Origin of the sequence: Candidatus Kuenenia stuttgartiensis, assembly GCF_900232105.1 — a bacterium.
GTDB lineage: Bacteria > Planctomycetota > Brocadiia > Brocadiales > Brocadiaceae > Kuenenia > Kuenenia stuttgartiensis_A.
The window spans coordinates 1,383,813-1,441,483 of record NZ_LT934425.1; the positions used below are offsets into that span (position 1 = coordinate 1,383,813).

At 42.9% G+C, this 57,671-nt stretch carries 47 protein-coding genes and 1 tRNA gene (2 of these 48 cut by a window edge); 5 read left to right on the forward strand and 43 right to left on the reverse strand.

From position 1 onward, the window contains the following. Both KSMBR1_RS06315 and KSMBR1_RS06320 read right to left on the reverse strand, forming a co-directional pair. Positions 1–1,109, reverse strand: partial view of a tetratricopeptide repeat protein gene (locus KSMBR1_RS06315; RefSeq protein ID WP_099324550.1) — the 5' portion only. Its footprint begins 82 nt before the window's first position; only the first 1,109 of its 1,191 coding nucleotides appear in the window; it begins with the start codon at positions 1,107–1,109; the stop codon falls past the left edge of the window. A gap of 209 nt (positions 1,110–1,318) precedes the next feature. Further along, positions 1,319–1,642: a flagellar biosynthesis anti-sigma factor FlgM gene (locus tag KSMBR1_RS06320; protein WP_099324551.1), complete on the reverse strand. Its 324-nt coding sequence runs from the start codon at positions 1,640–1,642 to the stop codon at positions 1,319–1,321. A gap of 578 nt (positions 1,643–2,220) precedes the next feature. Between KSMBR1_RS06320 and eno the strand changes: the two genes are divergently transcribed. The 4 genes from eno (at position 2,221) to KSMBR1_RS06340 (ending at position 6,480) form a co-directional block, all read left to right on the forward strand. Next, positions 2,221–3,513 carry a phosphopyruvate hydratase gene (gene eno, locus KSMBR1_RS06325; protein ID WP_099324552.1) on the forward strand — a complete coding sequence of 431 codons (1,293 nt, stop codon included), beginning with the start codon at positions 2,221–2,223 and terminating at the stop codon, positions 3,511–3,513. Continuing rightward, positions 3,489–4,028 carry an FtsB family cell division protein gene (locus tag KSMBR1_RS06330; protein ID WP_099324553.1) on the forward strand — a complete coding sequence of 180 codons (540 nt, stop codon included), beginning with the start codon at positions 3,489–3,491 and terminating at the stop codon, positions 4,026–4,028. The genes eno and KSMBR1_RS06330 overlap by 25 nt, the downstream gene beginning before the upstream one ends. Further along, on the forward strand, positions 3,994–5,250 hold the full coding sequence (locus KSMBR1_RS06335; RefSeq protein WP_099324554.1) for a glutamate-5-semialdehyde dehydrogenase: 1,257 nt from the start codon (positions 3,994–3,996) through the stop codon (positions 5,248–5,250). Before KSMBR1_RS06330 ends, KSMBR1_RS06335 begins: the two co-directional genes overlap by 35 nt. Positions 5,251–5,502: 252 nt before the next feature. Further along, a complete protein-coding gene (locus KSMBR1_RS06340) occupies positions 5,503–6,480 on the forward strand; it encodes an acetyl-CoA carboxylase carboxyltransferase subunit alpha (protein WP_099324555.1) in 978 nt (325 codons plus the stop codon). A gap of 167 nt (positions 6,481–6,647) precedes the next feature. On the opposite strand, the gene KSMBR1_RS06345 is transcribed toward KSMBR1_RS06340, so the two are convergent. The 7 genes from KSMBR1_RS06345 to KSMBR1_RS06375 all read right to left on the reverse strand — a co-directional run bounded on the left by KSMBR1_RS06345 (position 6,648) and on the right by KSMBR1_RS06375 (position 14,142). After that, positions 6,648–9,185 (reverse strand): tetratricopeptide repeat protein, encoded by a 2,538-nt coding sequence (locus KSMBR1_RS06345; RefSeq protein ID WP_230408049.1) that lies wholly within the window; start codon positions 9,183–9,185, stop codon positions 6,648–6,650. Positions 9,186–9,710: 525 nt separating this feature from the next. Then, a complete protein-coding gene (gene arcC, locus KSMBR1_RS06350) occupies positions 9,711–10,667 on the reverse strand; it encodes a carbamate kinase (RefSeq protein ID WP_099324557.1) in 957 nt (318 codons plus the stop codon). A gap of 169 nt (positions 10,668–10,836) precedes the next feature. Beyond that, positions 10,837–12,177 carry a cyclic 2,3-diphosphoglycerate synthase gene (locus KSMBR1_RS06355; RefSeq protein WP_099324558.1) on the reverse strand — a complete coding sequence of 447 codons (1,341 nt, stop codon included), beginning with the start codon at positions 12,175–12,177 and terminating at the stop codon, positions 10,837–10,839. 209 nt (positions 12,178–12,386) lie between these two features. Further along, positions 12,387–12,674 (reverse strand): GIY-YIG nuclease family protein, encoded by a 288-nt coding sequence (locus tag KSMBR1_RS06360; RefSeq protein WP_099326996.1) that lies wholly within the window; start codon positions 12,672–12,674, stop codon positions 12,387–12,389. A gap of 5 nt (positions 12,675–12,679) precedes the next feature. Then, positions 12,680–12,889, reverse strand: a complete 210-nt coding sequence (locus KSMBR1_RS06365) for a GIY-YIG nuclease family protein (RefSeq protein WP_099324559.1) — start codon at positions 12,887–12,889, stop codon at positions 12,680–12,682. 481 nt (positions 12,890–13,370) lie between these two features. Further along, positions 13,371–13,625, reverse strand: coding sequence for a GIY-YIG nuclease family protein (locus KSMBR1_RS21905; RefSeq protein ID WP_197705364.1), 255 nt, complete (start codon positions 13,623–13,625; stop codon positions 13,371–13,373). A gap of 247 nt (positions 13,626–13,872) precedes the next feature. Beyond that, positions 13,873–14,142 carry a GIY-YIG nuclease family protein gene (locus KSMBR1_RS06375; RefSeq protein ID WP_157820421.1) on the reverse strand — a complete coding sequence of 90 codons (270 nt, stop codon included), beginning with the start codon at positions 14,140–14,142 and terminating at the stop codon, positions 13,873–13,875. A 305-nt stretch (positions 14,143–14,447) separates the two neighbouring features. Here KSMBR1_RS06375 and murI point away from each other — a divergent pair, with 305 nt between their 5' ends. Next, positions 14,448–15,248, forward strand: a complete 801-nt coding sequence (gene murI, locus KSMBR1_RS06385; RefSeq protein ID WP_099324562.1) for a glutamate racemase — start codon at positions 14,448–14,450, stop codon at positions 15,246–15,248. A 73-nt stretch (positions 15,249–15,321) separates the two neighbouring features. Here murI and KSMBR1_RS06390 read toward each other — a convergent pair whose 3' ends face one another. The 34 genes from KSMBR1_RS06390 to fdhF all read right to left on the reverse strand — a co-directional run. Then, positions 15,322–17,451 carry a tetratricopeptide repeat protein gene (locus KSMBR1_RS06390; RefSeq protein WP_099324563.1) on the reverse strand — a complete coding sequence of 710 codons (2,130 nt, stop codon included), beginning with the start codon at positions 17,449–17,451 and terminating at the stop codon, positions 15,322–15,324. Between the two features lie 224 nt (positions 17,452–17,675). Then, on the reverse strand, positions 17,676–17,966 hold the full coding sequence (locus tag KSMBR1_RS06395) for a nucleotidyltransferase family protein (RefSeq protein WP_099324564.1): 291 nt from the start codon (positions 17,964–17,966) through the stop codon (positions 17,676–17,678). Positions 17,967–18,199: 233 nt separating this feature from the next. Continuing rightward, positions 18,200–18,424 (reverse strand): DUF2283 domain-containing protein, encoded by a 225-nt coding sequence (locus tag KSMBR1_RS06400; protein WP_099324565.1) that lies wholly within the window; start codon positions 18,422–18,424, stop codon positions 18,200–18,202. Next, positions 18,421–18,648 (reverse strand): hypothetical protein, encoded by a 228-nt coding sequence (locus tag KSMBR1_RS06405; protein ID WP_099324566.1) that lies wholly within the window; start codon positions 18,646–18,648, stop codon positions 18,421–18,423. The genes KSMBR1_RS06400 and KSMBR1_RS06405 overlap by 4 nt, the downstream gene beginning before the upstream one ends. Before the next feature lie 68 nt (positions 18,649–18,716). Then, entirely contained in the window at positions 18,717–19,388 is a 672-nt protein-coding gene (phoU, locus tag KSMBR1_RS06410) for a phosphate signaling complex protein PhoU (protein WP_099324567.1), read from the reverse strand. A gap of 406 nt (positions 19,389–19,794) precedes the next feature. Then, entirely contained in the window at positions 19,795–20,046 is a 252-nt protein-coding gene (locus KSMBR1_RS06415; protein WP_099324568.1) for a GIY-YIG nuclease family protein, read from the reverse strand. Between the two features lie 643 nt (positions 20,047–20,689). Continuing rightward, positions 20,690–25,465, reverse strand: coding sequence for a Kustd1514 family S-layer glycoprotein (locus KSMBR1_RS06420; RefSeq protein WP_099324569.1), 4,776 nt, complete (start codon positions 25,463–25,465; stop codon positions 20,690–20,692). A gap of 1,016 nt (positions 25,466–26,481) precedes the next feature. After that, the gene (locus KSMBR1_RS06430; RefSeq protein ID WP_099324570.1) at positions 26,482–27,015 is read right to left on the reverse strand and encodes an REP-associated tyrosine transposase; all 534 of its coding nucleotides are present in this window, start codon (positions 27,013–27,015) and stop codon (positions 26,482–26,484) included. A 371-nt stretch (positions 27,016–27,386) separates the two neighbouring features. Beyond that, on the reverse strand, positions 27,387–27,920 hold the full coding sequence (locus KSMBR1_RS06435) for an REP-associated tyrosine transposase (protein WP_099324571.1): 534 nt from the start codon (positions 27,918–27,920) through the stop codon (positions 27,387–27,389). 765 nt (positions 27,921–28,685) lie between these two features. Continuing rightward, positions 28,686–29,168: a hypothetical protein gene (locus tag KSMBR1_RS06440; RefSeq protein ID WP_099324572.1), complete on the reverse strand. Its 483-nt coding sequence runs from the start codon at positions 29,166–29,168 to the stop codon at positions 28,686–28,688. 237 nt (positions 29,169–29,405) lie between these two features. Then, positions 29,406–29,909, reverse strand: a complete 504-nt coding sequence (locus KSMBR1_RS06445) for a hypothetical protein (RefSeq protein WP_164994542.1) — start codon at positions 29,907–29,909, stop codon at positions 29,406–29,408. Between the two features lie 247 nt (positions 29,910–30,156). Beyond that, the gene (locus KSMBR1_RS06450) at positions 30,157–30,738 is read right to left on the reverse strand and encodes a Rossmann-fold NAD(P)-binding domain-containing protein (protein ID WP_099324574.1); all 582 of its coding nucleotides are present in this window, start codon (positions 30,736–30,738) and stop codon (positions 30,157–30,159) included. Positions 30,739–30,914: 176 nt separating this feature from the next. Beyond that, entirely contained in the window at positions 30,915–31,376 is a 462-nt protein-coding gene (locus tag KSMBR1_RS06455; protein WP_157820422.1) for a hypothetical protein, read from the reverse strand. Between the two features lie 794 nt (positions 31,377–32,170). Then, positions 32,171–32,449 (reverse strand): hypothetical protein, encoded by a 279-nt coding sequence (locus tag KSMBR1_RS06465; RefSeq protein ID WP_099324577.1) that lies wholly within the window; start codon positions 32,447–32,449, stop codon positions 32,171–32,173. A gap of 9 nt (positions 32,450–32,458) precedes the next feature. After that, on the reverse strand, positions 32,459–32,725 hold the full coding sequence (locus tag KSMBR1_RS06470) for a hypothetical protein (RefSeq protein WP_172953476.1): 267 nt from the start codon (positions 32,723–32,725) through the stop codon (positions 32,459–32,461). A gap of 114 nt (positions 32,726–32,839) precedes the next feature. Next, positions 32,840–32,916, reverse strand: a tRNA-Val gene (locus KSMBR1_RS06475). 312 nt (positions 32,917–33,228) lie between these two features. Next, positions 33,229–34,713 carry a TrkH family potassium uptake protein gene (locus tag KSMBR1_RS06480; RefSeq protein ID WP_099324579.1) on the reverse strand — a complete coding sequence of 495 codons (1,485 nt, stop codon included), beginning with the start codon at positions 34,711–34,713 and terminating at the stop codon, positions 33,229–33,231. A gap of 33 nt (positions 34,714–34,746) precedes the next feature. After that, positions 34,747–36,102, reverse strand: coding sequence for a Trk system potassium transporter TrkA (trkA, locus tag KSMBR1_RS06485; RefSeq protein ID WP_099324580.1), 1,356 nt, complete (start codon positions 36,100–36,102; stop codon positions 34,747–34,749). A 165-nt stretch (positions 36,103–36,267) separates the two neighbouring features. Beyond that, entirely contained in the window at positions 36,268–38,343 is a 2,076-nt protein-coding gene (locus KSMBR1_RS06490) for a HEAT repeat domain-containing protein (protein WP_099324581.1), read from the reverse strand. A 31-nt stretch (positions 38,344–38,374) separates the two neighbouring features. Continuing rightward, positions 38,375–38,761, reverse strand: coding sequence for a hypothetical protein (locus tag KSMBR1_RS06495; protein ID WP_099324582.1), 387 nt, complete (start codon positions 38,759–38,761; stop codon positions 38,375–38,377). Positions 38,762–39,075: 314 nt separating this feature from the next. Further along, positions 39,076–40,026, reverse strand: a complete 951-nt coding sequence (locus KSMBR1_RS06500) for a carbohydrate kinase family protein (protein ID WP_099324583.1) — start codon at positions 40,024–40,026, stop codon at positions 39,076–39,078. Between the two features lie 517 nt (positions 40,027–40,543). Further along, complete coding sequence (locus KSMBR1_RS06505) at positions 40,544–41,494, reverse strand: chemotaxis protein (RefSeq protein WP_099324584.1); 951 nt, start codon at positions 41,492–41,494, stop codon at positions 40,544–40,546. Between the two features lie 498 nt (positions 41,495–41,992). Then, positions 41,993–42,406, reverse strand: coding sequence for an acyl-CoA thioesterase (locus tag KSMBR1_RS06510; protein ID WP_099324585.1), 414 nt, complete (start codon positions 42,404–42,406; stop codon positions 41,993–41,995). A 562-nt stretch (positions 42,407–42,968) separates the two neighbouring features. Next, positions 42,969–43,754, reverse strand: coding sequence for a dihydropteroate synthase (locus KSMBR1_RS06515; RefSeq protein WP_099324586.1), 786 nt, complete (start codon positions 43,752–43,754; stop codon positions 42,969–42,971). A 31-nt stretch (positions 43,755–43,785) separates the two neighbouring features. Beyond that, positions 43,786–44,742: an acetyl-CoA decarbonylase/synthase complex subunit delta gene (locus KSMBR1_RS06520; RefSeq protein WP_099324587.1), complete on the reverse strand. Its 957-nt coding sequence runs from the start codon at positions 44,740–44,742 to the stop codon at positions 43,786–43,788. A 185-nt stretch (positions 44,743–44,927) separates the two neighbouring features. Next, positions 44,928–45,698: a carbon monoxide dehydrogenase accessory protein CooC gene (locus KSMBR1_RS06525; RefSeq protein WP_099324588.1), complete on the reverse strand. Its 771-nt coding sequence runs from the start codon at positions 45,696–45,698 to the stop codon at positions 44,928–44,930. A 14-nt stretch (positions 45,699–45,712) separates the two neighbouring features. After that, complete coding sequence (locus KSMBR1_RS06530) at positions 45,713–47,647, reverse strand: ASKHA domain-containing protein (RefSeq protein WP_099324589.1); 1,935 nt, start codon at positions 47,645–47,647, stop codon at positions 45,713–45,715. Between the two features lie 230 nt (positions 47,648–47,877). After that, the gene (acsC, locus tag KSMBR1_RS06535) at positions 47,878–49,218 is read right to left on the reverse strand and encodes an acetyl-CoA decarbonylase/synthase complex subunit gamma (RefSeq protein ID WP_099324590.1); all 1,341 of its coding nucleotides are present in this window, start codon (positions 49,216–49,218) and stop codon (positions 47,878–47,880) included. A gap of 844 nt (positions 49,219–50,062) precedes the next feature. Next, positions 50,063–50,689, reverse strand: coding sequence for an ATP-dependent Clp protease proteolytic subunit (locus KSMBR1_RS06540; protein ID WP_099324591.1), 627 nt, complete (start codon positions 50,687–50,689; stop codon positions 50,063–50,065). 365 nt (positions 50,690–51,054) lie between these two features. Beyond that, positions 51,055–53,238 (reverse strand): acetyl-CoA decarbonylase/synthase complex subunit alpha/beta, encoded by a 2,184-nt coding sequence (acsB, locus tag KSMBR1_RS06545; RefSeq protein WP_099324592.1) that lies wholly within the window; start codon positions 53,236–53,238, stop codon positions 51,055–51,057. Between the two features lie 29 nt (positions 53,239–53,267). Then, positions 53,268–55,229 carry an anaerobic carbon-monoxide dehydrogenase catalytic subunit gene (cooS, locus tag KSMBR1_RS06550; protein WP_099324593.1) on the reverse strand — a complete coding sequence of 654 codons (1,962 nt, stop codon included), beginning with the start codon at positions 55,227–55,229 and terminating at the stop codon, positions 53,268–53,270. Positions 55,230–55,428: 199 nt separating this feature from the next. Next, a complete protein-coding gene (locus tag KSMBR1_RS06555) occupies positions 55,429–56,202 on the reverse strand; it encodes an ATP-binding protein (RefSeq protein ID WP_099324594.1) in 774 nt (257 codons plus the stop codon). A 239-nt stretch (positions 56,203–56,441) separates the two neighbouring features. Then, positions 56,442–56,948, reverse strand: coding sequence for a 5-(carboxyamino)imidazole ribonucleotide mutase (gene purE / locus KSMBR1_RS06560; protein ID WP_197705365.1), 507 nt, complete (start codon positions 56,946–56,948; stop codon positions 56,442–56,444). A gap of 166 nt (positions 56,949–57,114) precedes the next feature. After that, positions 57,115–57,671: the 3' end of a formate dehydrogenase subunit alpha gene (fdhF, locus tag KSMBR1_RS06565; RefSeq protein ID WP_099324595.1), read on the reverse strand. The gene runs 2,134 nt beyond the window's last position; only the last 557 of its 2,691 coding nucleotides appear in the window; its start codon lies beyond the right edge, outside the window — the gene reads right to left on this strand; it ends in the stop codon at positions 57,115–57,117.

A 57,671-nucleotide genomic window follows, 5' to 3' on the forward strand; every position in this document is an offset into this window, starting at 1 on the left:
TATTGTTCGAGGGCCTTTGCCGTGTTCTTTTTTGCTTCATAGAGGGCAGCTATGGTAAAATTGGATTCAAAATCCGCCGGGTCGATATTCAGCACTTTTTTAAAAGCATCCATGGATGCCTCTCCTTTGTCCTCCAGTAGATACAACACTCCCAACTGTTTGAAATATTTAGCCTGGTTCATAGGGTATATTGTTAATGCATGATTGTAGACTGTTATTGCTTTTGAAAAGCTACCGGCAATAACATAGGCATTGGCAAGTTCGTGAAAGAGGTCTAACCCTAAAAAGGACATGTACCTTATATGTTCTTCATTGCCTGAATCAAATAAATGTATTGCCTTTTCTCCCGTTTTTATTAAACGGTCGATTTTTTCAGGATTCTCCAGATAATGGGAAAATAACGTATATTGCAGAACAAACTCTTCCGGCATATCAGAAACAAGTTCCAGTAATTTGTTTTCCGTTTCCTGATATGTGAATTTTCCCTGATAGTAACTTTCTATGATATCTTCGGCAGTTTCCATTACTTTGTCTGAAAGGCAAAGTCTTGTGATTTGCTGCACAAGTTTTTCAAACATTTCCGGAATTTTCTCCGCTGACTCGCATTCCCCCACCAATGCACCCACCGTTTTATCCTTCATCTCCTGCAGTCTTACTGTTTCTATTTCCTTTGCATTTATCACTTCGATATCTGCCCGGTATCCTTCGCCAAATTGGGAAAGACTGCCTTTTATCCCGAAATCTGCATTTAATTGCTTTGTCATTTTTACTACTTTTTCCCACTCAAAACTAAAAAAAAGGTCTATAATATCTTTATTACTAAAGTTTGAACCTTTTTCCACGTTGTCAATCTTGTAGAAATTATGCAAAACAGTTTTTCTCACATAATGGTAAGTACGTTTCTGGTCTATTACGCTAAAAAGACCAGACCGGATTAACTCGCTTTGTATAATACGTTCCACCCCTGCAATTTGACTCTCTGATCCAAGGTTATACACAAAGGGAAAGATAACAACCTTATATTTTTGTTCCTGCGCAGGCAAGGTTTGCGCTGAAAAGATAAAAAAAGTAATAGTGAATATTAATGATGTATAAGTTTTTTTTAACATTTTTAAGGGCATCTTTTTATTAAAGGGATTATCGGTATTGAGTTTATTTTAAAATAAATAAAAAAAGCCCGATCATTTGTAGTTAATACAAATTAGCAGGCTCTTATTACCACTCCGGGATTTACGAGAAAGTAAAAACATGTTTAAAATGGATTCGGAAGGGTGCCGGGAGATGACTACCGCAGTTTTTGTATTTGGCAAAAAGTTTTTTATGCCTTGTTTTTGAATGCAGCTATTATTTTATCCGCCACTTCTTCTGATATTTCCTCTTTTTCATAAAACCCTGTTTCCAGTTTTTCTTTTACTTCCACTAATTTTGCAGACCTTGTATCCGATACTTCGTTTTTAACGATTGCTTTCAGATTTTCAATTTTTTCGCTAAAAATCCTGGACTCCTGAGAAATGCTAACGGCGTCTTGTTTTTCGGAACTGGTATTCCCCTCTTTCTCTCTGTTTTTTACCGGCTTATTCGCTTCGTAACGCTTCAAGCCAATACTTTTCAGCATGGAGGGGTCGCTCGTTATTCTATCCATAGTACCTTCCTTAATATTCAAAAATGTTTTTTTAAGTTTGTAGATTTAAATTTCGCACTGTACAGAACAAATAAAAGGCGCGTTTAATATCATTTTTAGTTAAATTTTGCCGCCATTAAAAATTATATCTTCATTGTATCGTTATTCAAAACTTTATTCTCTCAGAACCGTATACGTTTATTGTGGTGCAACGCTAGTTTTGATATCGGCAAAAATGGGCACTGATTTAGGTTTTTATCAAAGTATTTTTGTTTCTCTCTGATAGCAGGTTTTTTGAAACCGTAGGGACGAAGCATTTGCTATAACGGGCAGACATGCGTTCATGCTCAAACGGCCAAATGCTTCACCCCTACACCGTGCGGCAAATATCGTTATTATTGGAATTTTTCAAAAAACGAAATTGATACAATTTAGCGCATGTTTTCCACGTATAAGATATATATAAAATGATTAGAACAGCAGTCTAACAGAATATATTTGACATCAGCCAAAAAATGTGCTATAGAGGAATTCATGTTTTTTTAAAGTTCGTAACTTACATTCTATCAATGATATACATATAAAACAGGAGCTGTCAATTGACCATTATTTATAGTATTAAAGCAAGAGAGATTTTGGATTCAAGGGGAAATCCTACCGTAGAAGTCGATGTGATTTTGAAGAATGGAATTATGGGCCGTGCCGCCGTGCCTTCCGGAGCTTCCACAGGAAAAAGGGAGGCCCTGGAACTGAGAGATACTGATAAACCTTCACGATTTATGGGCAAAGGGGTTCAGACTGCGGTTAAAAACGTAAATGAAATTATTTCTCATAAACTCGAAGGAATGGATGCAACCCGCCAGGTAGAGATTGACAACCTGTTAATACAATTAGATGGCACCAAAAACAAAGAGAAACTCGGGGCAAATGCTATTTTAGGCGTTTCGCTTGCAACGGCAAAAGCGGCTGCTAATGCATTGGGGGTTCCCCTATACCGGTATATTGGCGGTACGAATGCAAAGGTTTTGCCCGTCCCCATGATGAATATCCTGAATGGCGGCAAACATGCCGACAACAATCTTGATATACAGGAGTTTATGATTGTGCCGGTAAATGCGGACAGCTTTGCGAACGCCTTGCGCACCGGCGCAGAAATATTTCATACCCTTCGCTCTGTTTTAAAATCAAATGGATACAACACTAATGTTGGAGATGAGGGCGGTTTTGCTCCGAATTTGAAAACTAATGAAGAGGCGATTGATTTGATTCTTCAGGCGATTAAAGACGCCGGGTATAGTGCGGGAAAAGATGTTTATCTTGCGTTAGACTCTGCTGCCAGTGAATTTTATCAGGAAGGAAAATACGTATTGCGCACAGAGGGTTGCAAGAAAAAAACAAGCGATGAAATCATCGCCCTTTACACGGAATTTTTGAATAAGTATCCTATTTGCAGCATTGAGGATGGTTTGGCGGAGGACGATTGGGATGGTTGGGTTAAACTTACCAATCAACTGGGAAAAAAGGTTCAAATCGTAGGAGACGACATATTCGTTACAAATACGGAAATCCTGGCAAAGGGAATTGAAAGAGGCGTAGCCAATTCCATTTTAATCAAGGTCAACCAAATTGGCACTTTAACAGAAACGTTAGATGCAATTGAACTGGCAAAGACGAATGGCTACTCAGTCGTCATTTCTCATCGGTCAGGCGAAACAGAAGATTACACCATCGCAGACATAGCAGTAGCCACCAATGCCGGCCAAATAAAAACCGGTTCACTAAGCAGGACGGATCGTATATGCAAATACAATCAACTTTTACGTATAGAAGAAGACCTCTCGGATAACGCAATATATGGAGGTAAATTATGCAGACTGCAAAAACAGGTATAGAGCATGGCAATCATTTTCGGGGAAATCTTTTTTGTGAGAAAAGAGAGGAAAAACCCTTTTATTTCGGCAAATACATCCTGATTACCCTTGTCACCTCATTTGTCGTAGTACTCTTCTCCTACCTAATTACGCATGCCCGTCAGGAAAGATTTCGTATGTTAGAAACAAAAAGGATTCTTGAGGGACATGTGGTACAATTAAGATTGGAAAACGACAGTCTCGAGAGCGAGTATTCCTCTTTACAGAAAGACCCTCTCCGTATTGAAAAAGAAGCGCGTGAACAATTAGGATATTTTGCGCCTGGAGAGGTTTTTTATGATAAGTATCGTTTTAATATAAAAAGCGTCCCCGGAAAAAAGCCCGTTGCTGCAACTGCCCCAAACCGGTGGAAATCATTCCTCTTCGACGGGTCTTTTCCATGGCAGCTTCCTGCCATGATAATTCTTGTTACCGCCGCATATTATCTGATTACCTACTATTATGAATATAGAAAATTATATAAATCAAATCGTTAGAGATGCGAAAAGCGCTTCGCGGCGTATTGCTACGGCAAGCACAGCGTTAAAAAATACTGCACTTGATTATATTGCGGAAGGCATAAATTCCTCTGCGGATTTCATTCTAACGGAAAATAAAAAAGATGTGCTCGCCGCAAAACAAGCCGGACTGTCAGAAGCGATGATTGACCGCCTATCCCTGACCGATAAACGTATCAACGCAATGGCTGACGGTGTAAGGCAAATCATTCATCTTGCCGACCCTGTAGGAGAAATTATTCATGGGCATACACGGCCAAATGGTTTGCAGATAAAAAAAATACGCACACCAATCGGCGTAATTGTTATTATTTATGAATCACGGCCTAATGTGACCGCCGATGCTGCGGCATTGTGTCTGAAAGCAGGAAATGCCGTTATATTAAGGGGTGGGAAAGAGGCGATTCATTCTAATATTGCGCTGTATAAAATACTTACTGCCGCTTTGGAAAAGGCAGGACTCGATAAAAACGGCATACAGCTTGTCGAAATTACAGAGAGGGAGGCGATTGATTATTTACTTACGTCTGACAAATATGTTGACGTCGTCATTCCTCGTGGCGGAGAAGCACTCATCCGTACCGTCGTTGAAAAATCGACCATCCCTGTTATAAAACACTATAAAGGCGTTTGCCATACCTACGTGGATGAATTTGCCGATCTGAAAATTGCCGAAGAGGTTTGTTTCAATGCCAAGGTTCAGCGGCCTGCAACCTGTAATGCAATGGAGACGATGCTGGTGCATGAAAATATCGCTCCCGTTTTTTTGCCAAAAATAGCGAAAAGATTAGTTGATTCCGGCGTGCAATTGCTGGGTTGCAAAAAAACATGTACCTTTTTAGATACGATAAAACCGGCAACGGACGAAGATTATCATAATGAATACCTGGATATGGTGTTAAACATAAAAGTAGTGGATTCAATAGATGACGCTATTTCTCATATAACAAAATACGGTTCAGGTCATTCAGAGGCAATCATCACTACCAATTATAGTAATGCCCTGCAATTTACCGGCGAGGTAGACGCCGCAGCGGTATACGTCAACGCCTCTACCCGTTTTACCGATGGCTATGAGTTTGGCATGGGGGCTGAAATTGGCATTAGCACGGATAAACTCCACGCCAGAGGGCCAATGGGACTTGCAGAACTTACCTCCTATAAATTTGTGGTTTTTGGAAACGGCCAATTGCGGGAATAACTACGAAGTACGATTTGGAATTTGGGACTTGGGATTTTAAATCATACCTCGTAATTCGTAATTCGTAATTCGCTTTTTGCGGCAAATTAACTTCCAAAGAAATACCTTCCCTGCCGTAAGGGCATTCATAAAACTTGCTTCACCAGAAAAAAATGATATAAATTATTGTTTGTTTTGCGGAAATAGGACTTTTAAATAATTTCAAACGAATCAGGGAAACCTTTCATTATTTTTTTATTTGGTGTAAATATTATGGGAAAAGCAGCTTTTGGTGAAAGATCAATAGCAGAACTCGAGAATATGATTCTGGAACTTGAACATCGTATAGAAGATTTAGAAAATGCCTCTTTAAAAGGCGAATCAGAGCATGACGATGAATTACGCTACTTAAGGGAAGAGCAAGAACAGATACAAAAGGAAATCTTTGCTAAATTAACCCCTTATGATATCGTTAAAATCGCACGGCATCCCTTACGCCCACTGTCAACAGACTATATAAATTTTATCGTGGAAGACTTTGTTGAACTCCATGGGGATAAACGATTTGGCGATGATAAGGCAATGGTTTGCGGTTTTGGCAAGATTGATGAGGAAAAGGTGTTAATCGTAGGACACCGAAAGGGGAAAAGCACAAAGGAACGTATTGCGTGTAATTTTGGCATGCCAAATCCTGAAGGATACCGGAAGTCATTGCAAAAGATGAAGCTTGCGGAAAAGTTTAAATTACCTGTTATTACTTTAATAGATACCCCGGGGGCAAATCCTGATATTGGAGCGGAAGAAAGGGGGCAGGCACATGCTATTGCAGAGAGTATTTATGAGATGTCCCGGCTGAGAACGCCTATAATAAATATCGTTATCGGCGAAGGCGGCAGCGGAGGGGCATTAGGAATCGGAATTGGCGATATATTTGCAATTCTCGAATATGCCTACTATTCCGTTATTTCCCCAGAGGGATGTGCCGCAATATTATGGAAAAATGGAGAAATGGCGCCGGAAGCTGCTAAAAAACTACACTTAACTGCCAAGGATTTATTGAATTTGTGCATTGCGGATGAAATCATACCTGAACCATCCGGCGCTGCCCATAAAGACCCCGAAAAGACTGCCTCGACAATGAAATCGTTTCTGCTTAAATATCTGCATCAGTTAAAAACTATCCCTACCGACAAACTTATAGAAGACAGATACAACAGATACCGTAAAATAGGGAAATATCTGGAGGTTTAAACCAGAATACGAAGTACGATTTTACGATTTTTTTAATCTGTGCAATCGTTCTACAGAGCTCACGACGAAGTCTGTGTAATCGGTGGCTTCCTTTTTTATTAATTTACGACTTGGGACTTGTGATTTTTAAATCGTACTTTGTAGCTCATAACTCGTACTTCGTATTCCTACCTGTTTTCAATCATTTCCAGGTATTTTTTTATTTTTAAATGCCCCGGGCTAATCGCAATCGCTTCTTTCAACAACGTTTCTGCCCTATCTTTATTGCCTTGTTCGTAATGTATAACCCCTGCACGGAAAAGTGCTTCTGTGTGAGAAGGTTTAATACGAATGGTTTCTTCAAATGCTTGTAATGCGAGGGCATTATTTCCCATCCTGAGAAATACGTACCCAAGATTAAAACGAAAATCGGGATTATCGGGAAGTAAATGAACTGCCTCCTGAAACTCTGACAGCGCACTATCCATGTCGCCTTTTTTTGCGAGGGAGGCGCCAAGGTTGTTGTGGGCATAAGGATACAAGGGGTCATATTTTATTGCCTGACGATATTCTTCTATCGCCTTATCAAGGATACCTTTTTTGTCATAAAGAGCACCAAGATTGTTGTGGGCATATGCCAGCGCCTGGTCAATCGCCAGTGCGGATTGATATGCCTCCACGGCAAGTTCGAATTGGTTTTTTGATTCATAAACATTGCCCAGATTGTAATATGCGTCACTGTTTAATGGGTCTGCGGCAACCGCCTTCTTGTACGCGGCAATCGCATCTTCATCCATGCCTCTTTTGTTATACAATACGCCTAAATTATTATGTGCATCGGCAAAACCGGGGTCGATTGCCAAAGCCGTATTGTATTCCTCAAACGCATCGTCATATTGTTCCATCTCAAAATAAATCTTCCCAAGGTTGTTATGCGCTTGTTTGTAATCCTGTTTTATTTGGAGTGCTTTTTTGTAAGAAGAAATTGCCTGGGGCAACTGATTCTTTTTTTTGTAAGCATTCCCCATATTGTAGTGCACCGTAGCATAACGGGTAAATCCGGTTTCCTGTGATTTTTCTATTGCTTTGCGGTAATACATAAGGGCGGTATCCGGGTCATCTTTTTTATTATACTGCGTGCCAAGATTATTATAGGTAGTAAAGCTGCAGAGTGGATTTTGAGCGGAATTGTACCACAGTGTAAATTCATTTTCCCAATGTCTGTTCCGGGTGATTGTGATGATCGCACAAACTATTAAAACCGGAATGATGAAAGAGTATTTAATCGCTTTCTTTTGATGTGTAATTGCCGTTGAAAAAACTATACAACATCCTATGAATGGCAAATAAAGATAGCGGTCTGCCATAAGATTGCTTAACGGAATAATGTTTATGACAGGAAGGAGGGAAATAAAAAACCACAATATCCCAAACAATATGAAATAAAATCTTTCCTGTCGAAATGTTGCGCTATTTTTATCACATTGCTGCGGTTTGAAGGTTTGAAATATGCATTTTCTTTTTAAACGGAGAATGATAACAATAAGAGTTGTTAAAAATAAAAATGGCACAATAAAGGCAACCGACAGAGGCGATTTAATGGGTAAGACATGGTAGTCCACATTAAGATTAAAAGGTATAAAGATATTGGAAATGTATCTGCCTGTTACTTTTGTTGATGTAAACAAGGCCGTCAGGAAACTATTACCGGGATATTCGATATTCTCATGGATATTACGAAATACGATAAATCTGAGGATGAGATACATAATGCTGATCCCTATATAGCTTATGAAATAAGGAGATACGGCTATTTTTGCAAAAGCCCTGAAGAAAAGGCACGCCCTGTTTTTCCAATACCCGGGTTTTGAGGAGTTGTTTTGGGCATCTTCGGTGGGACCTGCACAGCGGTTGATATGGAAAGCGCCTGGTTCTTTTTCCAGGGATGGAGAGGGGATGTTTACCGTGCGTTCTTTGAAAAGGAAGCAAAAGGAAAAGATTAATCCCGGCAGCACAATGGCAGATTCCTTGGAAAGCAATGCCAGGAAATAGGTTGTCATTGCCGCAATATAAACAGGAATACAATGTTTGATTGCAGGCATTGGCGCCATTTCAGTAAAGAATATCCGGCGACGGTCTTTTGTTTTCTCAGGGTATGCGAGAGAAGACGTTTTTTTGTCAGAGAGCAGAAAAAGCAAAAAGGAGAGCAGTGCAAAATTGGTTGCAAGCAGGTCTTCTCTATAACTTATTGCGTTAACCGTTTCGTTTACAATGGGGTGCATTATGAACAACAGGGCAGCTAAAAATGCATGATTGATGTATGATGCACTGCCCTCTATATACTGAGAAGCGGGGTATTTGACGGGGAAAAAGCATCTGCCCAAACAGCATATAAGAAAATACACCAGCACCGAATTTATTGTGTGTGATACTACGTTTGTGATGTGATAACCCATTGGGCGGGATTGCCAGAGTGAATAGTCCACAAAATAAGAAAGAGTCACTACCGGCCTGTATGTCAGCTCTCCGGAGCGGGCAAAATAATCGTGGGTAAATAAGGCGGAAAGATTCCGCCAGTCTTCAATAAAATGGTTATCTATAATGGTAGAATTGTCATCGTAAACAAACTGGTTTGGCAGACAATTTAAATACGTGAGAATTGAAACGGTGGAAAGAATGACGATTGATAGAATATGTAATGATTTTTTGTTGCTATATATAGTCAAAAGCATTTATTTTTTAAAAAAATGGTTTTTTTCTTGCATTTAAAAACGCTCGTTCCCAAGCACGAAACACGAAACACGAAACAAATTCTAATGACAAAATGATTTGAAATTCTAAACAAATGTAACACTTTAGTTTTTTTAAAAAACAAAAATACTCGTTCCCAAACCTTGTACTGAACATAGTGAAGTATCTGTTTGGGAATGCATTTGTTTGAGAAACTCCGGTTTCTCGCCTGTTTGCTGATAGATAGGGAATAAAATCACAGGGTTAAGACAGTTTGTAATTTGTCAAGTCAGACCCTCACTGGAAACAAAGTTTCCAGTGCAATTGCGTTCCCAAGCCGGAGCTTGGGAACGAGCGTTTTTTTTCATAGAACTAAAGTGTTACAAACAAATGCACCTTTAGTATTTTGCATTTCGTGCTTCTTATTGTTGTATGTTTTGGATTTGTTTTGAATTTTATGCTTTGTTATTCGGATTTGTTTCGTACTTCGTACTTCGTATTTCGGATTTCACAATTACTGGTCAGATGGCTTTCTTTGCAATCCTTGTCCCGGAGCGGCCTTCAAATGCCTCGCGCACCTTGTCAAGCGAAGTAATAAGGGCAAATGATCCGCCCCATTCCAGGAAATGTATGGCTGCCTGGATTTTTGGACCCATACTTCCAGGCGGGAAATGCCCTTCGTCCAGATAGCGCTGCGCTTCATCTGCCGTTATGTTGTAAAGAGGCCGTTCGTTTGGTTTTTTATAATTGAGGAAAACGTTTTCCTCCCCGGTAAGCATAACCAAGGCACTGGCATTAATATCTCTTGCCAGAACGCTTGAAGCAAGGTCTTTGTCTATGACAACGTCCACCCCTTCAAGGTCTCCGTTTTCCTTTATAATTACAGGAATACCTCCTCCCCCGGCGGCAATGACGATATTGCCAGCCCCTGAAAGGCATCTGATCGCCTGAATCTCTATAATCTTCAGAGGATTGGGCGATGCCACTACCCGACGATACCCTCTGTGGCTGTCCTCCGCAATATCCCAGCCTTTTTCTCTTTGAAAACGTTCCGCCTCTTCTTTCCTGAAAAAAGGACCTATGGGTTTTGTCGGACACGAAAATGCCCGGTCGTGTTTGTCCACTACAACCTGCGTCAGAACCGTTACCACACAGGTATCTCTGTTTTCCCTTCGCAACGCATTGGTCAATGATTGCTGGATCATGTATCCGATTGCCCCTTCCGTATCGGCAACGCACATTCCAAGCGTAAGCTCCGGCGTCTGGTCACGGCAGGCCTCGGTCATAAGCAGCAAATTACCCACTTGCGGGCCGTTTCCATGGGTGATTATTATATTATACCCCCTGTTTAAACAGTAAATGACTCCTTCCATACTTTTCCGTGTATTTTCGAATTGTTCCCCTACGGTTCCCTTTTGACCTTTCCGGATGAGAGCATTTCCCCCCAGCGCAATTACCATAGTATTTCTACCGTTCATTGGAGTTTTTAACTTTTCAATAAGTTGGGATTTTTATAATAATTTCTATCTTTCACTGTCCACAGTCCACAATCTGCAGTCGGCAATCCGCAATCCGCAATCCGCAATTTGCCGATTGCCGACTGTATAGAATTCCCCATTAATAAAGGTGGCAAGCGGGTTGTTTATCTCAATTTATTGAGAAGTTACGGAGTTTTGCCCTGATAATCTTTTCGAGTTGAGGTTCGCCTGTTTCCTGCATGCCGTAACGTACTCGTTCTGCAGGTTTATCGATACGGATTATTTTTCTCAGATCTATGGGAGTTCCAATAAGTACGGTATCGCACGGCGTGCGGTTGATGGATGCGCTTAATTCCTCAACCTGTTTCCGCCCGTATCCCATAGCAGGCAGCAGGTTTTCCATGTGGGGATATTTCCTGTATGTTTCGTGAATCGACCCTACGGCGTAGGGTCTTGGATCAATAATTTCCAAAGCACCATATTGCCGGGCAGCAAGTACTCCCGCGCCAAAGGACATGCCTCCATGCGTAAGGGTAGGACCGTCTTCAATCACCAGCACACGTTTGCCTTTTATCAGGCTGATATCTTCAACCGTCACCGGCATTGCAGCGTCAATGATCGTTGCACCGGGATTCGACTTTTGTATATTTTCCCTTACCCTGCGTATATTTTCCGGTTTTGCGGTGTCCACCTTGCTGATAATAATAACCTCCGCAAGAAGGAGGTTTGTTTCACCCGGATAGTAAGAAAGTTCATGGCCTGGCCTGTGGGGGTCTGCAACAGTGATGTACAAATCCGGAAGGTAAAAAGGGGTATCATTATTGCCTCCGTCCCATACAATGACGTCGGCTTCTTTTTCTGCCGCTTCCAGAATATCTTTGTAGTCAACTCCTGCATAAACAGTAGTGTTTTGTTCCACATGGGGTTCATATTCTTCAATTTCTTCTATGGTACAGTCATACTTCCTGAAATCATCGTACGTGGTAAAGCGCTGTAAACGCTGTTTAAAAAGATCGCCGTAAGGCATGGGATGTCTTATTACCACAGGCTTCTTTCCCAGCCCCTTAACAATCTCACAAACTCTCCGGGAAACCGAACTTTTACCGCACCCCGTCCTCACCGCGCATATTGCAATAACAGGTTTATTGCTCTTCAACATGGTTTTTTGTGGGGCAAGGAGGGTGAAAGCAGCTCCCGCGGCATTCACCATACACGCCTTGTGCATAACATATTCATGCGAAACGTCGCTGTAAGAAAAGACAACTTCATCTATGGCATACGATTTTATCAGAAAGGACAATTTTTGTTCAGATTCAATGGGAATGCCGTTTGGATAGTGCTTTCCTGACAGTGAAGGGGGATATTGCCTCCCTTCAATATTAGGGATTTGTGCCGCAGTGAAGGCAACTACGTCATATGCATGATTGTCGCGAAAGCAGACATTGAAGTTATGAAAATCCCTTCCCGCAGCACCCATAATAAGTATCTTTCTTCTGCCTTCCATAGAAATTATTTCCCCCCGGCGCTGTCTTTGTATGCGCCATCAAAAACGCCCGTTCCCAAGCTGGCAGACTTTGAACGAGTGCAAATTTAGAATTTAAAATCTCATACGGCTCATAGCTCATAGCTCATGGCTTATGGCTTATGGGTTTTTTCAACATTTACTGTACATCCACAATTATCACGTTTGTCATTGCGAGGGTCTTTTCCGAAGCAACCTCATAAACCGTCATAGAGATCCTTCCATCCTGCATTCATTCCATTAATTAATTCTATTTTTTTAGCCCTTGAGCCACCTTTAATTTGCTTCTCCCGGAATATGGCGTTTCTTACGTCACGAAATATCTCGTAGTATACTAACTTTGTAACATTGTACTTTTTTGTAAACCCCTCGACCCTCTTCTCTCTATGCTCATATACTCTTCTTTTAAGATTGTTCGTAACCCCTGTGTAGAGTACGGTATTATTTTTATTCGTCATTATGTAAACAGAGTATAATTTATCCATTACAATCACCTTGATTGATCTGGCATTATAAAAAAGATTGCTTCGGAAAAGACCCTCGCAATGACAAGTTTTGTAACATTGTACTTTTTTGTAAACCCCTCTACCCTCTTCTCTCTATGCTCATATACTCTTCTTTTAAGATTGTTCGTAACCCCTGTGTAGAGTACGGTATTATTTTTATTCGTCATTATGTAAACAGAGTATAATTTATCCATTACAATCACCTTGATTGATCTGGCATTATAAAAAAGATTGCTTCGGAAAAGACCCTCGCAATGACAAGCCGGGAGCCATCAGCCATCAGCCATCTTAAAAATCGCTAAAATCCCCGTCCTCCATAGGAATTATATCTTCCGGCGCTGCCTTTGTCTGCACCATTTTACTGCCGTATCCTTATTATTCAACATATTATGCCATTATAAATATCTCTTCAGCTTAAAAAATGGCTGAAATGCGCTATGTATTCAGGTTTGGGTGAGGAAAAGAATAAAGGCAAATAATCAACTATTTGAGATTTGAATATTGAACATTTTTCTTACTGCGTAACATGAGTTGCACGGTTTTGAAAATTGATGTTCAATGTAAACAACATGGTCTTTGCAAGCTTGGTATACCTCCGGCGGGTTCAGGTTTCGTCGTGAGCTCAGCCGAACGGTTGCAAACCTGAACAGTATCAGATTGTCATTGCGAGGGGCGTCAGCTTGTCATTGCGAGGGTCTTTTCCGAAGCAACCTCATAATATCCGTCATAAGAGACCTCGACCCTCTTCTCTCTATGCCCATATACTCTTCTTTTAAGATTATTCGGAACCCATGTGTAGAGCACTGTATTAATTTTATTCGTCATTATGTAAACGGAGTCTAATTTATCCATTACAATTACCTTGATTGAATCTGGCATTATAAAAAAGATTGCTTCGGAAAAGACCCTCGCAATGACAAGTTGGGACATTTTGGAACCCGCAGGGCGCTGCTGAAGCCACTTGGCTACCCGTGCTACTTCGCGCAATGACAAAAGCTGAGAGTACCTTTAGGAACCCGCAGAGGTAGTAGTCTTTTTTGCATAACCATTTTTATGAAGGTATACTTCAACAAGGATGGGTTCCATGTTCAACGGTTCAGGGGTTTTCATTAGTATACCTCCGGCGGGTTCAGTTTTCGTCGTAAGCTCAGCCGAACGGTTGCAAACCTGAACAGTATCAGATTGTCATTGCGAGGACATCAGCTTGTCTTTGAAGGGGCATCCGCTTGTCTTTGCGAAAGCATCCGCTTGTCATTGCGAGGGTCTTTTCCGAAGCAACCTCATAATATCCGTCATAAGAGACCTCGACCCTCTTCTCTCTATGCCCATATACTCTTCTTTTAAGATTATTCGGAACCCATGTGTAGAGTACTGTATTAATTTTATTCGCCATTATGTAAACGGAGTATAATTTATCCATTACAATTACCTTGATTGAATCTGGCATTATAAAAAAGATTGCTTCGGAAAAGACCCTCGCAATGACAAGCTGATGCCCTCGCAATGACAAGTTGGGACATTTTGGAACCCGCAGGGCGCTGCTGAAGCCACTTGGCTACCCGTGCTACTTCGCAATGACAAGTTGATACCCTCACAATGACAAGCTGGGAGTACCTTTTGCAACCAGCAGAGGTAGTTTTTTTTGCATAACCGTTTTTATGAAGGTATACTTCAACAAGGATAGGTTCCATGTTCAACGGTTCAGGGGTTTTCAGCCGTAAAACCCTTCATTTTATTTAAAAATATCCATTTATGACTATCGACGACCCAATAGCAATATTTGATTCAGGGGTGGGGAGCCTTTCAATAATAAAGGAAATCAGAAATGCCTTGCCCGGCGAGAATTATATCTACCTCGCAGATAAAAAACATTTTCCTTATGGAAAAAAAACACACGATGAATTGTTACGCATTATCCGGAACACCATAGAGTATCTTTCGAAAAATTTCACCCCAAAACTCATTGTGCTTGCCTCCAACACGCCTTCCATTCAGGTGCTTCATGAATTGAAAAAAGGGGCGGTTGACGTTATCGGCGTATTTCCTCCGGTCAATGAAGCTGTAAGTGTCTCCAAAACAGGACACATCGCCATTTTGGCAACGCAAAACACGGTAATGAGTTCCGAACTGGACGAGTACATACACTCGCAGAAGATTCCGGCATCGGCAAAAATCATAAAGTGGAATGCCTCACGGATGGTAGAGCTTGTGGAAACGGGAGATTTTTTGTCAAATAAGGATAAAAGCCTCAGAATAATCTCCGAAGAGCTTTCACTGTTGGAAGAGACGGATAACATGGTCGACACAATTACACTTTCAAGCACACACCTTCCTTTTTTAAATGAATATTTTGCGCTGCTAAGGCCCTGCCTTCATTTAATTGACCCCGCAAAGATTGTTGCCAGAAAAGTAAAAAGTCTGCTGGAAAGAAATCTTCGTACTACGTCACAAAAAGGAACCCTGGAAATATTGGCCACGCAGGGAAAAGAATCACTCGAAACAATCATAAAAAGGCTTGGCATCCAAGAGGAAATACACGAGGTACGGTTTTAGAGGTACGAAATACGATTTACAATTTGTACCATGAGCAATTAGCCATGAGCCACCAGCCATCAGCCATGAGCCATTAATCATCTTCACGTATCTTAACAAGCCCTAACTGCTCCGCTATGGAAAAAAAACCCGGCTCATTTACATGGTTGATATCATCCTTCAGGACATGCAGGAGCTGTTCCCTTGCCTCCTGCTTTTTCCCCTGTTGAAAATAAATGATCCCCAGATTCTTACGTGCGCCAATATTCCGGGGATTTGCCCTTATCGAACTCAAAAATTCCATCTCTGCCAAATCCCATAACCCTTGCCGGCAATACAATGCCCCCAGATTATTGTGCGCATTGGCGTGGTCGGGATTCAACCTCAAGGCTTTTTTTAATTCGCTCAGCGCCTCTTCAAAACGATTTGTCTCTGTATAAATGAAGCCTAAATTACTGTGCGCTTCAGCATACCCCGGGTAAATATATAATGCCTTCCGGTACTGCGCAATAGCGGCGTCAAGATTCCCCTTTTTCAGATAAGCGCTGCCAAGATTGTTAAATACCTGCGGCTTATGCATGTTGAGCTGAATCGCCTTGTTAAAAAACACAATGCACTCATCCAGTGCATTTTTATCAAAATAGGCATTCCCCATATTATAGTAGGCATAGGAAGATGCCGGGTCATAGTGTATTGCCAGGGAAAACTCGGAAATCGCCTTGTCAGTAAGCCCTTTATCAATATACATGGTGCCCAGACTATTGTGTCCCTCCGGATAATCATTCTTCAGGAGAACGGCCCTCTCCAACTCCCCGATTGCCCGGTCAAGGTCACCATGCTTGTAATAAAATACCCCAAGATTGTTATGCGCATCATGATTATCCGGCTGCTCTTTCGCAATCTTTGTCCAGAAGGTGTATTCGTCCCGCCAGTCATTGTTCCTTAGCACTGTTCTTAGGGCAAACGAAATAACCACTACTGCTGCAATGGCAATGATACCGGCGCGTCTCTTCAATGCCTGCCTATCGGGCAAAAACAACCCCGTCCTGCTGCCTGCCGGGATATTACCGGGAAACCAGCGGCCTATAACGCAGCCTGTCACTCCGCAAAACCCTGCAACCGGAAGATATAAATATCTCTCCGCCATAATATGCCCGATGGGAATAATATTCATCACGGGCAATAAGGCGGCAAAAAAACACAGTGCAAACAGTCCCTGTATGCGGGAGTGTTTTATTATCCTAAAAACAATCACGCCTACCGCCACAAGAAAAAAAACGCTTATGAGAAATGACATGTCGGAGAGCGTGCGTACTGGAATTGCTTTATAATCGGCATTCAAGTGTATGGGTAAAAACATTTGTTTTACATAATATGCCACCACCTTGACCATCGTCATACCGCTTATCCAAAAACTCTTTTCATAATACGCAACCGAAACAAGCCTTGGGTTTTTCAACAGGGAGAAACGCACGAGAATGAAAAAAAACGACACGAACGCGTATCCCAAAAGTATTTTTACATAATACCTTTTCAGATATGGTATGCCGCACAGCAACCGGTACAAAATGATGAATACCGGCAGTACTATTGCGCTTTCCTTGGAAAACAAGGCAAGCATATAAAAGAGCAGTCCGATTATTAAAAAAACCCCCTTTCTCAAATGCGACCCGTCATCTGCCGGCAATGGCTTATCTTTTGAACATGTTTTTAGTGATTTTATAAGGAAAATGCATGACAGGAAAGAGAAGCCGGCAACAAGTAAATCTTCCCGGTAACTAATAGCGTTTACCGCTTCGGTTACGCACGGATGAATCGAAAATATTAGCGCGGCAAAGAATGCAATCGACCGCGACTTCACCAGATTATTCACCAATATACAGAACATAAGGACGTTGAACGCATGTATCGCGACATTGGACAGGTGATAGCCGAAGGGATTGAGCCCCCATACCGCATAATCCAGAAAATAACTTAAGGTAACAACGGGACGATAGCTCAACTCATTGGAAAGGGAGAAATACTCTTTGCTGAATATTTTTGGAAGATTCCCGGGTGATTTTATGAAATAATTCTCTTCGATAACGCTGATATCATCATAGACAAAACCATTTGGAATGGCATTGAGAAATACGCAGAATGTAATAACAACAAGCAGCAGCAGCAGCAGATAGAATGCCTTTGATTTTGACATGGTTATAGTAGTGGATGTCCCATGGCTCATGGCTCATGGCTACAGTCCCGTAGTCCTTGAGGTTGTGTCGGGTAACGAAACCCAACGACTAGTAACACTTTAGATTTTTGAAAAAACACCGCGAAAAGCCCCGTTCGCACCTTTTTGAAAATTAATATTCAATGTTCAATGTAAAAGAATAGAGGCAAATGAGCAACAATTTGTAGGGACACGCCATGACGTGTCCTTACAAATCTGCGGGATCAAGTTCCTTATCAAACATAGACGACATCTCGCTCTATCCTGCGCCTCAATGTCTTGTTCATTTTATCCCGGAGACGAACAATATCAACCCTGTTGCCAAGAGATTCCTCGACAGCCTGCTTGATGCCTATCAGACAAAACAGGTCGGGCTTTTTAAGTTCAACCACAATATCAATATCGCTCCCCTCCCGGCCCTCGTCTCTTGCGTAACTGCCAAAGAGACCTATCTTTTTAACGCCAAACCTTTGTTCAAATTCAGCTTTGTGTTCAGAAATAAAACTTATAATATCTTCCCTCTTCATTCTATCGCTCTCACAAGAAACAATCGGAATACAGATTTGAACGATAAATGCGAATAATTATTTTCTAAAATTATCAAACACCTATGTTTTTTAGCCCCAACTCATTCATGGCGGGTTCAGATTGCAAGCCTGCCTGAGGTAGTAACATACTCCTCCTTTTGGTCTTTGGTCAATTGTAAACTTGTGACGATTTTTTTAGTCTGCGTAATCTGTGGTTCCCCTTTGCCTTGTTGTTACGTCTTTAGTGTTATTAAATCTTCGTCAAATTCAAGTGAGTAAGAGAGCACTGTCCTTAAATCTATTTTTTTAGAAGCATCCAGCATTTCTATACCCACAATTTTTCCCTCCGAAGTTGTATCCACATTAACTCCTTCTGAAATTTCTATAACCCCATCCGGCGTTTCATCCCCCAGCCTCAAATACAAAGCATCTGCTTCATTGTCGTAATACACTTTCATTTTTTCCTCCCATTCTTCAAAGGGTAGTTTGTTATTACTGTTATTATACTCTTCTCCACGACAATTGTAATTTTCAGTGGATACTTAAATCCTTCTGCACTTTCTATAATCTCATGCCTTCCTTGAGATAATTCTTTACCTTCTAAAATCTTTATAATTGTTGACTCTGATATTTTATATAATCTTGCCCTTCTTTTAGCGTGCCGTGAGAATTTTATTTCCACAAATCATTCCTCAATATTAGCGCCCATTCGCGGTTCAAAGGTTTTCAACCGTGAAACCTGAAAACCTCTCATAACTCGCTTAACCTATGCTTCCGGTGTTTAACGACCGTTGCCCTTACAATATACACCACTTCTTCCGCTATATTGGTGGAATGGTCGGCGATTCTTTCCAAATGGCGCGAAATAAACATCAGGTGCACTGCCCGTATAATATTCCCAGGGTCTTCCATCATATATGTCAGTAATTCGCGAAATATCTGGTCATTGAGGGCATCAACCGTGGAATCGCGCTGGCAAACCGCCTGCGCAAGGGTGGTATCTTTATTCACAAACGCATCAATGCTGTCTTTCACCATAGTTTGCGCAATAGTTGCCATCATTGGGATGTCTATTAGGGGTTTTAGCTGCGGTTCCTGATTCAGAGGAACAACCCGCTCCGCTATGTTTACCGCAAGATCACCCATCCTCTCGAGATTATTGGTAATCTTCATCGCTGAGGTTATAAACCGGAGGTCAACCGCCATTGGCTGTTGCAAAGCCAGCAGGTCAACGCACTGCTTATCTATCTCCAGTTCTAAATCATCCACCTGCTCATCGTGCATCACCACTGAGTGCGCCAGGTCGCTGTCTCTTTCTTTTAATGACTTAACGGCGTTTGAAATAGCCATCTCAACGACAGAGGCCATCTGGATAAGATTCCTCCGGAGAACACCTAATTGTTGGTCAAAATGTCTTTCCATTTGTTATTTACGAATTACAATTTTAGTTTTAGTTTTAGTTTTAGTTTTACGAATCACAATAATTTCCCCTCCACTGGGTGGCAATGGGGGGCGTCTTACGCACACACTCGTTCCCAAACCTTTTACTGAACATAATGAAGTATCTGCATGGGAACACAATGGCACTGGAAACTATATTTGAGGGTTCAGATTTGTAACCGTTCGGCTAAGCTCACGACGAACCATTCTTATAGCTCATGGCTCATAGTAATTTGGCTCATGGCTATCAGCACACAAGGGCATCCGTTTGTCATTGCGAGCGCATCCGTTTGTCATCGCAAGCACATCCGCTTGTCATTGCGAGGGTCTTTTCCGAAGCAATCTCATAAACCGTCATAACGAGCCGTGTATCGTTTATGCTGAATAGTTACATTTTTTTAGCCCTTGAGCCACCCTTAATTTGCTTCTCCCGCGATATGGCGTTTCTTACGTCACGAAATATCCTGAACCCGCCGGGAGTCGTGTAATGTTTACGCTGAATAATTACAAAGCCATCAGTCCTGCTTTCTAACTTTTTCCTCAATTTCTTAGCTACTTCTCCGGAATCAACTTCTGATAAACGATCCGCCCATATTCCAAACGCAGGATGGCGCCTTTTTGTTATTTTTTCAGTTTTCAAATCAATATAAACTCTGACTTTTTTTTAGATATACGTTCTAATCTTTTCCTGATCTTTTCAGGTATAGACAAATGGCCATCAGGTAGTACATCGGCTATGTATTCAACTAGTTCGTTGCTCATCATATCTTCCGTTCTAAAAGCAGTGGTTAGTGTTTGACAATTTTATTGTAGCAGCAATTATTTTACACATCCTGTGATTATTTATGTCGTTCAAAAAGCAGTGTTAATCAGCGTTTATCTGTGTCCAACTATTGGTCATTGGTTCATCATGATAGTTCATTATAGATGTGGGTAATGCTTTTTCAAGAACCATTTAGGGGATTTTAAATTTTGGATTTTGGATTTTAGGTAATAGTTCACTGCAGTTCGTTATCCTCTTTTTATTTTTGCCGGCAACTTATGGTATTACCCTGTAAAAACCTCTTTTTTTTGTAAGATTTTCTTCGTGCCCCTTTGTGTTCTGTATTCTTTGTGCCCTTTGTGGTTAAACTCTTTTTAATTACGGCTTTATAGCAATATGTGATTTAAGGAATTGGGGATTTTACCAACTTACTTAAAAACCACAAAAAAAGGGGTGTTATATCTTTCGACATAACACCCCTTTTAAACTACTTGACTACTAAACTAACATTATCACTATTTTATTTTGCAAGAGTGACGTTTACTTTCGGTTTATCTTTCACACCTTTTACAGCAAACTTCACGTTAGCTTTTCCTTTGCTCTTCTTCGCCTTCACGGTAAACGTTGCCTGGCCACTTGTATCTGTTGTTTCGCTGGCAGGCGTTACCTTAATCTTCTTCTTGTTAGCCGAAGTAAGCTTCCTCTTTACCTTCACGCCTTGTGCAGGGCAACCATCTTCATCTGTTACCAGCACTATAACGTCTTCGCTGTCACCTTTTGTAAGACTCAGGCTATCCGGTGTTACAGTAGCGGCTGAAGCAACTGCCTCATCCGGTTCCGGACATGGTCCTTTCGGTTCCAAGGTTACTGGCAGGATCGTTACCGGAGGTGTCACTGTTACCGTTACAACCGATGTGAGATAGTCAGTTGCACTTACAGAAACCTCGTAATCACCGGCTTCGAGGGTAAAGGTAGCTCCACCACTTGCATCCGTAACTCCGGATTGTCCATCAACAGTCACCGTAGCTCCTGCGATTGGAATGCCATCTCCATCCGCAACCGCAACTACCAATGTCGCAGTTGGTGGAGGCGTCACAGTTGGCGTTGTTATTGGTGTTCCCTGAACAGAAGCAACCAACGCGAAGTCGAGGTTTGTTGTCCCGCCTGCCGTTACTACTATAGCAGTAGGGGCTGAGGGAACGTAACCGAGAGCCACAGCGGTAAAGGTACGAGTTCCAGCTTCAACATTCGCAATCGAGTAGAACCCATCCGCGTCAGTTGTATCAGTGTAAATCCCTGACTGATTACGCACCGTCGCTCCTTCAATGCCATCCCCTGTCGCCGCATCCGTTACAAACCCTTCTACCGAACCGAGTCCAGGTATCAGAGATGGTGTTGGCGTTAGCCCAGGGGTTGGAGTTATTCCAGGCGTTGGAGTTACCCCAGGCGTTGGTGTAGGCGAAGGTGTTACAGCAGCCGTTATAGCAGCCGTATCCGTCACAGTCCTGGTTGACGATGTTGTATTTATCGTGTCTGAATAAGTCACCGTCAGCGTTTCACCTTCTGCTCCCTGAATCTGGTTAAATTCAGTAGTAGCACCGCTAGAAGTTACCAGGATAGACCCTACAAATGTTCCTGTGTCATTACCCGTTTCCACCAGCCTCATCTTCGTGCTGTTTACTGAAGATGTTTGAATAAACACATCATCTAACAACGTTTCAGTGCCTGTATGAGACGTATTTCTTTCTGCATCAGCCAATGTGACAATAGCATATGTGCCTAAACCATAGGAATCTGCATTAAACTCTATAGTCGCATCATAAGAGCCAAATGACAGCGTCTCTGTGACGGTAGTGTTGGAAGGGCTGGAATCCGTGTATGTTACAGTAACAACCCCGCCTTCCTGTGCTTTCACCTTACCTAAATTAGCACTTGTTTCAACTGTTTCTGTACCAGTGGTAAAGGTGGCAAGGAATGTTCCGGAGGTATTTCCGCTTTCTACAAGATCTAGCGTAAGAGCGCCACCTGTAGAGTAATTGCTGCCCTCTATCTTAAGCTTATCAGTCAACGTATCTTGCCCGGAAGTGGTATTCTGATCATCATCAACTACGGATACCACCACAGTATCACCGCTCAGGTAGGCTTTCGCTTTACTCAATAATAAAGATCCTATGCTAGTCTCGATACTTAACGGACCGACCACCCTATAATTTGTAGAGTTGTCCTCTGCAGTAGCGCTTGGAGAATCATTATAATGAACATAAATGCTATCTCCGCTGGATACCTGCAATCTGTCGGAGCTATTCAAGGTGGAACTCGAACTAGACAATTGGAACGAACCTTTAAATGTTCCAGAGTTAACCGCAGTTTCTTCTAACTTAAAATCGATAGTGTTACTACTCTGATCTACCGATGAACTTAACACATTGCTAAGTTTGCTTGCATATAAAACCTTTGCAGTAAAGCCATTTTTAAACAAGCCATCAGGTGCATTAGAAGTCGAAGAACCTACCGGATTACCCAATCCGTTTTCATTGTAAAAAGTCACATATCTTGTGCCACTTTCGGTACGATCTGGTTCGCTGGTAGTCTGCTTGGACGATGTACTCGTATTTAAATCCTCATCAACCAATGTCACCACTACGTATTGATTAGGCCCAATGGTTCCAGATACATTGGTAGACAACTCTCCATCATATGTTTGAAAACCTACATCTGAAGCAGTCGCAGCCAAAGTATCACCCGCCTTATAGTTACCATCTGCATCTTTGGCATCATTATAACGAATGCGATAGGTTGCGCCAAAAAATCCACCGATGCGGAATACTTTCGCACCGTTGGAAAGTGTGTCCTCACGAGCCGTAGTCATATCATTTCCTATCACCTGGATCCATGTCTTGTATGGTGTAAATGATGTAGAACTCGCCAGCTTAGTAACAACCATCGTAGAACCCGCGACTGAAACTACTTCCTGAAATTCCTGAGAAAAATCATCACGTACTCTTACCACTGACCCGGTACCAATGAATGAATCCAATCGATTGGTAGAATTGAACTCAGAATTTGCAAACGTAATTGTCGTGTAATCCGTGGAATCTGAAAACGCTGTAGTCCTCGTAAGAGTTGTATCTGTCGTGACCCTAGCCGCTGTATAATCAAATCCAACCGTACCTACAAAAGTTGCCGAATTTGCCCCGGTTTCTGTCACTGGGATAGCAATCCATCTCGTACCATCAGGCGATATTTCAACGGTATCACCCAACCCATCAAGAGTCGCAACAAAAGATGACGTGGTCGCAGAGCTCAGGAAACTCTTCGCAGCACTTGAAGCTCCTTTCATAAGGGCGTTAGTATCAACACTCTGAGTGCCCAATGTAAAGGTTGCGCTGCCGGCCGAACTGCTACGGGTACCTGGAGTACCAATATAACCACTGCTTGGATCTTTTGGAATAATCCAAACCAGAGAATTATCGGTGTTAGATACACGTATAGCCGATGACGTTCCGACAGAAGTACCATCCTTAAAACTCAACGAAAGCGCATTGCCAACCCCTTCTCCAGAGCCAGAGGAATACGCCGCCACCTTCAAACGATCGCCTCTCTCCGCCGTGGTGGTGCCATTCCATGAATCCTCACCGACTGACTGCGAAGTAGAACTTGAAGTGTTAAGGTTATCATCAATCACAGTGACTGTTAAGAAATCATTTATATCAACAGTGGTTTTATCAACAGACAACTCCCCGGTTTTCCCGGCAATTCCAAATGAAATATTGGCCGAAACCGTCCCTGCTTGTCCGTTAGATTTCAACAAATCTAGATAAGAAACCTTCAAGGTATCACCATCTCTCGGACCAACCAGCCTGAAGCCGTCAAAAACTACGCTAACGCTACCGTAGCCGCTATTGGCTATAATATCACCTTCAGTACCAAGTCCAGCCGAATCATTAGGTGTGCTAAACGAGCTCACTGCAATCAAACAATATGAACTTCCATCCATCAACTTAACAAGCTTAGAACCTGTTGCCGCATAATTAGAGGAACTACTCGGCAAGCCCCAAGCAGAAACCGCATATCCAGTACTGGTCTGTGTTCCATAACACACAACTTTGTGGCCGGTTTGAGTATCTCCGAGCGATAATGAACTTGTGCCAAAGGCTACAAGAGATGCTCCGACATCTGCCCTAGGGGCAGAAGTTGCGTCAAAAACAACACTGACTGTTCCATAAGTTTCGGTTGATGTACCATTATAAATAAGCGCAATACCGCCGTTTGCGTTCGCCTCGACAATCCGAAATGTACACGAAACAGTACCGGCCCCCAAGGTAATATCCTGCCCCTGATAGTAAGATTCAGAACTGCTTCCAACTTTCAGATTTCCTACCAAATCACTAGCCGCAACGGTAGTTGTAGTGCCGTACACATAACCGCTTGCCGTAAAAACCCCGGTATTATTACCCGTCTCCACAAGCATTATATGCCTTGCGACAATAGATGTGCCGCCCAAGGATAACGTGTCGCCCGTATCAGAGGATTGATCAACTGCAGAAATCTGCACCATTGAAGATGCCGTACCCCTTGTGTCACCCGTTGTAAACCCGTCATAAAACCCAATAACATCCCTGACGACGGGATTAAGGTTTTCATCAGGATCTGAAATACTTAAAATAATATTCCCGTTTGATGGCAAGCCTTCAACCGAGGTAACGCTGGACGGTGAAGAACTAATGCTACCACTATTGAAACCTACCGTTGCGGTATCCAACGTTGATCCGCCATACAATAGCTCTAAAGTGGAACCCTCCGCAACTTTCAAATCCCCACTAGTGGCAGACTGCGCATTTCCACCGATGTTCGCAGCATTCAGCCTCAAATCCAATCCAACAATGCTGTTTCCAAGGACTGAGTACCAATAACTCCCTGCAAGATCTTCCACATATCCGGAAGTAGTCCCCAAAGCCCTGTAATTGGGCTGTACTGTACCAGTAGTGGTAAATACCGTAGAAGTGTTACCCGTTTCGAGCAAAATAAACGAGGTAGCGTCGTCTACACCAGCTCTTACCGTTACCGTAATGGTATCCGGAGAACTTGTCGTATTACCTGAGCTGTCTGTCACAGAAATCCACGCACGATCGTAATCGTTACCCCCAGCTTTTTCTGGCAGATAGCGATCACGGTCAAAACTCCCCGTGGCGGCCTTTGCGTTTGACGCTACGCCCATAACCAGGGCCAGCATCAAAAACAAAACACCTGCCATGCTTAACCAATTGCCTTTTAAATTTAATCCAGGTCTTTTCATATCCTACACATCTCCTTTTACTAAGACCAACATGAATATGCTTCCAATAAAATTCCGCCCATACATTGGCAGCCACAAGGGCTGCCCCAACATTACATCATGATAATTTTTTAACTCCCAATGTACTACGACCCCCTTCTGAAATCACACCACCTCCTTTTCAGGAATGCGAATTATGATAAGAGATGGGAAAACTGCACGTGCGTTTCTCTGCTCGTTACCTTGCCGCGATAGCGCAGGCCTTGGCAGAAAAACCAACTACTTTCTTCCTTATATTCACCCTCCTTTCCTAAATAATAACGCACGATTGTGTATTCAACTATTAGACAAGCTAAGACATTTTAGATTTTTTTAATCTGTGTAATCTTTGGTTTCTTTGGTTTTTTTTATTAATTTATGATTTTTAAATCGTAATTCCTAACAATATGCCCTGTATAGCTAAACCCCGGTGTCGCAGAATATAGCACGCAATCAGATGACAGTCAACTAAAAAATCAATTTTTCCCAAACTTTACAAAAGAGTAACACACAGCGTTTTAAAGGGTTAACGTTGGAAGTCAGAAGTCAGAAGTCAGAAGCCAGAAGCCAGAAGTCAGAAGTCAGAAGTCAGAAGTCAGAAGCCAGAAGCCAGAGGTCATAGGGCAGAAGTCGGCAGTCGGCAAATTACAGATTGAGGATTGCAGACTGGGGACTGGGGACTGGGGACTGGGGACTGGGGACTGGGGACTGGGGACTGGGAACATCTCTCGTTCCCAAGCATCTCTCGTTCCCAGTCTCTCTCGTTCCCAAGCTCCGGCGTACACCCTTGTTCCCAAGCTCCGGCGCACACCCTTGTTCCCAAGCTCCGGCGCACACCCTTGTTCCCAAGCTCCGGCGCACACCCTCGTTCCCAAGCTCCGGCGCACACCCTCGTTCCCAAGCTCCGGCGTACACCCTTGTTCCCAAGCTCCGGCGTACACCCTTGTTCCCAAGCTCCGGCTTGGGAATACGCTTATACCAGAAGCTCCAGCTTCTTTTCATAATTCAATTTGATCTATCTCGATACATCCTTTGCCATAAAGGTAATTCCCTGCGCTCGAATAAACCCAATGTCCGGCATCTTCTACCAGCCCCCTTCTTACAGGATTGCAATGTATATATGCAACCTTTTGTCTAAACACATCCTCCTGCGCAACCACCTGCGGGTGGAATCCTTCCTGCCATACCTGATATTCGCTGGTAGCCTTGTGTCCTTTTTTATAAAATTCAAACTGTTTCAGAAGCCGCTTCCTCTGATTCTCTTTTGCTATCCGTATAATTTCCCGCGCAGTATAGCTCTTAAAATCTCTTATTATTCCAGACACCGCCTCTGACGAAACAAGAAGGTGTATATGGGTATCCATTACAACATAAGCAAACAATCGCAGCCCTTTTTTCTGTCTGCAATAAGTTAACGAATTGACTATGATGTCGCAAAATATCTTTTCTGTAAATACCGGTAGCCACCCGACAATTGTAGAGGTTATAAAATACAGGTTGCTGTTTTTTACTATTTTGTAACGTGATCTCATGATTTTCCGCGCAAAGCATCGCTTTTACCGCATGTACGTTCCCAAGCCGGAGCTTGGGAACGAGGGTGTGCACCGGAACTTGGGAACGAGGGTGAAACAGTCCTCAATCGGCAATCGGCAGTCAGAAGTCAGAGGTCTGAAGTCGGCAGTCGGCAGTCGGCAAATTACAGATTGAGGATTGCAGACTGGGGACTGGGAACACCTCTCGTTCCCAGGCATCTCTAGTTCCCAGTCTCTCTCGTTCCCAAGCTCCGGCGCACACCCTCGTTCCCAAGCTCCGGCGTACACCCTTGTTCCCAAGCTCCGGCGTACACCCTTGTTCCCAAGCTCCGGCTTGGGAATACGCTTATGCCAGAAGCTCCAGCTTCTTTTCATAATTCAATTTGATCTATCTCGATACATCCTTTGCCATAAAGGTAATTCCCTGCGCTCGAATAAACCCAATGTCCGGCATCTTCTACCAGCCCCCTTCTTACAGGATTGCAATGTATATATGCAACCTTTTGTCTAAGCACATCCTCCTGCGCAACCATCTGCGGGTGGAATCCTTCCTGCCATACCTGATATTCGCTGGTCGCCTTGTGTCCTTTTTTGTAAAATTCAAACTGTTTCAGAAGCCGCTTCCTCTGATTCTCTTTTGCTATCCGTATAATTTCCCGCGCAGTATAGCTCTTAAAATCTCTTATTATTTCAGACGCCGCCTCTGACGAAACAAGGAGGTGTATATGGGTATCCATTACAACATAAGCAAACAATCGCAGCCCTTTTTTCTGTCTGCAATAAGTTAACGAATTGACTATGATGTCGCAAAATATCTTTTCTGTAAATACCGGTAGCCACCCGACAATTGTAGAGGTTATAAAATACAGGTTGCTGTTTTTTACTATTTTGTAACGTGACCTCATGATTTTCCACGCAAAGCATCGCTTTTACCGCATGTACGTTCCCAAGCCGGAGCTTGGGAACGAGGGTGTGCACCGGGGCTTGGGAACGAGGGTGAAACAGTCTTCAATCGGCAATCGGCAATCGGCAATCGGCAGTCAGAAGTCAGAGGTCTGAAGTCGGCAGTCGGCAGTCGGCAAATTACAGATTGAGGATTGCAGACTGGGGACTGGGAACACCTCTCGTTCCCAGGCATCTCTAGTTCCCAGTCTCTCTCGTTCCCAAGCTCCGGCGCACACCCTTGTTCCCAAGCTCCGGCTTGGGAATACGCTTATACCAGAAGCTCCAGCTTCTTTTCATAATTCAATTTGATCTATCTCGATACACCCTCTTGACGTATGCATGAGTGTCAAATACGTGTAGATGCGGCATAATGGGCTACCTGCTAAAAATGTTAAAATACGAAATACGACGCTCGAAATCCGAAACAAGTTCCGAAATACAAAAATACAATGACAAAAACATTGTTTGCTGCACGATGTAGTCATGTAGTGCGACGAGGTTCGTCGCACTACAAATGATAATTTCCCGTTTCAAAAGACTAAAGTACTACGGTTTTTTTCATTGGGATTTTGTATTTTTGAATTTGTTTCGTATTTCGTACTTCGAATTTCGTATTTTTTATTTCCTGCTTGTTTGGTTCTGTCTACGCCAGCTCATGGCTCATGGTTCGTGGCTCATGGTTCAAATCGTACTTCGTACATCTTCTGTCAAGGTTCATTTATGTTTTACAGCAGGTTGAATTTCTTCAGGATGCCGGCGACTTTTTCATCGGTCTTGCTGAGGGTTCTGAATGCATCTATGAGGGTATGCAGTTTGTTACGGTTTGTTGCTATGTCGTCCTCTATCTTCTTAACCTTGTCTTCAAAGGGACGTATCATGGTGCGCCTGTCCCACAGGGCAAACCATATTGTGCCGCCACACAACGTCGCAAATGCGCCAAAGATGCCCAGCATTATATGGACCAACCGGTCAAATTGTTTATCTATGCGGTCAAATTGTTTATCTATACGGCCAAACTGGATATTTATGTCTTCCCGGAGTTGTTTTACTTCTCCGCGAAAAGCAGACTGCCCTTCTTCAAGCCGTGTAAGCCTTTCCACTATCTCCCGGTCGCTGATGTGGGGTGCTGCCTCTATGGCAAATGTTTGGCTATTACAGGCAATAAGAGCGGACGCTATGAATAGAATAATAATGGATAAATTCTTCATAAACAGCAGCTTAAATTTGACATGCGGTTTTGTCAAGGAAATTAGTCATTGGTCAGAAGTCGGAAGTCGGCAAATTGCAGATTGCCGATTGAGGACTGCGGACCGATTTTATAATCTGTTCCTGCCCCATAAAATCCTTTTTTTATTTCATCTGTGAAATCTGTGGTTTCCGTTTTTCAATCTGTGGAATCTGTTAAATCTGTGGTTTCTCTTTTGAAAGTCGGGAACCGGTAGTTTTTACAGCAGGTTGAATTTCTTCAGGATGCCGGCGACTTTTTCATCGGTCTTGCTGAGGGTTCTGAATGCATCTATGAGGGTGTGCAGCTTGTTGCGGTTTGCCGCGATGTCGTCCTCTATCTTCTTAACCTTGTCTTCAAAGGGGCGTATCATGGTGCGCCTGTCCCACAGGGCAAACCATATCGTGCCGCCACACAACGCCGCAAATGCGCCAAAGATGCCAAGCATTATATGGACCAACCGGTCAAATTGTTTATCTATGCGGTCAAATTGAGCATCTATCCTGCCAAACTGGGTATCTACACGGTCAAACTGTTTATTCATGTTCTCGCGGAGTTGTTTTACTTCTTCGCGAAAAGCAGACTGCCCTTCTTCAAGCCGTGTTAGCCTTTCCACGATTTCCCGGTCGCTGATGTGGGGTGCGGCTTCTATTGCAAATGCCTGGCTATTACAGGCAATAAGAGCGGACGCTATGAATAGCATAATAATGGGCAAATTCTTCATAAACAGCAGCTTAAATTTGACATGCGGTTTTGTCAAGGAAATTAGTCATTGGTCAGAAATCAGAAGTCAGAAGTCAGAAGTCAGAAGTCAGAAGTCGGAAGTCGGAAGTCGGAAGTCGGCAAATTGCAGATTGCCGATTGAGGACTGCGGACTGATTTTATAATCTGTGCCTGCCCCATAAAATCCTTTTTTTATTTCATCTGTGAAATCTGTGGTTTCTCTTTTGAAAGTCGGGAACCGGTAGTTTTTACAGCAGGTTGAATTTCTTCAGGATGCCGGCGACTTTTTCATCGGTCTTGCTGAGGGTTCTGAATGCATCTATGAGGGTATGCAGCTTGTTGCGGTTTGCCGCGATGTCGTCCTCTATCTTCTTAACCTTGTCTTCAAAGGGGCGTATCATGGTGCGCCTGTCCCACAGGGCAAACCATATTGTGCCGCCGCACAACGCCGCAAATGCGCCAAAGATGCCAAGCATTATATGGACCAGCCGGTCAAATTGTTTGTCTATTCTGTCAAACTGAGCATCTATCCTGCCAAACTGGGTATCCATCCTGCCAAACTGAGTATCTACCCGATCAAACTGTTTATTCATGTCCTCACGGAGTTGTCTTATTACATCCGCATTTGCCCTGATTTCTGCCCGTAGTGCGTTTTGCCCTTCTTCGAGCCGTGTAAGCCTTTCCACAATTTCCCGGTCGCTGATGTGCGGTGCGGCATCTATGGCAAATGTTTGGCTATTACAGGCAATAAGAGCGGACGCTATTAATAGAATAATAATGGATAAATTCTTCATAAGCAGCAGCTTAAATTTGACATGCAGTTTTGTCAAGAAAATTAGTCCTTGGTCAGAAATCAGAAGTCAGAAGTCAGAAGTCGGCAAATTGCAGATTGCCGATTGAGGACTGCGGACCGATTTTATAATCTGTGCCTGCCCCATAAAATCCTTTTTTTATTTCATCTGTGAAATCTGTGGTTTCTCTTTTGAAAGTCGGGAACCGGTAGTTTTTACAGCAGGTTGAATTTCTTCAGGATGCCGGCGACTTTTTCATCGGTCTTGCTGAGGGTTCTGAATGCATCTATGAAGGTATGCAGCTTGTTGCGGTTTGCCGCGATGTCGTCCTCTATCTTCTTAACCTTGTCTTCAAAGGGGCGTATCATGGTACGCCTGTCCCACAGGGCAAACCATATCGTGCCGCCACACAACGCCGCAAATGCGCCAAAGATACCCAGCATTATATGGACCAGCCGGTCAAATTGTTTGTCTATACGGTCAAACTGTTTATTCATGTCTTCCCGGAGTTGTTTTACTTCTTCGCGAAAAGCAGACTGCCCTTCTTCGAGCCGTGTAAGCCTTTCCACGATTTCCCGGTCGCTGATGTGCGGCGCGGTCTCTATGGCAAATGTTTGGCTATTACAGACAATAAGAGCGGACGCTATGAATAGAATAATAATGGATAAATTCTTCATAAACAGCAGCTTAAATTTGACCTGCAGTTTTGTCAAGAAAATTAGTCATTAGTCATGCATAGCAAGATTTGCCTGTGATAATGACGGGCCAGCGAAGGACGAGGGACGAAGGAAGAGGGATATCTTTCGTCTGTAGCATCCTGGCTATACCAGCTTAGGATTTCACAACACAATGTATAGGATGATATTTGTCATTAGGTATGCGGGTATGAGCAGCCATACGAATATAATAACGAATGTGGTATCTGTACAAAACAAACCATAGCGCACATCCAGAGCAAAGAGGATAAGGCAGACCGTGGGGAAGAGTAGGAAGGGTGTTATTATTATGTAAAAAAGTATGGGGTGAGAATGATAAAGCAATATTTGAGAAAGATACGTATTGCATGCGTAAAACAGGAGTAACGCAAAAGAAAATATCTTCGTTTTCGCAAAAAAATAGCTCGCTGCCGCTATGATGAATAAAAAACACGCTATTATGAATAACCCGCTTATTGGCACTCGTATTTCTCTTTGTATGTTTATGAAGCAATCTACAATCTACAGCCGGCAAATTGCAGATTGGGGACTGGAGACTGGAGACTGGAGATCAGTAATTTCTTTGTATTTTTTGGCAAAATATTTAATGCTGAAATCCGAAATCCTCAATACTCACGCAAAATTACGAAAGGGGGAACCCCGGATTATATAGATTTTTCAGGCAGGATGGAGAGCCGGTTTCTTCCCCTCATATTGCAGCCGCTAAGCGGTCTCGCCGTAAGCAACGCCGAAATTTTCCTACTGTCATACTGCAATTATTGATGAGCTGTTATGGCTATGATGGTAATCTGTTTTTTGTCAGGGCCATAGCACCAAAATATTCTATATGCTGCCGGTGTGGATTGTTCAGCATAAGCCTCAAAAACCTTTTCTCCTTTCGGCCCTTTCAATGTGGTAAACTCATGGGTTTGCAAGCCCGGATGCCTTGGATTTTGAGACAGAAACTGAATGGCCTTTTTTACCGCCGTGTATCTCTTGAAAAGTCCCTTGTCGGTTTTGAGTTTGTCGAGGTCGGTTAAGAATATTTCAAACAAGGGATTTTATTATAGGTCGTCAAGATTGAGTTTTGAGATTTTTCCTTCCGATGCCTCTTTTAAACCTTTTTGGACGTCTTCAAAGGCTTCGCTATTTTGATAGAGCCATACCTCTGATGATGGAATATTCTTTAACACTTCTCCCAGCCTACGAAGCTCTTCAATGTCAATTATTGCAGCCACCTTGTGACCCTCACTATCGATGATGTATTGCCTGACTTTGATAAGACCGGTTTCCTGCTTTATGGTTGTAGTAATAATACATTCTCCTGACAAAAACGCATATAAACACAGGGGTTGGAGGGGCACGCAGTTCCCTCAGAAGTCGGCAATCGGCAAATTGCAGATTGAGGATTGTGGTCTGTGGACTGGAAACCGGGGATTTGAAAATGGTGGGCGATATAGGACTCGAACCTATAACCCCTTGCTTGTAAGGCAAGTGCTCTAGCCGATTGAGCTAATCGCCCCCGTAGTACCTTATCGGTAATTTCTTTGTATTTTTTGGCAAGACATTTAATAGTGAAACCCGATGATTGTGAAATCCGAAACAAATTCTAATGACAAAATGATTTGAAATTCTAAACAAATGCATCTTTTGTATCTCGCATTTCGTGCTTCATAATTGTTGTATGTTTTGAATTTTATGTTTTGTTATTCGGATTTGTTTCGTATTTCGTGTTTCGGATTTCGTATTTTTTATATCTTGCTTGTTTGGTTCCGGCTATTCCAGCTTTGGTTTTCTATATATATCATTTCATATTTTATGAGTCAACACAATTCTACCTTTTCCACGTTACCGGTAAAAATATAAGGAGAAAGCTGTAAATTTCCAGCCTGCCAAGGAGCATGCAAAAGCTTAAAATCCATTTACAGAAATAAGAAATTTCGCTGAAATTAAGCGATGGGCCAACTTTTGCAAGTCCGGGACCGCAATTGGACATACAGGTGCTTACGGCAGAAAAGGAGGTCACCATGTCAAGATTTGTCGCCATCAATGCCAGCGAACACACCCCGAAAAATCCAAGGTACACCACGAAGAATACCGAGCAGCCGGTAATAATTTCCCCACTCACCGATTCGCCGTTAATCTTTACATGTTTTACCATGCGCGGCCTTATTACACGTACTATTTCCCGCATGCTGGACTTGAGCAGTATCAATATCCTCACGCTTTTAATGCCGCCGCCGGTTGAACCTGCGCACGCACCGATAAACATGAGCAATACGAGCAGAAACCGGCATATATCAGGCCATACGTCAAAATCTGCCGTTGAGAAACCCGTTCCGGTGCATATTGCAACTACCTGGAAGAACGAACGTCTGAGGGAATATTCAAAATGCTGATGATACTCACTGCCGGCTTCATTATGAAAGCTGCCAGGCTGGCCGAGGTATAAAAACACGGCAACAAAGACAATTGCTATCAGATTGAGTCCGGCAAAAAAACGCAGTTCGGAATTTTTCAGTATTTTTTTGAAATTTAACTGAAAACACTGATAATAAAGCCCGAAATTACAACCACAAATAAACATAAAGACGGCGGCTACAATTTCTATATAAAGATTATCAAAATATGCAATACTGGTGTTCTTTGTGGAAAACCCTCCCGTTGAGACCGTGGCAAAGGAATGGCAAATGGCGTCAAAAAACGGCATGCCGCCCAGGAAGTACAATAGCGTCACTGTTGCCGTAAAAACAAGATAGATAATCCACAGCACCTTTGCCGTTGCCGCGATCCTGGGCTTCAGTTTGCCTACGGTAGGGCCGCTTACCTCTGCAGTAAAGAGCGGGTATCCGCTTACGCCCATAGCGGGGAGTAATGCTACAAAAACGACAATAATACCCATCCCGCCAAGCCAATTGGTAAATGTCCGCCAGAAAAGTATGCTTTCCGGCAATATTTCCACGTTTGTAAGAAGGGAAGACCCTGTTGTGGTAAAACCGCTTGTTGTCTCAAAAACCGCATCGGTGTACGTTGTGCATACCCCGGAATACCAATAAGGAACTGCTCCCAGGAATATACAGATGAACCAGCTAAACGTTACAATGGCAATGCCTTCTCTGATGCCTATTTCTTCTTCAATTTTCCGGAAGAATAGTTTATTAAGTCCGCCCAACATGCCGGAAAGAACTATCGCCAGGATAAAGGCCCATAAGGTGTCGTAGTTTTTATAAAACAACGCAACGCCCAGCGGGATTAAGAATATTGCGGAAAGCATTAACGCAAGATTAGATACCGTACGAAGTACTATCGAAATGTTCATAGACGATGAGGTTTAAGTGATGATGAAATGAGTTCAGACTTTTCCATTGGAAAAGAGGGTTTGGACTTTTTCGATGGCATTTGGAAGTGCAAAAACAATCACGCTTTCCCCAGGATTTATTATGGTATCGCCTGTGGGCAGTTTCATAACTCCATTATGTGAAATAGCGCCAATAATAGCACCCTTTGGGAAGTGTACCTCTTTCAGGGGCTTGCCTAAAATTTTTGAGTGTTCCGATGCTATCAACTCCATGGCCTCGGCTTCGCTTTGCTGAAACTTTACCACGGAAAGGGTATCGCCCCTGCGGATATGCTGCAAGATGGAACCTGCGGTGATGAGCCTTGGGTTTATTACCACGTCAATACCCAGAGAATTAATAATAGGTACAAACGCGGGGTCTTCCGTGAGCACAATGGCCTTTTTTGCTCCGAGCCTCTTTGCCAGCAATGCGGCGAGAAGGTTGCTCTGTTCGTTTTCAGAAACAGCCACAAAAAAATCCGCCATGTGAATAGAAGATTCCTTCAGGATATCAATATCCAGGGCATCGCCCTTCAGGATAATTGTTCTGTCCAGCACTGACGCCGCTTCTTCCGTTTTTTCCTTGAGTGGTTCTACAATGGTAACCCCGATTTTTCTATCTTCCAGTTTCTTCGCCAAATTAAGGCTTGCCCGGTTTACGCCATAGATAACGACTTTTGCGACTTCATCTGCCCGCCTGTTCACCATCGGAAGGAAGAATGGCAATGCCTCTTTTGCCATAACCACATAGATGTTATCGTTCGGTTTAATTTCTGTTTCTCCCGTAGGAATAATCATTTCATCATTCCGTTGGATAGCGACGATAAGAAAAGAATCCGTGTATTCAATTTCTTCCAGATCGGCAAGTTTTTTACCGACTATCGGGGCATCCGCAGGCACGCTAAACCCTCTCAGCAGAACGTCCCCTCCTTTAAAATCGGCCACATAGTTTGCGCCAGGAGTGCCGATGATATTCATGATAGAATTAATTGTTATCATTTCCGGGTTTATTATGTAGTCGATATGAAACCCGTTTTGGTGTACAAATGGTTTTTTTTCCGAAAATTCCGGGTTTCTTATTCTTGCAATCTTTGTTTTTACATTATATTTATACGAAAGTATACACGTCACGATATTTATCTCATCGCTGTTTGTTACGGCCAATACGACGTCGGTATTCTTAATCCCGGCTTCTTCCAGGATTGAAGGAGACGTGGCCATTCCCAACACTGCAGAAACATCCATTTTCTCCGTAATACGGTCGACCATGTTTTGGTCTTTGTCTATAACAGAGATATCGTGTCCCTCTTTAGACAATTGTTTTGCGAGATTAAAACCTACCGCACCTGCTCCTACGATAAGGATTTTCATTTATATTTCAAACTCCTGTTAAAAATTATTTACGATTTACGATTTTTTTAATCTGTGTAATCGTTCGACTGAGCTCACGACGAAGTCTGTGTAATCTGTGGTTTCTTCTTTTATTAACTTACGATTTGGGATTTCAGGTCGTACCTCGTAAATCGTACTTCGTTACTATTTTGCATTGGCGACGCCAATTTCAATTTTGTCATTTAATGCCTGAAAATGGGGTAAAAATTCTTCGCCGCCAAGATTAGGGTCCTCCGTCTTCAACAGGGCGATAAGGTCCTTTACCTTTTCATAGTTACCCTGTTCAAGCATGGCAGTGGCAATGTCCAAACGACCTTGCCAGCACCATTGGCAATTCCGGGGATTCTCTTCAAGCCACACGGTGAACCATTTTAGCGCACGGTCAAACTGTTTCAGCTCTTTTGCGCACTGAATAAATTCTTTTTTTATTGTGTCATCAACGGAATTATGTTTTAAAATTTCCTCATAATTATTGAGTGCGTTCTGCCAATCTTTTAACGCAAATAATGTTTTTGCCCGTTTTATCCTGATTTGCAAGACCTTATCCTGTAACTCCGGGAATTTTGCATATTTTGCCATTATTCTGCCAAGAACGATTTCTGCCCGCTTATAATCTGCAATATTATAAAAACTAGCCGCCACGGACTCCATAATATCAAACGTTGCGTCTTCAATATTCACCAAACGCCCGGCCGCTTGTTCCACAACCCGTTTATCAACATCCTGAAGCGCTTTTATCAAAGCCTCAATTGCCGGCAGATTTCCAATCTGGCCGAGAGCCGTCACCGCCGACTCTCTTACTCGGGCACTACTGTCGGACAGGCGCTTAATAAGGGGTTCCACACATACAGGGTCGCCGATTTTCCCTAAACTATCTGCCGCATACCACCGGACACGTTCTTCCCCGTCGTTCAGGGCGGCAATTAAGTACGGCACCGCGCGCACATCGGCGAGTTTCCCAAGAGACGCCGCAGTACACTCCCTTATTTCGGGCTTCTCGTGCGTTAGAAATTGAATCAACGTATCAACCGCTCTTAAATCTCCCGTCTCGCCTAACGATTCTATTATCGTAGACACAATGGGGGCATTTGTTTTATTGTTTAACGCTTCGATGAGAACCGCCACCACCTCATCATTCCCAAATTGTCCAAGCGCCCTGGCAGCCTTTTCTCTCACAATCAAACTTTCATCACCCAGGGCACGAATTAAAGGTTTTAGCGCTTTTTCATCGTTAATCACCCCTAGTGTCTGAACAACTTCAATACGTACTTCTTCTTCTTTGTCTGATATGGCATTAATCAATATATCGACAATTGATGAGTCTTTTATCTTTGCCAATTCCTTTGCGGCAAAAATTCTTACTTCCGGATAATCACTTTTAATCGCTTCACTCAACAATGCAGTGTCTATTTTGTCATGTCCAAGTTCAATGAGCTTAATAGTCTTTCGCGCCACTTCCTGTTTTAATTGTTCAATCTCTGCCTCTAATTGCTGGGTCTTTTCTTCCTGCTTCAGCACAATTTCATCCAGCCATTGTTCCCGTGTTTTCGACTTATTACGCAGCCACCATTCCCTCCACCATGAGGAATCCTTGTTGCTTGATACTTTTGTAATTTTCTCCAAAGACGCCATCACGGTTTCCCGCAAATCACTATCATCAGACCGAAGCATTTTAATAAGCGGGTCTACGGAGTCCTGGTCATTCGTATTGCCTAATGCCTTTGCCAACAGTATCTTAACATCCCTTGACTGCTTAGGGTTAAGCATGGCGTCCGCCATCATATTTATTGTTTTTTTTGTTTTAATCCTCCCAAGCGCATTCAAGGTAACGGTTCTTATTTGTTCAGATTCATCGCCCAACAGGCGGATTAAATATTCAACCGCACGATCATCTCTGGCAAATCCGAATGCCCTTATCACGGATATTTTAATATCTTCCCGCACTTTTGCATCTTTTAATATGTTTGTTAAGGGTTCCTGCGCATTTTGCAAATTTAATCCCAGCAAAGAAACTGCCGCAAAACTTCGTATCGTGGGGTCATCTGAATATAACTGAAGGGTCCATTCGTCTATATTCCTGCGCAGTTTTATATCCGCTTTTGGCTCTTTTTCCTCAATAACCACCTTTTTCATTGGTACAGAGGCACATCCCATAGTGCCAAATACACACATGGGATATAACACCATTCCGAATAGCATCAGTTTTATTTCTCTTCGCATGCGTTAATGATCCGTTATTTAAAAGTAATTTTCAGGTAAATACCGCCACCATAGAAGTGGAAATCCGAAATGCTGAATACAAATCCACCCCCTGCACCACCGCCAGCGGGGGACATTCTCCCCCTTTGGAGGGGATTAGGGGGAGGATTTTAGAATTTGCTTTGTGCTTTGTGCTTGTTTGGTTCCGGCTTGTCCATGGCAGGATAATACCTTTTCTCCCTGCAAAGGTATGCGCTACACAATTATGGGCTATTTGGGTTGAGGCAGCAAAAAACACCTTGGTAATCAGGGCTGGGTATATAGTATTACCCCGTAAAAACTTCTTTTTTTGTAGGTTTTTCTTTGCATCCTTTGCGTTCTGTATATCCTTTGTGCCCTTTGTGGTTAAACTATTTTTGATTGCGGCTTTTTGCTGCATTATGACGTTTCTGTAAGAATAGCTGACTGAAAGACCGCTTGATGGTAACAAATTCCACTTTTTCGGTCAATATAAAAAGATTTGGGAGGTACGAGGCTGGATTTATGGTTTTTGTTTGCATAAGTTTTATAAAAACCAGTTAAACCACGGAACACAAGGCTCCTCTATCAACAGGAAATTTAAGAAATGTGTTTATTATTCTAAGACCAGACGCTTTTGGCTACAACAACTCGCGGGAACATTGTGTAGGTTTACAAGGTACGATTTAAATCCCAAATCGTAAATCAAACTTCGTACTTCACAAATCTACTATGCTAAAAAGGTGATTCCTTAAATACCTCTTTAAACCGCACCTTAAATTCATCTGCTGTGAAGTGAAAGTTTTGCGTCCCATACACTTCAACTGCATAGGCGGCACAAACGGCGCCTATCTTTGCCGCATGGACAATCCCCTTGCCTGAAACCAATCCTTTTATTAAACCGGCTCTGTAAGCATCTCCGGCGCCGGTGGGGTCCTTTACCACGGATACTTTTGCGGCAGGGACGTCATATGTCTTTGTGGTTCCGTTTTCTCCGCATATAATTGCGGACCCGTATTCCCCTTTCGTTATAATCAAAATATCCGTTCCCCTTATAATATCTTCGCTTGTCATGGAAGTCTTGTCTTGCGTAAGCTGGAATTCGTAGTCATTGCAGATAAATATTTTTGCCCCGTCAATGGCTTCCATTAGATGCTCTTTTGACCATGCAGGCAAGGACTGTCCCGGGTCAAAGATATACTCTATTCCTTTTTGTTTATATATTTTTGAAAACTGCATCATATCATCCAAATTTCCGGGAGAGACAATTGCCAAGGACACTTCTTTCGCCGCAGCATCAAAATCAAACCAGGCGCTATATTTCATGGCACCCGGATTAAACGCCGTTATTTGATTGTCCGATCGGTCTGTTGTAATATATGCCCCTGCCGTCAATTCTTCCTCTATCATCTTTATATGCATGGTAGATATTTTATGGTCTTCCAGCCACTTTTTGTACGGTTCAAAATCACGTCCGGAAGTTGCAATAATTTTGGGGGTTTCGCCAAACAAGGAGAGCGCGTAAGCAATATTGCCCGCAGTTCCTCCAAAATTTTCTTTCAGTTCATTAATCATAAAACATACATTCAGCAGGTGTGTTTTTTCGGGAAGAATGTGATCTGAAAATTTTCCGGGAAAATCCATAATTCTGTCATATGCCACTGAACCTGAAACAAGTATATTCATTGCTTTTCCTTCTCAATAATGAAGTGATTAAAAAAAATCGTAACAAGTAGGGACGAAGTATTTGCTATAAATTCGAGCTCGTTCCCAAACCTTGTACTGAACATAGTGAAGTATCTGTTTGGGAACGCAATTGCACTGGAAACTTTGTTTCCAGTGAGGGTCTGGCTTGACAAATTACAAACTGTCTTAACCCTGTGATTTTATTCCCTATCTATCAGCAAACAGGCGAGAAACCGGAGTTTCTCGAACAAATGCATTCCCAAACAGATACTTCACTATGTTCAGTACAAGGTTTGGGAACGAGCCGTGTATCGTTTACGCTGAATAGTTACTGATGCTTCGTCAAAATCGTTAAATCATCTCAACCATTTGGCCATTAAAATGGAAGCAGGAGCTTCCAATACAATTACGTTCCAAAACCGGAACTTGGGAACGAGCGTTAGTAGGTGCGGAGTATTTGTTAGTTTGGGCATGAAAACATTTATGCCAATTTACAGCAAATGCTTTGCCCCTACAGTTATTTTTCCTTCTTTAAACAACTATCGTCAAGCATATGTATTAATTTATTCATCTCCGGTTTTGTTACATAGTTGTCAGCGCCAACACTTTCACATTTCACCACCATCTGATTATTTATCAGGCTGGAAAACATAATCACAGGGATATTTTTGAGCAAGGCGTCGCTCTTTATCCTTTTGCATAAGGTTAATCCGTCAAGCTCCGGCATTTCTATATCAGATATTAATACATCGGGTAGTTCTGTGGAAAAAGAATCTTCCGCTTTTACTTTGTCACGTATTCCCATCAGTGCATAAAACGCCTTTTGACCATTTTCAAACACACGGACATTACTATACCCCGCACTGCTCAGTACGCGAACAACATTGTCACGAATAGTCTTCGAATCCTCGGCAAAGAAAACCACCACATTTTCACGTCCCTGTTTTTTTTCTATTTGAAATGTCTCGCTGGCAGCCTCGCCAATCGCCAAGTGTGGAAATATTTTAGAAAGAATATGTTCCAAATCGATAATCATAATTTCTTTATTATCGATATGCACCGACCCGATAACACCTGACCCGCTGCTGTTGATAATATTGCTTATTGGAATAAAATCGCTCCAGGAAAGCCTGTGAATCCGGTTCACTCCATCTACCAAAAAGCTATTAATTGAATTATTAAATTCAGTTACTATTACCACCGATATGCTATTTGCATCATCGCTGTTTTTCTTCTGTATATCTAGTGCGTTTGCCAGATTAATGAGGGGTATTGTTTTTCCCCGGTGCAGCATCAACCCCATCATGGCCGGAAGAGACGTAGCCACCTTAGTGACTGTTTTTGGGTCATGCTGTACTATCGACTGTACTTTTGCAACATTTACACCAAACGACTGATCTCTTAGGAGAAACTCCAGCAATTCCATTTCATTGGTGCCGCTTTCCAGGAGAATTTGTTGTTTTGCCATAGCAATGCTCCTTCCGTTAGTACTTCCCCGGCTCGAAAATAAGACTACAAAAAATAGCTTAAGCACATACACTACAACACAATATGGTTATAAAACCATTTTCATCGTTTCCGGGTGTTGCAAATGCAAAATGATGACTGTTTTTAAAATACGAGGGGGAACCATAGACTGCTCTTATTACATATATTATTAAGCTGGCATAGCCGGAACCAAACAAGCAATAAATAAAAAATCCGAATAACAACGAATAAAATTCGAAACAAATCCAAAACATACCTATCTGCGTGCAATCACGCGCAGGCAGGCAACAAATATTAAGCACGAAAAGCAAGATAGAAAAGATGCATTTGTTTAGAATTTCGAATCATTTTGTCATTAGAATTTGTTTCGGATTTCGCGAGTATTAACCCCTGGCAGCGTTGTTTTGCCCCAATCACACAAACGGTTACAAAAAATCGTGAATGCTCCTTTGACAAAAAGACAAAAAGTGCACGAGCTTTATGGCTGCAGCAATTTTCGTAATTTTTCCGGTATTGCCGCAGGTTTACGTTTTGCATTAAGGCATGCGAGCTTTGTGTATCCTTCGGCAACCAATGTATCACCCTCTTCCCTGAATACTTTATAACTAAATTGAACCGTTGCATGTTTCAATTCGGAAACCCATGTTCGTACAATAAGTACGTCGTCATAGTAAGCAGGGGAACGGAAATTACAATGCACTTCGGCCACTGGAAAATAGATGTGTTCCTTTTCCATTTCGGAATAAGGCAGTCCGCATTGCCGCAAATATTCAGTACGCCCCATTTCAAAGAAAACAAGGAAATTCGCGTAATAAACAATCCCCATCTGGTCTGTTTCCTGGTATCGCACGCGCGTTTTTATTTCGTGTATTTTCCTTCGAAAATCGTCCATGATGTTTTATAGAACTTCAGGCGGGTTTAGGTTTGCAACCCAATGTCATTAAGTTAAACAAACGGCCGCAAAAGTCCCCATTAATAAAGGGGGGAAAAAGGGAGTTGTTTTTGATCAAATAATTCATAGCACCTTAGTTACTTGAAAAATCCAAGGGGATATAAAAAACAATGTAGCCCCTTTAGGGGCGGTCTGTTTGTAGCGCAATAAAATTCAACAGGTAAATAGCTCCGTAGGAGCGGCCTGTATATGATTGACAGGAAGACAGGCCGCTCCTGATTATAGAGACAGGTTTCAAACCTGTCTCTACGATCTGTTATGGTATCCTATCTACAAACAGGTTGCTCCTACGGAGCTTATCGGCAATACGCTTTTTTTAAAAACCAAAGTGTTACAATAATTCTTAACTTAATGACATTGGTTTGCAACCTGAACCCATAGTTTATTTGGCGAATAGCGCTCTATGTATTTAAAATGGCTAAAATCCCCCTACTGACAGTAATGCTGCAAACCCGAACCCGTCTGGAGGTACGAGGTACAAATCCCAAATCGTACCACCCTACTATTTCCTGAATGCGGTAAGGTAGGAATCGCTGTAAACATTTTTGTTCATAATAATCTCTGCTGTAATTGCAGCATCCATCAGGTCATTATCAAGGACGTCCATCAGTGCGGCATTTAACCCATATGCGATTCCCATAGTCAGGAAGGTGCGGGCAAGAAGTTTTTTTTCTTTTGTACCCTGAGAAAAATTGCTCAATCCCACGTTCCTCTGAGGCGCCGGGTCTGAGATCATTTGTATTTGGCTGAAAATATCAAACATGAGTGCTGGTTGTTTCTGGTCTACATTGATGGGAAACAATACCGGGTCAATCAGGATTTTTTCCATGGGAAAATTATGTTCAACGGCCTTCTCTACAATCTGCATTACAAATTCCATACGCTTCTCCACGTCCTGCGGAATGCCGTGTTTATCCATGGTAAGGCATATTAAAGAGGCGTTATAGTCCTTTGCTATGCCCATGTATTTATCCAGTTCTTCCGGATCGCTCTTTGTTGAATTGATTAATACATCATTTTTTACTACCGACAAACCGGCTTCCACTATGTCCCACTTTTGACTGTCAATGGCAATAGGAGTTTTTACGGTATCCTGAATAACCTCAATCAGCCATTTCATGGCGTCTACCGGGTCAGTTGCAGCAGGCCCCACATTCACATCCAGATACGTGGCACCTGCTTCCGTCTGCTTTTTTGCCAGTTCCTGTATCGCTTTCGGATCTTTATTTTTAATACTCTCCCTCACGTCTTTAAACATACCATTAATACGTTCGCCGATAGAAATCATCGAATGTTTTCCCCTTTTTAAAATCGTAATTTTAGTATAAACGGTCAATACATTTTTTCACTGCGGCTACGGCCTTCGGGTGATTCATGCGGATAATATCAACCCCGGACTGCAAAAGGCTTGTTGCGGTAATCGTTTCCCACATGGGGCCTCTTTCCTCACGTGGCCCCCATTGAGGAGCATCTTTATCGTCGGATTTTGCTTCTTTTGCCCGCCATGCTTCATGGCCAACGTCACAAATTACCGGCATTGCCATTAATTTATCTCCGGTTAAGGCGGCGATTCTTTCACGCTCTTGTATAGAATACGTGTATTCCATACCGTATCCCAATGCGCCCGTTGTCTGGAACATGACGATGCGCTTGAGTGGAAAATCCATTTCAGAGACAAGGATGTTTACCTGTTTCGCAATATTAATATCTACCGGCGAGAGTGTTATAATGCTATGCCCGTCCGCAAGACAGGTAACGGTAAGCGTTTTGTAATTATCCTGAGTTACTACCCCTATCAGGCAATTTTCTCCTTTTAATGCCTGGCTCACCTTTGGCAAAATCTCATTATCTTTTTCATCATGTTCGCAACCCCAGATGATTAAGGGAACTCCGACGGCGGCAAGGATAGACTTTGCGACGTCCACGGTTTCTGCCGCAGATTTGTTTCCTTTATCCGGATGGATGCCTTCCAGTTTCAAACAGATTAAGTCCGCTCCATACTCTACGCACTTTTTTGCCCATTGTGCGGGGTTGTCCAGGACGTCCGCAAAAGGTTTTTTTAACGTTTCAGGCCAGTCGTCGGGCGATATATCGTAAACATCCATTGCAATTACCGGTTTGTGTCCCTTGCTGCCGTCAAAATCCATAAAAGGAATGCATTTTGAGCCGCCGATAGTAACCGTTTTTTCTCTTGTTCCCCCCTCTTCTTTTGTTGCTCCGATGGTAATTTCGTTTACGCTACTTGTCCATTTTTCAGCTACATTTGGTATTTCCATGAATCGTTCTCCTACTTATCCAGGTCTAACGTACCTTGTAAATCTAAATTATGTTCTCACGAGTAGGGTGGATTAAGCAACAGCGAATCCACCTTTTTCGTTATTATTGGTGGATTCGTCGCGAAAAGGCCGCGCCTTAATCCACCCTACAAATGATAAAATCATATTTTGCCGGCAGCGCCTTTTTAAAGCACGGTTGCGGGCAAATGTTGCCGTAAAAAATCTCCCAATTTCCGATAAAATTTACTCTCCCGTGAGATTTCAAAGACGGAGACTCCACAAGCCGCAGAATTGTATATTTCCTGATCGAATGGGAATATGGCAGAAACTTTAATCCCCAGGCTATCCAGTTTCTGCTGCATATTTTCATGAATACCCTCTTCAGGCACGCGGTTTAACACGCAAAATTTTTCCTTAATCGTTATTGGTAGGGATTCTGCCAGTTTAATGATACGCTGCATGGTCAAGGCACCTACAATAGTAGGTTCGCCGACGATCATCAGAAAATCAATATTATTTGTTGTCCTGCGTGAAAGATGTTCCATCCCCGCCTCGTTGTCCAGCACAACAAAAGGATAGGTAGTTCCTACTTTATCAAGATATTTTCGCAGGAGATTGTTAACATAACAATAGCATTTTGGCCCCTCGGGCCTGCCCATGGTCAAAAGGTCAAATTTGTCTCTTTCGACAATCGATTCCTCGATACAATATTCTATGTATCTGTCCTTCGACATGCCCGCAGGAAACTCCGCTTTTTTTTCAATAATATCTTCCCGTATGTCCGCAACAGTGCTGTCGATGTGCAGACCAAGCAATGGTCCCAGGGAAGAGTTAGGGTCCGCGTCAATTGCTGAAACGGTCTTTTTTAATTCTTCGGTGATGTATCGTATGATAAGCGCGGAGATAGTAGACTTCCCCGTACCACCTTTTCCTGCAACTGCAATGTTATATGCCATGATATGGATCTCCTTTATTTTTTACTCACCATTAATTCTTCTGCCACGGAGGGGAATTTTTCAATATTCGTGTGAGGAAGAAAGTTTGCCGATACATATTCTTCCATGTATTTATTGTTGCTCATCAGATCAATATAGGTCATTTTCGTACCGATTTCTTTTGCAACTTCGTGGGCCTCCGCGGAGAATAAGGTCATTTTCGCACCGATTATTGAAGTGTTACCGACAAAATGTACTTTTGCGATCTCAATATCAGGGAGCATGCCAATGGTAACGGCACTTTTCGCATCCAGATAGCTTCCGAACCCGCCGGCGAGGTACACCTGTTCGATACTTTCCACGTCCATTCCCATAGATTCCAGTAAGGTGGAAATCGCGGAATAAATAGCCGCTTTGGACCGGATAAGGTTCTGTATATCCGCCTGCGTAATAATGATGTCTTTCTTTTTTGCCGTTTCTTTCCTGTCTACAAGGAGAAATTCCTGTCCGTTATCCGTAGACCGTAATCTTTCCGTTTTTATCCCTTTTTGAAAATTCCCCGTCCGGTCAATGACGCCGCTTCTTACCAGATTTGCCAGGCATTCCAATAACCCGGAGCCGCAAATTCCGGAGGGAGGGGCGTCACCGATTGTTTTGTACATTACGTCAAAGTCCGGTGTAATGGTTATTTTTTCAATGGCGCCTTTTGCTGCACGCATACCACAGGAAATTCCGCTGCCTTCAAAAGACGGGCCGGCGGACGCGGAACAGCATACAAGCCAGTCCTTGTTTCCCAGCACAATTTCACCATTAGTGCCGATATCTATCAGCAGTGATAATGCCTCCGCCTTATCCAATCTTATGGATAAAACGCCGGCAGATATGTCTCCGCCGACATAAGCCCCAACGCAGGGCAGCGTGTAAAGCAGGCCATGACTGTTAATCCTGACGTCGATTTCACTTGCCCTTATTGGCGCAATAATATTGACAACAGGAAGATACGGTTCCTTTCTTATATTAGTCGGGTCAAGGCCCATGAGAAAATGAGTCATTACCGTATTGCCTGCGCAAACGACGGCATTGACATTGTGGATATTCAGGGTATTCCTTTTCACCAGCGTGGATATGAGGTGGTTAACATCCTCTGTCAGCATTTCGTGCATCATTTCCATCGCATTATTTTGGGCAGCATACATAATTCTCTGGATGTAATCGTCACCGTACTTGATCTGTGAATTATAGGTGGCTTCGGCGTCAATGGTTTCCGTTGTGGACAAATTAATCAGATGTGCTACTACTGTTGTTGTTCCAATGTCAACAGCTATCCCATAATTGTTTGCGCTTACGTCACCCGGCTGCACCTCGATTATTTCAAATAATGGGCATCTGTTTGCCAGGGTTACTGTTATCTTCCAGTCGCTGCTTCTTAGCAGCGCCGGCAATTGCTTTAAAACAGCGAGGTGTATGGATAATTTTTCCGCAGAAATAGTTGTTTCCGAGGAAATGCCCTGGCAGAGCCTTTCATAATCCGCCATGTTGTCGTCCATGGTTGGACGCGGCAATTCAAGATATATCTTATTTATCAACGGGGCATGTTTAAACTGTTCTACTCCCGGATTAATGGCCGCCTGAGAACCGGAAAACAGCATATTATCCCCTACCAGTATCCGGCTCTTGTCCAGCCGTGACTCTTCGGGAATAAATACTTCAAGGTTATCATCTATTAATGTTTTGCATGCAAGCACATATCCTTTTTCTGCTTCTTCTACAGAAATATGGGAGGAAGGCCGCCTTTGTGTTTTCCCGGACTGAAGAATTACCTTACATTTGCCGCAGGTGCCATCCCCTCCGCACAAGGCATTAATAAAGAGATCGCCTTTGTATGAGGCATCAAGCACCGTCTTTCCCGGTTCTATTTCAACAGTTATATCATTAGGGAGAAAATGTATTGTATAGTGTGAATCTTCCATGCTATTTCCACGGCTTTTTATAGCCAAAAGTATATGATTTTCTAAAAAATTTAGTACGGTATATTGATACTGAACATCTTGGATGAACGATTTACGATTTTAGATTTTTTTGATCTGTGTAATCGTTCGACTGAGCTCACGACGAAGTCAGTGAAATATGTGGTTTCCTTTTTTTATTAATTTATGATTTACAATTTGGAATTTTAAAGCGTAAATCGAACCTCGAACCTCTAATTATGCCACTCGGTCTTCAGGTAAGAGGGTATTCCTGAGGCTTCTCTAGGTCCTACAAGTATTTCCCACCCAAGGGTTTCCTGCAATTTTCCAGACATTGCAGCAACAAGCCCGGGAATAATCAACTTCTTGTGTTTCACCTTAGAGGCCACCTGTGCAGCCTCCATGGCCTTTGCTACCGTTTTATCATTTAACTTGTCGCCCGAATAAGCGGTCAGCACCGAAGTGCCTCCCGTATCAACGGACAGTATGTATGCGGGAACACGACTCGCCTCAACCTCTCCTAATACGGTATAATAAGTAAGAGAGAAATTGGTAGTGAAGATAACCGGTGAATCTTCTTTCACATCGCCTATACCATACAGCTTTGGTTCGACCTGTATTGGCTTTTGCGGGTCGGTATATAAATTTGTTCTGACGGTAAGCAACGGCATAATGCCCCATGGTTCACAATGATCCACCACCACAATGCCAGCGTATTTCGCCACATATGTTGCGGCTAACGAAATTTCCATGAACGGGTCTTCTTCTGAAACAAGCGTAATGGCGGGGTATCCGATGGCACGAAAGTTTTTCTTAAGGGCTGCGCGTCTTATTTTTGTTAATTTTTGCAATACATCCCTGGGATTATCACCGCTCACATCAAGGACAATCTCTTCCACGCCTGCTTTTTTTGCGCATTCGGCAAGGTCTGCAAGCTCTTCAAGAGTAGGGGCGGTCACCGTCATCGGGCATTTATTTTCTACCGCTAATGCCGCCATCGATGCACAATTTTGCGCATTTGCTCCATGCAGCAAGGGTCTTTTCTCCGCGCAATTTGCGAGTGCAGATTTCATATTATCTACGGAGGTGCTGCTTAATATAATACAATGGTGGGAACCTTCGCTTATTTTTTTTGCCGCATCGGCAAATTTTTCCGGCGTATTGCTTTTATTAATGAGTGTTATCAGATCAATTTCGATCTCAGTGCCAACCCTTGAAACCTTCATATTGTTAATTTTTTTCAGGCGTTCGTCGAATGCTTCATTGCTCAAATCGTCACAAATAGTAATCCCTATGCCGGTGGGATGATAAAATTTTTCATCATGCCGGAATAGGACGTTTTCTTCGCCTACCTGCACCTTTTTGCCGTTTGCTCCAATGGTTACCAGTTTTATCGGGGGAGCCGAAGCGGCGCCTAACGTATTTTTAGCCTCTTCACTTACGTCAGGGCAATCCGAGAGATTTGCCTTCTTTTGCGCCAGTTGCATGGCAAAGGCAAGGCACGTAGGCCTCCCACATTTTTTGCAATTTGTTTTTGGAAGCAGCTTATAAATATCCAGTCCGGTTAAAGCCATTCGTCAACATCCTTTCGATAAAGAAGTTAGCAATTTTTTTTATATAAAAAAAATACCCCTTTGCCATTATGTAATATATAAGGAAAAGGGGTAAATATTCTATACATGATTATTTAAAATATCAAGTAATTATCCGTAACTATTCAGCGTAATCTATTAAACTACCGAAGCACAACTCGTTCTCAAACCTTGTACTGAACATAGTGAAGTATCTGTTTGGGAACGTAATGGCGATGGAAACTACATTCGCGGGTTCAGGTTACAAACCAATGTCATTAAGTTAAGAATTATTGTAACACTTTGGTTTAAAAAAAAAACGTATTACCGATAAGCTCCGTAGGAGCAACCTGTTTATAGTAGATAGGATACCATAACAGATATTAGTTCCGTCAGGAGCGGCCTGTCTTCCTGTCAATCATATACAGGCCGCTCCTACGGAGCTATTTACCTGTTGAATTTTATTGCGCTACAAACAGACCGCCCCTAAAGGGGCTACATTGTTTTTTATATCCCCTTGGATTTTTCAAATAACTAAGGTATTAAGAATTATTTTATTAAAAACAACCCCCTTTTCCCCCTTTATTAAGGGGAACTTTTCTGGCAGGTTGCTTAACTTAATGACATTGGGTTACAAACCTGAACCCGCCGGGAGTCGTGTAATGTTTACGCTGAATAGTTACAATTATCCTGCCTAAACAGACATAGCCGAAACGAAACAACTTCCAGACTGCACCCCCCGCCAGCGGGGAACATTCTCCTCCCTTCTGGAGGAGGTAAGGTAGAGGATTCGTACAAATATTTTGCCAAAAGATGCCATGAAATTACTGATTAAGGCACTCTATCTTTATACTTTTAAGTCATCGCTGGAGGATATAATTTTATTGACCAAACCATACTGACAAGCTTCTTCGGCAGACATCCAAAAATTCCTCTTTGTGTCTGTCTCTACTTTCCCTATCGGTTGACCGGTTTCTACGGAAATCATACGATTCATTTTTTCCCTGCATTTCAGTATTTCGGTTGCCTCGATTTGAAGATCCGATGCAGTTCCATGAATACCGGTGGAAGGTTGATGGATAAGTATGCGCGAACTTGGCAAACTATACCGATCCTCTTTTTTTGCTCCTAAAAGAATAATGACCGCCGCACTGGCAACTACCCCCGAGCAAATAGCCTTAATTTTCGGTTTAACAAAACGCAGCATGTCGTACATCGCAAAACCCGCGTCGGCATCTCCGCCCGGAGAATTAATGAATACCCTGATATCTTCGTCATTATCCGCCTCGAGGAGTAATAGTTGCGTTATGACCCTCTCTGCCATTTTTTTATTTACTTCATCCGTAACAATAATCGTGCGTGTCTTAAGCAATCTTGCAATTAAATCTCCACCGCCACGTTTTTTTTCTTCTTTCTCTTCTTTCTCCTCTTCGCTATCACCCCTGGTGTTTAAAAATGGCATTTCAAAAATCATACATTCACTCCACGATAAAATCCTGTAAAAAATAATTTAATTCCACTCTCTGTTGAATAATAAAATTGCTGTAAACTACATTCGCGGGTTCAGGCTTTAGGCGGTTTTTTTAATAAAACAGCGAGCCGCAGTGCATAGCCCCATTATTCAAATAAACGCATGGGTTGCAAACCTGAATCCACCTGGATATGCTTTAATAGGCTGGGTTTTAAAAAGACAAAGCCCAACGGCATTCATTTTCACCCATCCCTAACCCTTCCCTGGAGGGGAATCAGACATGTCCCTATTGTGAGGGGCTAGGAACGGGTTTGTTAATTAGCAGTTTCCAGACGCATGTAATGCGTCTCTGCAAAGATGGGGGGTTCTCAGAACATTGGATCCATGGATAAGGCAGGGTGGTTTATTTTTTGCATATATTCCACTACTTCTTCTTCCGTCTGGGCTACAGTCTCATCGGCTATTTTATCCAGAAAATTCTCCAAATCCATTTCTTTTGACGCCTTTTCAAGCTGTTCCGAAAGTTCTTCTTTTAATGCCTTCGGCATCCACACTACCCTTGCCAAACCCCCGTCGGCGGAAATAAACTTTTTGCTTCCCAAATAAAATTTGCTGTGCCCCATAAACCCCGGAGTTTGGAGACCACCGCCTACAGTGCCTGCCATTGTGGAAAACTTCATGCCGCTTGGGGTCATTTCCGTAAAATCACGGTCTACCACCATAATCCCATTTGCCATGGGCAGCATTGCAGAAATACATTCGAAGCATCCGCAGCTTGTCATAGGATCAGTCATAATGCTGTATAAACTGACCTTTTCCAGCGCCCGATTAGAACTGCTATATAAAAATTCGTTTGTGCCGTCCCACTGACCCAGTCTGTCGTCAATCACCTTTCTTTTTTCTATGGGCTGGTTGGGACCTGTTGGGTTTATTTCATAACCCGCTTTCCCGTCAAGCCAGCTCACGGAACCGCACAAACCAGACCGTTCAGGGGTAACAATACAGACATGTGATGGCGCAAAACTCTGGCAAAGCGTACAACTGTAAAAGAGATTTACAGAATCATCCGTCATATCCCCTAACCGCGCATCACGCTCTGCAAATGCGGCGCGTACCTCTTTTAATTTCCCTTCCACGTCTTCTTTTTTTGTATACAGGGTTACCTGTACCTTATCAATAATGGCACCAAATTCTCCGTGAAATTTAGCATGAATGATTTTCCCGATATGTTTCAGCCGCAAACCGGCCTTAAATGCGTCTTTGCTTATACGGTGCCGAATAATATCCCTCTGTCCCATATGGAAAATACCCTGCGCCTCACCAAGAAAACGATGCATCTGACGTTCAAAAATGGGTTCAAAATCAGGTTGCATCTTTCTGCCTGTAACCTCTGCAACAATACCGATAGATACGCCTGGCCCTTGTGGCATATCGTCGAGATCCGGCCCTATTACCTGTATTTTGCCGTCTTCCACTTCATCTGCTTCCTTTGTGCAAACAAATTCAAAGGCGGGCACACCAGGTCCACCAATTTCTATCTGCATGTCATCTTTTCTGATGCGCTCCCCCTCGAAGGCCGGCCCGTATGCTACCGGAATATCGACCTTGTGGATGGAAATCTTAAGCCCTCGCACCTCGATGCATCTATCCACAATTTTATCAACAGGCACCCTTGATACTACGTGTTCATAGGTGCAGACTCCCGTAGGCAAAATTTCAGGTATGTCAATATTGGTGATGGTCGGGAAGCCATAGTTGATAGCCCCGGCGGCATTTGCATATTGTTCATCGGTCACTGCAGTTCCCAGCGCCAGAACAAAGGCAAAAATGCGGTTTTTATTATAAAGGAGATTCCTGCGCGCCTCACCCGGAGGTACGTTTCCGAATGAAAGGGCTGCCCTGTTTGCAAATCCCAGCGAATACACGGCAGCGGATGTTTCTTTTCCAAAAGGCACCAGACGTGTGTCCCATCCCATTTGTACCCCTTTTTCTTCCAGTTGTTCGGCAAACGAAATTCCTAAATTGTCCGATTGCATGAATACATACAGATTCTTTTCCTGAAGTTCCCTTGCGATTTTCACTGCGGTATCGGCGTCGGGAGCGCAGCCTACAATTGCGGCAAATCCAGGCGCAGTGCCGTCCACAAACTCAATTCCTCTTTCACGCATAATAATATCGTCCGCGGCGCCCAGCCAAATTCCATCAACAGGCGGAGGCCCTATCAGGTATTTGCAAACCTCGTAGACTTCTTCAGCAAAGAGAGTCGCCATGCCGGCATCCAGCGTATGTCCCAAATAAGGAACCCAGTGTTTTTCCGCAGGCAGCGGAGGCAGCATGCTCCTTGCCATACCTATTATGTGAACACAATCTTCCAGTGTTTTAACGGGAATACCCGTCATGGCATATATGATAGGCAGATAATACGCGGTATTAGGAAATTCGACTTTACAATCTCTCCCTTTTTGTTCAATTGCTTCGGTAAGTTTTTTATCCGCCTTATCCACGATCTGATATGCTCCGCGTATTGCGGCAGAACAAATTATCTTTGACATAGAACAACGCCCCTTTAATCCATTTTTTTTTAATGATGCCCGGCAGGTTTACATTCCTGCTCCAACGCTCTTCGTTCCGCCATATCGTAAAGCTTCCTTTCTTTCTTTACGTTTATACCAAGAGCCTCTCTTTTCATTTCGATATGGTCCATCAACATCTTGCCGATTTTCTTTATATCCTGCTGGAAATCCCATCTTGCGCCTACCTGTTCTTCCAATTCCTTTGTGAGCAGGTTCTGCAAGTCAGGCGCACCGGCAACCGGGGAATTCATACCAAATACAGTATAAATTCCGGAAGCTACCAAAAACTGCCCGATAGCGATAGCCTTTTCGCTCATCCACTCCAGACATGCCCCTGCTACGGGGAGGTCGCTGATATCATTCCCCAGGCCGCCCTCTTTTGCCATTTCAGAACAGGCAATAAGAATGCGGCTGTTATCCACACAGGCGCCGGAATGCAGGACTGGTGGTATGCCGACCGCCTCGCAAACCTCTTTTAATCCCGCCCCGCACTGATCTTTTAATTCGGGGAGCATCAGACCGCCGGAGGCGCATTGTCCTGCTGCACAACCGGTTGCAACAACCAGGATATTGTTTGCAATGAGTTCCTTCGCCAAATCAACATACGATTGTGTGCATTCTCCGGCTTTCGGGCTTGTACAGCCTGCAATCCCAACAACGCCCCGGATCCTTCCGTTGATGATATTATCATTTAAAGGCCGGTAACTTGCCCTAAACCTTCCCCCAAGCATATATTTAATTGTTTCATGGCTAAATCCTGCAATAAGGTTAGGTTCGGAAGCGTCCGGGATAAACACCTTTTTTTTATCACGATTTTTGTAATTACCGATGGCCATAAGGATTATTTTTTTGGCGGACTCCAATGCATTTTCATCTTCAAATTCAACGTGTTCCGCACCGGAGATTTTTGCTTTGGATAATGTAGTGACGAGCTTTGTGTGGAAATGTTTTGCCGTTTCCGCAAGCGCCTGCATTACGCATTGGATATCAACAACCATCACCTCCACAACCCCGGTTGCCATTGCCCCCTCCTGCATCGTCATGTGTCCCGCCATTGGGATGCCATGCCGAACAAGAAGCTCGTTTGCGGTACAACAGAGACCGGCAATCACAATGCCTTTTGCGCCCACTGCCGCCACTGCTTTTTCGATATCGGGGCCAGTGGAAGCCATAACAATTGCTTCCGCAAGCTGAGGCTCGTGTCCGTGAACAACGATATTTACGTAATCCTTCTTCAACACGCCAAGGTTTGCTCTTCCCTGTACCGGCTTAGGAGTTCCAAACAGAATGTCCTGAAGTTCGGTGGCAATCATACTACCGCCCCAGCCATCTGCAAGAGATACACGCATCGCCTGCTTTGTAAGATTCCTGTAATCCTGGTCTCCACCCATGCCGGTACGGTGCATGCTTTCTGTGACCTCCCGGTCAATAGCCCTGGATGCAATTCCTAATTTTTCCCATATCTTTTGGCGTGCCGCAGGGGCACGTTTGAGAAACAAAAGCGTTCCGTAAGGTTTTCCGAACTCCATTAATGCCATCTCTCCAACTTCTTCGGCAATTTCGTTTATTTCCCTGTCCTTGGTTTTAATATCAAAACACTCGGCAATCATTTTAAGTTTTTCTACATCTTTTATGCGGTAACCGGGGGCCTCGCCCCTTGCCGTTGCAACTAAAAGATGGGCAACCGCACGTCCATGATCAGAATGGCACGCAGTTCCCGCAGCACTCATACGAAGGAAATGCCTTGCGGCAAAAGTATTTGCATCTGCACCGCAAATGCCTCTTTTAGGACCAGGGCCAAACGGATCTATATTGCATGGTCCGTAGTTGCAATGTCTGCAACATAGAGCAAGGCTTCCATAGCCGCATTGCGGCTGCTGAGCCTTGTATCTGTCATACATAGTCTCAATCTTCGATTCACGCATTTTATCAAGCATTATTTGGTCTGTTGTCTTTTGTTTATCTTCCATGACACATCCTCCAATATTTTATTTGTGAAAAATTACCGTCAGGCCCTAGTAAATGTATGCAAAGGGCCTAACTTCTCAACTTATTGAGAAGTTGCCGAAGAAACGCCTACTATCTATTTCATCTCCCTGATAAAGAAGATAGAAACATTAATTATAATTGTTCATATATTGAAATCAAGTTAAAAGAACACTACTTTTTTTACTTCTCTTTAACAATCTCCTCTAACTTGTTTTTAATTTGGCAGATTTCTTCTAACAATTTGTTGTTTTCCGCGAAAGCGGCTATTCCCTTAATATCAGATTCGAGTATTTTCTCATCATATGAAATAAACCCCAAAAGGGGAATACCATCAAGTCCATTTTGAATGAAAGCCTTATGCTCTTCGGAAGCTACTTTATTACCCACCGCATAAACAGAGGTAAGACCGATATCTTCAGCCAGTTTTTTTACCTGAAACGCCGTTTGTATACTTTTAGAACCAGGTTCTACTATTACGATCAATACATCTACGGCTTTTACGGTGGCCCGCCCCAAATGTTCCACGCCTGCTTCCATATCTACAAGGACGACCTCGTCTCTTTGCACTATCAAATGGCTAAGCAGTGTTCTCAAAAACGCACTTTCCGGGCAGGCGCATCCGCTGCCACCATGCTTTATGGCGCCCAATACCATTAGCTTGATGCCCTCATGTTCCAGAGAAAGTTTTTCCGGTAAATCAGAAACAGTGGGGTTTAATTTAAAAAATTTACCATACTCATCTGATGCGCCCGTACGTTCTTTTATCAAGTCCTTCATCTGGCTGATGGGGATTATTTCAGACCCCTTCATAAAACCAAGCGTCACCGCCAGGTTAGATACCGGATCAGCATCAATGGCAATGACTTTCTTTCCGGCTTCTTTAAACACCTTCGCCAATGCCGCAACGAAAGTCGTTTTTCCCACCCCTCCCTTCCCTGATATCGCAATTTTCATATACCTTCCTCATACTCTGCGAAAATGGATCTTCATCAAAGAAACAAAGCCTCAGATACTGAATACCAAACGCACTAATATGCAACAATTACATATTAGAAATCACTACAGCATTAATTTTAGCAAATTATCTGTTTAATTACCAAGCAAAATTACTGAAATAACCGCCGGGTTACTATTTATAGTTTAAGTTTTTTATAAATCTTTATTCTTCATAATACTTTCATGGAACATGACAACTACTCCAGACCCAGCTTTGCCCTCAACCCCTGATCTTTCCTGGAAACAGCATTAGAGAGTTGCTTTTTATACATAACTATTTTTTGCCTCAAAGCCGGATTCGCAACACTTAATATCTGTATTGCCAGTATTGCGGCGTTAATTGCCCCTGCCTTTCCAATACCCATGGTAGAAACGGGGACGCCAGATGGCATTTGTACGGTAGAAAGAAGCGAATCCAAACCTCCCAATTCTGGCGTTGGCATAGGAATTCCGATAACAGGAACAGGCGTCAGGCTGGCAATTACCCCTGCCAGATGTGCAGCCCCCCCCGCCCCAACAATGATTACTTCGTATTTTTTTTCGGCTTCCAAAGCATAAGAATGGGCACGTTCCGGTGAACGATGGGCAGATATGACATTTACATCGAAATCCAATCCAAATTCTCTTAACGTTTGTACAGCCTCTTTAATTATTGGCACGTCTGAATCACTACCCATTACTATACCAATCTTTTTCATTTTCATAATTTATCCGCCCAAAAAACCGGTAAATCAATGTATTTGAATACCCTCACCGTTTAACCCTGACAGGGTTCCAAACCCTGTCAGGGTTGTTTCATTCATATACTGGTGAAGCATATATACAATCGCTGCTATATCTCTGAAATAAAAATATAATCGTAGTGTTTGTTTACATTTTCTCTACCTTAACGGCACACACCTTATACTCCGGTGTAAGCGCAAGCATATCTTCTCCAGGCCCAGTTAACACATTCGTCGGTGTTTCAGGATAATGGAAGGACAGGAATACGCTTCCCAACCGGGATTTCTCCGTTAACTCCGTCTTTACTTCCAGCGAACCTCGCCTCGAAGATACTTTGACCTTCTCGCCTGATTTTATATCCAGTTTCGCCGCATCCGCCGGATGTATTTCCATAAACTCCTCAGAGTTTATGGCGCATATCTCCGGATTCCTCAAGGACATCGAACCATTATTATACTGATACAGCCGCCGACCGGTTGTCAGCAATAACGGATACTCCTCGTCCGGCAATTCTTCTGAAGGGGTATACATCAGGTCGTTAAACATCCCCCGCCCCCTTTTAAAGGTGTCTTTATGCAGTATCGGCGTTCCGGGATGATTCATGTCCCACACAGGCCACACTAACCCGTCTCCCTCCAGACGCTTGTAATTAATACCCGCCATATCAGGCGTCAGCTTCGCTATCTCATCCATAATCTCACTCG

Excerpts from the sequence above, each read along its gene's own strand:
- KSMBR1_RS06375 (WP_157820421.1), bottom strand. The coding sequence starts at position 14,142 with ATGCCAGATTCAATCAAGGTAATTGTAATGGATAAATTATACTCCGTT.
- KSMBR1_RS06395 (WP_099324564.1), bottom strand. The coding sequence starts at position 17,966 with ATGAAGAGGGAAGATATTATAAGTTTTATTTCTGAACACAAAGCTGAA.
- KSMBR1_RS06490 (WP_099324581.1), bottom strand. The coding sequence starts at position 38,343 with ATGCGAAGAGAAATAAAACTGATGCTATTCGGAATGGTGTTATATCCC.
- trkA (WP_099324580.1), bottom strand. The coding sequence starts at position 36,102 with ATGAAAATCCTTATCGTAGGAGCAGGTGCGGTAGGTTTTAATCTCGCA.
- KSMBR1_RS06320 (WP_099324551.1), bottom strand. The coding sequence starts at position 1,642 with ATGGATAGAATAACGAGCGACCCCTCCATGCTGAAAAGTATTGGCTTG.
- KSMBR1_RS06365 (WP_099324559.1), bottom strand. The coding sequence starts at position 12,889 with ATGGATAAATTATACTCTGTTTACATAATGACGAATAAAAATAATACC.
- KSMBR1_RS06500 (WP_099324583.1), bottom strand. The coding sequence starts at position 40,026 with ATGAATATACTTGTTTCAGGTTCAGTGGCATATGACAGAATTATGGAT.
- KSMBR1_RS06435 (WP_099324571.1), bottom strand. The coding sequence starts at position 27,920 with ATGAGGTCACGTTACAAAATAGTAAAAAACAGCAACCTGTATTTTATA.
- KSMBR1_RS06510 (WP_099324585.1), bottom strand. The coding sequence starts at position 42,406 with ATGGACGATTTTCGAAGGAAAATACACGAAATAAAAACGCGCGTGCGA.
- KSMBR1_RS06540 (WP_099324591.1), bottom strand. The coding sequence starts at position 50,689 with ATGATTTTTGAAATGCCATTTTTAAACACCAGGGGTGATAGCGAAGAG.
- KSMBR1_RS06360 (WP_099326996.1), bottom strand. The coding sequence starts at position 12,674 with ATGGATAAATTATACTCTGTTTACATAATGACGAATAAAAATAATACC.
- KSMBR1_RS06520 (WP_099324587.1), bottom strand. The coding sequence starts at position 44,742 with ATGGAAATACCAAATGTAGCTGAAAAATGGACAAGTAGCGTAAACGAA.
- KSMBR1_RS06340 (WP_099324555.1), top strand. The coding sequence starts at position 5,503 with ATGGGAAAAGCAGCTTTTGGTGAAAGATCAATAGCAGAACTCGAGAAT.
- KSMBR1_RS06495 (WP_099324582.1), bottom strand. The coding sequence starts at position 38,761 with ATGCAGCAAAAAGCCGCAATCAAAAATAGTTTAACCACAAAGGGCACA.
- KSMBR1_RS06555 (WP_099324594.1), bottom strand. The coding sequence starts at position 56,202 with ATGAAAATTGCGATATCAGGGAAGGGAGGGGTGGGAAAAACGACTTTC.
- KSMBR1_RS06525 (WP_099324588.1), bottom strand. The coding sequence starts at position 45,698 with ATGGCATATAACATTGCAGTTGCAGGAAAAGGTGGTACGGGGAAGTCT.
- KSMBR1_RS06430 (WP_099324570.1), bottom strand. The coding sequence starts at position 27,015 with ATGAGATCACGTTACAAAATAGTAAAAAACAGCAACCTGTATTTTATA.
- KSMBR1_RS06400 (WP_099324565.1), bottom strand. The coding sequence starts at position 18,424 with ATGAAAGTGTATTACGACAATGAAGCAGATGCTTTGTATTTGAGGCTG.
- KSMBR1_RS06330 (WP_099324553.1), top strand. The coding sequence starts at position 3,489 with ATGCAGACTGCAAAAACAGGTATAGAGCATGGCAATCATTTTCGGGGA.
- KSMBR1_RS06530 (WP_099324589.1), bottom strand. The coding sequence starts at position 47,647 with ATGGAAGATTCACACTATACAATACATTTTCTCCCTAATGATATAACT.
- KSMBR1_RS06445 (WP_164994542.1), bottom strand. The coding sequence starts at position 29,909 with ATGAAGAATTTGCCCATTATTATGCTATTCATAGCGTCCGCTCTTATT.
- KSMBR1_RS06455 (WP_157820422.1), bottom strand. The coding sequence starts at position 31,376 with ATGAAGAATTTATCCATTATTATTCTATTCATAGCGTCCGCTCTTATT.
- arcC (WP_099324557.1), bottom strand. The coding sequence starts at position 10,667 with ATGAACGGTAGAAATACTATGGTAATTGCGCTGGGGGGAAATGCTCTC.
- KSMBR1_RS06420 (WP_099324569.1), bottom strand. The coding sequence starts at position 25,465 with ATGAAAAGACCTGGATTAAATTTAAAAGGCAATTGGTTAAGCATGGCA.
- KSMBR1_RS06390 (WP_099324563.1), bottom strand. The coding sequence starts at position 17,451 with ATGAGCCATGGGACATCCACTACTATAACCATGTCAAAATCAAAGGCA.
- purE (WP_197705365.1), bottom strand. The coding sequence starts at position 56,948 with ATGAAAATGAAAAAGATTGGTATAGTAATGGGTAGTGATTCAGACGTG.
- KSMBR1_RS06480 (WP_099324579.1), bottom strand. The coding sequence starts at position 34,713 with ATGAACATTTCGATAGTACTTCGTACGGTATCTAATCTTGCGTTAATG.
- KSMBR1_RS06515 (WP_099324586.1), bottom strand. The coding sequence starts at position 43,754 with ATGATTTCTATCGGCGAACGTATTAATGGTATGTTTAAAGACGTGAGG.
- murI (WP_099324562.1), top strand. The coding sequence starts at position 14,448 with ATGACTATCGACGACCCAATAGCAATATTTGATTCAGGGGTGGGGAGC.
- acsC (WP_099324590.1), bottom strand. The coding sequence starts at position 49,218 with ATGGCTTTAACCGGACTGGATATTTATAAGCTGCTTCCAAAAACAAAT.
- acsB (WP_099324592.1), bottom strand. The coding sequence starts at position 53,238 with ATGTCAAAGATAATTTGTTCTGCCGCAATACGCGGAGCATATCAGATC.
- KSMBR1_RS06505 (WP_099324584.1), bottom strand. The coding sequence starts at position 41,494 with ATGGCAAAACAACAAATTCTCCTGGAAAGCGGCACCAATGAAATGGAA.
- KSMBR1_RS21905 (WP_197705364.1), bottom strand. The coding sequence starts at position 13,625 with ATGTCCCAACTTGTCATTGCGAGGGTCTTTTCCGAAGCAATCTTTTTT.
- phoU (WP_099324567.1), bottom strand. The coding sequence starts at position 19,388 with ATGGAAAGACATTTTGACCAACAATTAGGTGTTCTCCGGAGGAATCTT.
- KSMBR1_RS06335 (WP_099324554.1), top strand. The coding sequence starts at position 3,994 with ATGAATATAGAAAATTATATAAATCAAATCGTTAGAGATGCGAAAAGC.
- cooS (WP_099324593.1), bottom strand. The coding sequence starts at position 55,229 with ATGGAAGATAAACAAAAGACAACAGACCAAATAATGCTTGATAAAATG.
- KSMBR1_RS06440 (WP_099324572.1), bottom strand. The coding sequence starts at position 29,168 with ATGAAGAATTTATCCATTATTATTCTATTCATAGCGTCCGCTCTTATT.